The sequence below is a fragment of the Allomesorhizobium camelthorni genome, from assembly GCF_011045125.1.
GTDB classification, from domain to species: Bacteria; Pseudomonadota; Alphaproteobacteria; order Rhizobiales; family Rhizobiaceae; genus Allomesorhizobium; species Allomesorhizobium camelthorni.
Genome location: NZ_JAAKZF010000008.1, coordinates 113,383 through 156,024, shown reverse-complemented (window position 1 = coordinate 156,024; position 42,642 = coordinate 113,383). Strand labels below are relative to the sequence as shown.

Below are 42,642 nucleotides of genomic sequence, written 5' to 3'. Positions count from 1 at the left end.
GCGCGCTTGGCGGACGCTTCGGTCGGCAACTTTCGCATTCACGCTTAATCTGTTGAAATCACAGAATGCCCTTTCAGGGGGATTCTCGTAACCGCCAGCATCCGCTACGCTGACGCCATGATTCGTTTTCCGGCCGTTTTGCGGACGGAACATGGCAACAGGTCACAAGGGCGGCGGATGTGACGATGGCACAGGCAGGCAGCGCACAGCGCGAACCTTCGATGGAAGAAATCCTCGCTTCCATCCGCAGGATAATCGAAGACAGCGACACGGGCCGCAAGCCCGGTGACGAGGCCGCCCGCGCCGAACCCGACGCCGCAGACAGCGCCGCTTCCGTTTACGAGCCGGCGAGGCGCGACGCCGCGCCCGTCCACGGCGAAGGCGCCGTCATCGAAGTCGACGCCTTCCGCGCCGAGCTCCGCGCCCCGAATCCGGCTCCGGAGCCGAGGAAGCCGGTGACGCTCGCGGAAGTGCAGGCGCAGATCGCCGCCGATGCGCGCAGACGGGCCGGCGAGACCATGCCGGCTGCGCAGCCCGCGATCGAACCGCCCAGCCCAACCTCGCAGACGGCCGAAGTGCGGTCGGAGCCGGGCCGACCCGAGGCGCCGGCGGTTCAGGCGGCATCAGAAGCACCGACTGCATCAGCGGCGTCGATGCCTTCGCAGAGCGGTGGTTGGGAGCGGAGAGAGGACATCGAGACTGCCACGCAGCCTGAAGGCAGTTCGATGGACGAATCTGGCTCCGCATCGGAAGTCTTCCCAAATCGCAATGTCGTCAGCGATGGCAACGCTCCTACGGCCACGGAGGGCAATGTCGCCCGGCCGGCGATCATTTCCGAGCATGCAAGCCGCCAGGTTGCCGCCGCCTTCGGCGAATTGTCGGAGGCGTTCGCAGCGCGCAGCAAGAAAACCTTCGACGAAATGGCCGAAGAGATGATGCGCCCCATGTTGCAGGACTGGCTGGACAACAATTTGCCGACGCTGGTCGAGCGGCTGGTGCGTGAGGAAATCGAGCGCGTCGCCCGAGGGGCAAGCTAATGGTCTTTGGTCGAAGCTCGTTCAGGCCAGCTTGATGTCGGTCTGCGGGAAGTCGTTGCCCTTGCAGAGCAGGGGCACGCCCAGGATCTTGGCGCAGGCGTAACTAAAACAATCGCCGAAATTGAGCGCCGCCCCATGGCGGCCTCTGCCGTAGAGGCGCGACGCGCGCAAAGCCTCGCGCCCGATCTCGTCATCTATTCCGATGGTGGTTGCCTGGATCTCTTGAACGAAACGGTTCACAAGTTGCTCGGACTTTTCAAACGGATACCGGCTTTCTCTGGCAAGGCCAACAACCGCCTCCCATATCGGCAGGGGCGATACGAAAATTTTGGTCCGCGCGTGTGAGACGCTCCGAGAGTTCGCGCCAGTCGCTCTCTTGTGCGATGATGGCGAAGATCGCGGACGCATCGACGAACCTCAGAGATTGTCTCCCAGATCGTCGTAGAACGCCTTGTCCGCCTTCTCTCCGGTTCTTGGATATTTCGCGTACTCGTCGCCCAGCGCCTTCAGCCTTTCGACCAGGGGAATGGCTTTCTTTGTGCGCTGAAGTTCGTTCTCAACCGCCTCTCGAATGGTTTCCGTCAGGTCCTTGCGCTTCAGCACCACGGCGTCCGTTTCCTTGTCATGTATGAAAGCGCCATCACGTCATCCTTTATATATGGTTGCCCACGCCCATGCGAGCGCTTCCATGACCGCGCAACCGCACTAACCGTTTGACTCGACCAAGCCCTTCCGATTTACACCGGACCGACTAGATTTCCGGACAATGCGGACCGTTTCCATGCTTGAGAAGACCTATGACGCAGGCGTCGTCGAGCCGAAAATCGCCAAGCGCTGGGCGGAGGCCGACGCCTTTGCCGCCGGCGCCGGCGCCGAGCCGGATGCGGAGCCGTTCACCATCGTCATTCCGCCGCCCAACGTCACCGGCTCGCTGCATATGGGCCATGCGCTCAACAACACGCTGCAGGACATTCTCGTCCGTTTCGAGCGCATGCGCGGCAAGAACGTGCTGTGGCAGCCGGGCATGGATCACGCCGGCATCGCCACCCAGATGGTGGTCGAAAGGCAGCTTACGGAGCGCCAGATTCACCGGCGCGACATCGGCCGCGGGCAATTCATCGAAAAGGTCTGGGAGTGGAAGGCCGAATCCGGCGGCATGATCTTTAATCAGCTGAAGCGGCTCGGCGCGTCCTGCGACTGGTCGCGCGAGCGCTTCACCATGGATGAAGGGCTGTCCAGAGCCGTCATCGAGGTTTTCGTCACCCTCTACAAGGAAGGCCTGATCTACAAGGACAAGCGCCTTGTGAACTGGGATCCCAAGCTTCTGACCGCGATCTCGGATCTCGAGGTCGAGCAGGTCGAGATCAACGGCAATCTCTGGCATTTCCGCTATCCCGTCGAGGGCGAGACCTACGAACCGGAAAACCCCGCAACCTACATCGCGGTCGCGACCACGCGGCCCGAAACGATGCTCGGCGATACGGCGGTCGCGGTCCATCCGGATGACGATCGCTATCGGAGCCTGGTCGGCAGGAATGTCGTGCTTCCGATCGTCGGCAGGAAAATCCCGGTCGTCGCCGACGAATATTCCGACCCCGAAAAGGGCAGCGGCGCAGTCAAGATCACGCCGGCGCACGACTTCAACGATTTTGAGGTCGGCAAGCGCCACAGGCTGCGCGCGATCAACGTCCTCACCGTCGAGGCGACGATAAACCTCAAGGATAACGACGACTTCCTTGAAGGTGTTGATGTGAACCCGTTGCGCCAAGGCGTGTGGGACCAGCTGCACGGCTTGGACCGGTTCGAGGCGCGCAAGCTGGTGGTCAAGGTCATGGAGGAGGGCGGTTTCCTCGAAAAGGTGGAGCCGCACCGCCACGCCGTGCCGCATGGCGACCGCGGCGGCGTGCCGATCGAGCCGTTCCTGACCGACCAGTGGTATGTCAACGCCGAGGAACTGGCCCGCCCTGCGATGACTTCGGTGCGCGAGGGCCGCACCAGTTTCGTGCCGAAAACCTGGGAAAAAACCTATTTCGACTGGATGGAGAACATCCAACCCTGGTGCATTTCGCGCCAGCTCTGGTGGGGTCATCAGATCCCGGCCTGGTACGGCCCCGACGGCGCGGTTTTCGTCGAGCGTACGGAAGAAGAGGCGCTGGGCGCTGCGGTCCAGCACTATCTCGCCCATGAAGGGCCGATGAAGGCTGTGGTCGAGGATCTGCTTGAAAACTTCAAGCCCGGCGAAATCCTGACTCGCGACGAAGACGTGCTCGACACCTGGTTTTCTTCGGCGCTGTGGCCGTTCTCGACGCTCGGCTGGCCGGACGAGACGCCGGAGCTGAGCACCTATTACCAGACCGACGTGCTGGTCACCGGCTTCGACATCATCTTCTTCTGGGTCGCCCGCATGATGATGATGGGCCTGCATTTCATGGACGAGGAGCCGTTCCACACGGTCTATGTCCATGCGCTGGTCCGAGACAAGAACGGCGCCAAGATGTCGAAGTCCAAGGGCAACGTCATCGACCCGCTCGAACTGATCGACGAATACGGCGCCGACGCGCTGCGCTTCACGCTCGCCAGCATGGCGGCGCAGGGGCGTGACGTGAAGCTCGATCCGGCCCGCATCGCAGGCTACCGCAATTTCGGGACAAAGCTCTGGAACGCGACACGCTTTGCCGAAATGAACGGCGTCGCGCGCAATGACGAGCTCTGGCTCGGCGACGCCAAACTCACCATCAACCGCTGGATCCTGACCGAGCTGACGCGTGCGACGCACGAAATCACTGCCGGCATCGAGACCTTCCGTTTCAACGAGGCCGCGAACGCCGCCTATCGCTTCGTCTGGAACCTGTTCTGCGACTGGTACCTGGAGTTGCTGAAGCCGGTCTTCATGGGCGAGGATGCCGCCGCCAAGGCCGAAAGCCAGGCGGTCGCCGCCTTCGTTCTCGACGAGATCTATAAGCTGCTCCACCCGATGATGCCGTTCATCACGGAAGAGCTCTGGGCCCACACGGCGGGCGAAGGGCAGGAACGGCAATCGCTCATCTGCCATGCGCGCTGGCCCGACCCAGATTTCGAGGACGCCGAGGCGGCCGCCGAAATCAACTGGCTGGTGGAACTGGTGTCGGGCATACGCTCGGTTCGCTCCGAAATGAACGTGCCGCCGGCGGCGATCGCGCCGCTGGTGGTGATCGGGGCCAGCGATCTCACCCGCGCCCGTCTGGAACGCCACGATTCGGCGATCAAGCGGCTGGCGCGGATCGGCGCGGTCGCGCATGCCGACGCCGCGCCGCAGGCCTCTGCGCAGATCGTCGTCGGAGAAGCGACTGTTTGCCTGCCGCTCGGCAGCCTGATCGACCTCGATGCGGAGGCCGTGCGGCTGCAAAAGGAGCTGGCCAAGGTCACCGAGGAGGTCGCGCGCATCCATAAGAAGCTGTCGAACGAGAAATTCGTCGCCAATGCCGCGCCCGAAGTGGTGGCCGGTGAGCGCGAAAAACTCGCCGAATATCAGGAAGCGCAGGCCAGGCTGAATGTGGCGTTGTCGAGAGTTCGCGGCGAGGTTTGAAGGCGCCTCGGCCGCTGATTCTTGGTCGGTGCGAACTGCCGGTTTCGCCTTAAAACCAGCATGACGTTGCGTAACCTGTGGTTGCCAGAATATTTTCCGGCCTCATTGTTGCCATAATGTAACAACTTCGCAAAAGCCGGCCGAAATCACGCGATTTCGGCCGTTTTTGCAGGCGCAGCGGTGATTTTACGGTCTGTTCTCGCCGCAGCGGGGTCAATTTGTGGCAATTTCGAGGTTCGCCTTTTGCCTGCATCCGGCTTTCGAGGCCGCGACGAATCCAAATCAGCAAAAACGCGGTTGCACCGATTTTACGAAATGGTTCTAGCTTCTTTCCACTTACTTTTGGGGGAGAGAAACTTTCATGAACAAACCGCTTTTGAAAACGCTCCTGGGGGCAGGCTGCGTTGCGCTGGCTGTGATTGGCACGGCAAGCGCCGGCGGCCTCGAGCGTGGCGGCTACAATATCGATCTGCTCTTCGATCCGGCGCGCTTCGCCAGCGAAGCGTCGGTCACCTATGTGATGCCGCAGCGCGAATTGGACGATGTCGTCGACATCAACCCGCTTAACGGCATCGGCTCTAACGGCATTGGCGGCGGCGCGACCAACGGCGTCGCCGACACCGAGGACTACGCGATACCGCGAATCGGCTTCAAGGCTTCCGTCGGCGACAGCGTCGACTGCATGGTCGATTATTCGCAGCCTTGGGGCGCGCACAGCAACCCGGGCGCCAACTGGATGGGCGCCAACAGCAATATCGAAACCAAGGTCAACAGCGACAACATAGCCGGCACCTGCTCCTACAAGATGCAGGCGGGAAGGGGACAGTTTCGTGTTCTCGGCGGCGTATTCTACCAGCAGGTTGACGGCTTCAAGGAACGCCTCGTCGCTCCTGTTCCGACGCTAACCGGAACGGATGCGTTCGGAAACGGCATCGGCCGGCTCGAACTCGAAGGCGAGGGCGTCGGTTGGCGAATCGGTGCGGCTTACGAAATCCCGGAAATCGCGTTCCGCGCGAGCCTCGTATATAATTCCGAGGTTGATCTGGGCGACATCACCGGCACAGTCGATCTTACGGAGGTTCCTGCTTTTATATTGCCGCCCCTTGACCCACGCCGCGCAATATTTGGCGTGGTGACCGATGTTGTAGGCGAGCAATCCATGCCGGATTCGGTCGAGTTCAAGATCCAGTCTGGCATCGCGCCTGGCTGGCTCGCTTTCGGTTCGATTAAATGGGTCGACTGGAGCACGTTCCAGGAGATCAGCTTCTGCGCCGTCGGCACACCAGGCCCATGCACTACCGACAATCAAGTGACTTCTCTCGAACTTCTGTACCGTGACGGCTGGACCGTTTCGGGCGGCGTCGGGCACAAGTTCAACGACCAGTGGAGCGGGGCGGCGAGCATTGCCTGGGATCGCGGCACGTCGACCACGGTCGGCATCCAGAGCGACACATGGACCTTCTCGGCCGGCGCCGCTTACACGCCGACGCAGAACGTCGAATTCCGTTTGGGCGGCGCGCTTGGCGTGTTGACCAGCGGCGAGTCGGAGGATGAGGAGGTCACCTACGAATACGGCAACGATCTGGTGGCAGCGATTTCGGCTTCCGCGAAGATCAAGTGGTAAGCAAGCATTCGTGACATTCAAGCCCGGCTTCGGCCGGGCTTTTTGTATCCGGCAGCAAACGCGACCGCGATTCAGCCGCTCAACTTGTGACGAATCCGCAACAGTCTCCAGGCAAGCCATTTGCTACAGTGAGGCAAACCAAATCTGCCTATTTCCCGCCATAAACCGGGCGCACGCCGGGTTCACGGACGGGCATGCAAGACAAAAGGCTGCGGCAAACGCGGCCAAGGACAAGAAATTGGACGCCAAGGTAATTTCCAGACTGGAACTGCCGAGCCGCGCGGCAGCTCAGGGATACGCACCCCAAAAAACCGAGAACGGCGAGGCGCACGGCGCGTTTAACACAGCCTGTCTGCCGCAAGCTCCAGGCGTTGCCGGGCGTGGCCGTAGTTTGGCCGAAAATCCGGAGCAGTTTTACCGGAACGGTCGACCGGACATGGCCCACCCCGCCAACAGGTCGACAGCGCCGCATTTTGCGGCGGCACGGAAGAAGCGCGTTGTGATGCGTATGTCGCATGCCATTAGATCGACTGCACTGTCGGCACTGGTCGCCGCCGCGACCTTCGGCGCCGTGGGCGCGGCGCTGGCATTCGAAAACGACATTTTCGACGATTCAGGTGAGGTGAAGGCCGAGTCGAACCCGTGGTCGGTGTTCCAGTTCGGCTATTCCGCCTATAAGAGCGGCCACAAGGACCAGGCCGTCGAAGCCTATCGCTATGCCGCCGAAAACGGCCAGCTCGGCGCGACCTGGAAGCTGGCGCGCATGTATGCCGAGGGAGACGGCGTGGCGCGCGACGATTACGAGGCGTTCAAATTCTTCTCCGAGATCGCCAAGCAGGATGTCGAGCCGGGCAGCCCCGAGGAAAGCTACATGTCCGACGCGCTTGTGGCGCTCGGAAGCTACTGGAAAAAGGGCATCCCGGGCAGTCCGGTCAAGCCCAATGCCGCCGCCGCCCAGGAATACTACATGCGGGCCGCCGCCAACTACCGCAATCCCAATGCCCAGTTCGAGATGGGCAACATGTTCCTCAAGGGTGAGGGCGTGAAGGCGAGCGTGCGCCAGGCCGGCCGTTGGTTCCAGCTTGCGGCCGAAAAGGGCCATGCCGGCGCGCAGGCAACGCTCGGCAATCTCCTGTTCCAGAGCGGCAAGGTCGTGCGCGGACTGGCCATGATGACGGCAGCCCTCGAACGCGCCTCACCGAACGACCGGCCGTGGATCCGCGGCATGCAGGAAGAGGCCTTCGCGCTCGCCGCCGAAGCCGACCGGCGCACCGCGATCGCGCTTGCCGACGACATCCTGACCAAGGGCAATCAGTAGGCCTTGACGGTATCGGGTGGCGGCGCCGCCGACGCCAGGTCGGCAGGCGAGCCGGTTGAGCTGTCAGTCGCCTGCGGGCAGCCGTCTTGAATTTTTGTCCACGATGAATTGTTGAGAACCATTTCGCAGCGGGCGAGCTGGCTTCCGCTCGGAAGCATCAGGCAGGCGACTTGGCCTTGCTCGAAAGTCTGGCCGTTGGCCAGACACTGGCATTCGGCGAATGCGACGCCGTTCGACGCCGTCAGCACTGCGGCGACCGCCAAGCAGAATGGCACGGTTTTCATATATTATTGTACCATATCCGCCGGCGACTGGCCATGCAGCGGTTCCGGGAGACGCTCCGGTCAGGCGGTCTCCAGGGCCAGATCGATGGCGACCGGAACGTGGTCTGACGGCTTTTCCCAGGCCCGCACATGCTTCTCGATAGCTGCCGATGAAAAGCGGTTTGCGGCTTCCGGCGAAAGCAGCAGGAAGTCGATACGAATGCCGTTGTTCTTCTGCCAGGCGCCTGCCTGATAATCCCAGAACGTATAGGTGTCCGGCGCGTCAGTCACGGCGCGAACGGCTTCGGCGAAGCCGAGATTGCAGAGCCGCCGGAACGCCTGCCGCGATTCCGGCTGGAACAGCGCATCGTTCACCCAAGCTGCCGGGTTCTTGGCGTCGATCGGCTCGGGGATGACATTGTAGTCGCCGGCCAGAATCAGCGGCTCCTCTAGCTTGAGCCGCTCTACGGCCCATTGCTCGAGCCTCGCCATCCAGGCCAGCTTGTAGGAAAATTTTTCGGTGCCGATCGGATTGCCGTTCGGCAGATAGAGCGAGACGACCCGCAGCACGCCCTTTTCCGTCGAGAAAACGCCCTCGATGAAGCGCGCCTGCTCGTCGCCGTTTTCGCCGGGCAGGCCGCGATTGACCTCGTCGAACGGGTATTTCGACAGGATCGCGACGCCGTTGAAGCCCTTCTGGCCGTGCGTCTCGACATTGTAGCCGAGCGCCTCGATCTCGGCGCGCGGGAACTGGTCGTCGACCGACTTGATTTCCTGCAGGCAGACGATGTCGGGCTGGCTGTCCTTCAGCCACACCATCAAATTGCCGATCCGCGCCTTGATGCCGTTGATGTTCCAGGTGACGATTTTCATGGTCAGACCGATATCATGAACGCATCGCGGCGATCACCCGAAAAATGGCCGGCGCAAAAAATGGGGCGGGATATTCTCCCGCCCCCAATTTTGAACCTCGGACTCAGGCCGGCTTCGGCACCGGGCGCACATCGGCCGCGCGCAGGCCGTAATAGATGACGCCTGCTATAGCCACGCCGAAGAACCAGCCGTAGACGCCCCACCAGGACGGCAGCCAATTGGTGAAGTTGGGCAGGATGCTGGAGAACACGATGCCGATGCCGGCGGCGATCAGCGCCTTGACATGCCAGCCATTCTGAAAGCGGAACTCGCCGTTCTCCTGGTAGAGGGCGTCGACGTTCAGCAACCCTTTGCGGATCATGTAGTAGTCCACCATCATCACCCCGAAGATCGGCCCCATCGTCGCCCCGATCATGCCGACGAAGACGGCGGCGCTGCCCTCCCACGGCGCGAAGGGGTAGAGCACAAGCGCGATCAGCGCGGCGATATAGCCGCCCTTCTTGAAGTCGATATGCTTGGGGAAGACATTCGAGAAATCGAAGGCAGGCGAAACAAAGTTGGCGACGACGTTGATGCCGAGCGTGGCGACCGCGAAGGTCAGCGCGGCCAGCAGCGCCAGGAACCAGCTGTCGAACTTGGCCGAGATCTGGTCGGGGTGGAGCAGCACTTCGCCATAGACCTCATAGGCGGCGATGGTGGTGACGCCGGCGACCAGCGAGAAAAGCATCAGGTTGACCGGCAGGCCCCACAGATTGCCGACCCTGACCGACCGCTCGTCCGGCGAATAGCGCGAGAAGTCGCAGAAGTTGAGGTAGAGCGCGGAAAAGTAGGTCACCCAGATCGCGGCAACCGCCATCAGCGAGGCGATGGAGCCGGGCTCGCCCGGAACGCCGGCGTCCCGGGTCTTTTCCAGCAGCACGTCCATCGGGATTTCGCTGGTGAAGCTGAAGCCGCCGGCCTTGACGCACAGATAGATCGCCAGGATCAGCATCATCACCCAGACCGCCGGGCCGGCCCAGTCCTGGAACCTGCGGACGGTTTCCATGCCCTTCTGGATGATCAGCAATTGCAGCGCCCAGACGACGAAGAAGCAGATCACTTCCAGTCCGGAATGGCCGAGGAAATGGACGTTCTGGTGGAAGGACAGCATGCCCTCAGACCGGACGAGAAGCGCCACGATCGCGCCGGAGGCGGCGGCGGTCTGCGCGCCGTACCAGAAGCAGGCAACGATGGCGCGCACCAGCGCCGGGAAGTTGGCGCCCCATATGCCGAACGAGGCGCGCGCTAGCACCGGAAACGGCACCCCGGTGCGGACGCCGGCTATGCCCACCATGTTCATCAGGAAGAAGATGATCAGCGACCCGGCGCCGATGGCGATGATAAAGTTGAAGAAGCTGCCGCACAGCAGGAACAGGCTGGCCGCCAGATAATAGCCCCACAAGCTGTGGACGTCCGAAGTCCAGACGTTGAAGATGCTGAAAGGTCCCCAGTTGCGCTCCTTCGCCGGCGCCAGATCCTCATTGTACAGCGATGGAGATGCGTTCGGAATTGTAGCGTTCGACACTGTCATGTGATGTCCCCTCTACGGCAGCCTGGCTCGCCCTTGCCGGCATTTGCGAAGCCTGCGATTGGCGTGGGAAGCTGTCAACGAAGCCGGCGAGAGGACCGGCAGGGGATTGTTTGCCGGCGAGGGCTGCCCAACTTCCCCGACGGAATGCGCGCCGCACCGGCAACGGATTTTCCGTTTGGAATCAATGGCGCTTGCCGCGCCCCGACAGATTCACTTTCATTGTCTTCAACGGAATGCGTGGAAGACTTTCAAGAATTTTTTGCAATCACGCTTGGATTTGTTGTCGCTTATCGCGGCCAAACCGGCGTTGGACAGGACTTTTGCCGAACCACCCCAAGTGAGTCTCCGGCGGCCTGCACGACCGCACCTCATCCGGGCCGTCGTTCGACCAGGCCGATGGTGTTGCCGGCAGGATCTTTCAGGAAAGCCATCCATTCGTTCTCGCCGGCCGCGCCGAATTGCCCGAGGCGGTCGATATGGACGAGCGAGGGCAGCGCAGTGAAGGCAGCGCCGGCGGCGCGCGCCTGCTCGCAGAATGCGTCGAGGCCAGGCACGTCGAGATAGACGGTCGCCTGCGGCGTCCCTCCCGAAAACAGGAGCCGCACCTCGCCGGCCAGGATGAAGGCTATGCCTGGCGGCTCGAAGATTGCGTGAGTATCGAGCCCGAGAATGTCGCGCCAGAAGGCCAGCGTTGCGTCGAGATCGCGGCCGGCGGCAAGCGCGACCTGCCGGAAGGCGGTCGGGCGCATGGCCGGAGGCGCCATTGGTGGTCTATACGGAAAAGCTCGTGCCGCAACCGCAGGAGGCGACCGCGTTCGGGTTCCTGACCTGGAACGACTGTCCAATCAGATCGTCGACGAAATCGATGACCGAGCCGCCCATATAGATCAGCGACAGATCGTCGATCAGCACGGTCGCGCCGTCGCGCTCGATGGCGACGTCGTCTTCGTTGCGGCTGTCGACCAAGTCGAATTTGTATGAAAAGCCCGAGCAGCCGCCGCCCTCGACCGAGACGCGCAACGCGATCTTGCCCGGTTCGTTCGCGACGATCCTGGCAATCCGCTTTGCTGCGGCCTCGGAGAGATCCACACCCTTCATGGCAGTCTTGGCATCAGCGCCCATCGGCGTCACCTTGCTTTCGCGTCCTCACCATAGGTATGAAGCGGCAAGAGGCAAGTCAACGGGCGGCATCGGACCATGGCGAACCAGCTTGGCGACATCGGCTTCGGCTACCGTCCGCGCGCGCCCTATGCCGCCGACCCGGCGCAGTCGCGCGGCCGCTTCGCACCGGAGGTGGAAAGCCCGACCCGCACGCCGTTCCAGCGCGACCGCGACCGCATCATCCACTCGACCGCCTTTCGCCGCCTGAAACACAAGACGCAGGTGTTCGTGGCGCATGAAAGCGACCACTACCGAACCCGGCTCACCCACACGATCGAGGTCGCGCAGATCGCCCGCGCTTTGGCCAGGGCGCTGCGCTGCGACGAGGATCTGGCCGAAGCGGTGGCGCTGGTCCACGATTTCGGCCACACGCCCTTCGGCCATACCGGCGAGGACGCCCTCAACGAAAAAATGGCGAAATGGGGCGGCTTCGACCACAACGCCCAGTCGCTGCGCGTGGTGACCAAGCTGGAGCGCCGCTACGCCGAATTCGACGGGCTGAACCTGACCTGGGAGACGCTGGAAGGTCTGGTCAAGCACAATGGCCCGCTGACCGATGCGAAGGGCAGGGGCCTGAACGGCCCCGTGCCGCAGGCGATCCTCGATTATTCCGAGCTGCACGATCTTGAGCTCGACCGCTTCGCCGGCCTCGAGGCGCAATGCGCGGCCATAGCCGACGATATCGCCTACAACACCCACGACATAGACGACGGCTTGCGCGCCGGCCTGCTTACGCTCGATATGCTGGAAGAGGTGTCGCTGCCGGCCGGCATCCTGCGGGGCGTGCGCGAACGCTATCCGGCGCTCGATCCAGTCAGGACCGGCCACGAACTCATGCGCCGGCAGATCACCATCATGGTCGAAGATGTAATCTCGACCGCCGGCGCCAGGCTGGCGGAGCTGAAGCCGCAAAGCCCCGACGAGGTCCGCGGCGCGGGGAGAACGATCGTCACTTTCTCGGCCGACATGATCCCCGCGGAGAAGGAGCTGAAGGCGTTCCTCTACAAGAACATGTACCGCCACGACGAGGTCTTGCGCGTGAGGGAGGATGCCGACCTGATCGTGCGCCAGCTCTTTGACGCCTATTTCGCCGATCCGCGCGCCATGCCGGAGGGTTGGCGCGAAGGGCTGGACCGGGCCAGCGACCGGGTCAAGGCGCGCCATGTCGCGGATTTCCTTGCCGGCATGACTGACACCTATGCTCTCAAGGAGCACCGGCGGCTGTTTGACCACACGCCGGATTTAAGCTAGGGCGGGCCGGTTTTCCGGCGCGGCCTTTGGCTCGTGGCCAAAGTTTCCAGAGTAAGCAGCAATGAACATCTTCGCCGATTTCAACGATCGGATCATCAAAGCAGTTGAAGTGCTTGATCTGAAAGACAAAGACGGCGGCAGCGCCGATCTTTCCAGGATCACGGTAGAGCCGCCGCGCGACGCCACTCATGGTGATCTGGCGACCAACGCCGCGATGGTGCTGGCCAAGCCGACCGGCCAGAATCCGCGCGCGCTGGCTGAAAAGATCGCCGAGGCCCTGCGGGCCGACGCCGACATTGCTGCCGTCGAGGTCGCCGGACCGGGCTTCGTCAATCTCCGGCTCAACGACCGCTACTGGCAGGCGCATCTGGCGGCGCTGCTCGGCAGCGGCGCCGATTACGGCCGATCGAACCTGGGCAAGGGCAACAAGGTCAATGTCGAATATGTCTCGGCCAACCCGACCGGCCCGATGCATGTCGGCCATTGCCGCGGCGCCGTCGTCGGCGACGCGCTGGCCAATTTGCTTTCCTTCGCCGGCTTCGACGTCACCAAGGAATATTACATAAACGACGCCGGCGCGCAGATCGACGTTCTGGCGCGCTCGGCCATGCTGCGCTACCGCGAAGCGCTCGGCGATGACATCGGAGAGATTCCGGCCGGTCTCTACCCCGGCGATTATCTTGTGCCCGTCGGCCAGGCGCTGGCCGCCGAGTTCGGCCGCAGCCTGCTGCAGATGCCCGACGAAGAGGCGGTGGCGCTGGTCAAGGACCGCACCGTCGACGCGATGATGGCGATGATCCGCGAGGATCTGGCGTTGCTCAACGTTCATCATGAGGTGTTCTTCTCTGAGCGCACTCTGCACGCCAACAACGCGCAGGCCATCCGGGCGGCCATCACCGACCTGACCCTCAAGGGCCACATCTACAAGGGCACCCTGCCGCCGCCCAAGGGCGACAAGCCGGACGACTGGGAAGACCGCGAGCAGACGCTGTTCCGCTCAACCGCGGTTGGCGACGACATGGACCGGCCGCTGGTCAAGTCCGACGGGCAGTTCACCTATTTCGCCGCCGATGTCGCCTATCTTGAGGACAAGTTCGCGCGCGGCTTCGACGAGACGATCTTCATTCTCGGCGCCGACCATGGCGGCTACGTCAAGCGCATGGAGGCGCTGGCCAAGGCTGTGTCCGGCGGTAGGCTGAAGATGACGGTGCTGCTCTGCCAACTGGTCAGGCTCTACCGCCATGGCGAGCCGGTGCGCATGTCCAAGCGCTCGGGCGAGTTCATCACGCTGCGCGAAGTGGTGGAGGAGGTCGGGCGCGACCCTATCCGCTTCATGATGCTCTACCGCAAGAACGACGCTCCGCTGGACTTCGACTTCGCCAAAGTCACGGAGCAGTCGAAGGACAACCCCGTCTTCTACGTGCAATACGCTTCGGCGCGGTGCCATTCCGTGTTCCGTCAGGCCCGGGAGCAGCTCGGCGAGGCGGCGTTCGATCGCCAGTCGCTGAGCAAAGAGGCCTCCCGGCTGACGGATGAAAGCGAAATCGCGCTGATCAGGAAGCTCGCCGAATATCCGCGCCTGATCGAGTCCGCCGCGCTGGCCCACGAGCCGCACCGGCTGGCATTCTATCTCTATGATCTGGCGAGCAGTTTTCACGGCCACTGGAACCGCGGCACCGAAAATCCCGACTTACGATTTGTTAAGGTTACCGACCGACAATTGACCTATGCCAGACTCGGGCTGGTGCAGGCCGTAGCGGATGTTTTGACGTCCGGCCTGGCGCTGATCGGGGCCGAAGCCCCCACCGAAATGCGCTAGGTTTTGCGGGAAAAACCTGTCACCTTTTGCCCACATTGCGCTGGTAAGGGCCAACCTTACGCGACGTTGACAGCGTCCGATTATGTGCGAGTTCGGGACAGAGAATGGCAGAGAGAAACCATCTGAGAATCGCCGATCACAACGATCTTCCCAACGACGATCCGTTCGCGGAACTGACCAGGATCATGGGCTTCGACCCGCGCCAGCCGGTGCGGCAGCAGCCCGCAGCCGAGCCTGCGCAAGACTCCGCCGAGGCGGTTGCCGGCGACGACGATTTCGGTATCGATCTCGAGAAGGAGTTGATGGGCGAACTGGAGGCCGAAGAGGCCGCGCCGGACGTCGAGGCTGCCTTCCAGCCTTACCAGGGCACGGCCGACCAACCCTACCAGGACACCTCCGAGCCGGCGGCGCTGGATGCAACGGCCTCAGCCGAACTGGACGAAGCTTCGTTCGAGATCGCCGCGTTCGAAGACGAGTTGGCGGCCTCTCTCCAGGATGATCCCGCGTTGCCGGAGCCCGATGAAGCGGAAGAGCAGGTTGCGGCCGCCTTCGAGGAAGAGTTTTCGCTCGCTGATGATTTCATGGCGTCCGATGCGGACGATCGGGTCGCAGCCGAAGCGCCGCCTGTCGAAGCCTATGATGATGCTGTCACCGACGAGGCGTTTGTCGCCGACAGCGAGATGGCGCCAGCTGCCGAACTGCCGGAAACCGCCGCCGAAGCAGAGGCTTTCCAACCCGCAGCGGAAGCGGCGGCATTCGAAACCTCCGCTGAGGCGGAGCCGTTCGAAGCACCCGCTGAAGCGCCCGACTTCGCTTTCGATGAGGCGCTGGATGAAGAACTCGCGCGCGATGCCGCGTCGCCTATGGACGCTCAACCCGCGGTTCAGGATGAGCCTGCCGAAGACCAGGAATCGCTCGGCGATGAAAGCTGGGATCTGGAAGCCGACGAGGACGCTCCTTACGTTGCCGGCGAGCCGCTTCCGGTTCAGCCCTCGGCCGCGCAAGCATCGGACGAGCCGTTTGTCGACGAGTTCGACAGAGCGCTGGCCGAAGTCGACATGGATTTCTCGGCGATGCGAGCCGCAGTCGACGAGCATGCCCCGGATGCTGACGACGGCGATCTCGACAGCGAGCTTCAGTTCCGGCTGGATGAAGAGGGCGAGGCGGAAGCGCTGGCCGAGCCGGATCTCGGCGGGCCCGTCGAGGAGCAAGATGAACTCAGCCTCGAAGACGAACTCAACGCGCTTCTCGGCAATATGCCTGAGCGCAAGCATGCGGTTGCCGAGGTTCCCGCCGCCGAGGCTATTGCGGAAATTCCAGCGGTCGAGGCAGTTGCTGACCTTCCCGCAGCCGAGCCTGTCGCCGCGGAAAGCACCGAAGAGTTGCTCGACGATCTGGCGGATGATCTCGACGCCGTGAACTGGGCGTTCGATGCGGCCGAGCCGGCAGATCTGCAGGTTTCATCCGTTTCGGAAGACGATCTCCCGCTTGAAGAAGCCGTTTCATCCGATCTTGCCGATTTCGACAGCGACGAGCAGGACGAGCAGCCCGCTTATGCTGAAGCCGAGGAAACGGCTGAGTACGTGGCCGAAGCCGATTATGCCACCGAAGCCGCAGATCTGGATGTCGACCTCAACCTCGAATTCGACGACGAAGCGTTCGATGCGGCGATCTCCAACGGGATCGCTGATGACGAGCCGGTTGTGCATGGAGCCGAAGACAGCGCCGCCCCGGCGTGGCAGGAAGCGGAACAGCCCGTGGCGAAGGAAGACGAGGATCCCTACGCCGCCCTTGCTGCCCTGACCGCTTCGATGCGCCGAGCCGAGCCGACGGCGTCATGGCGGCGCGAAGAGCCCCAGCCGGTCGTGGAAGCGCCGGCCGAATATGAGGCGGCTGCAGCGCAGGACGACGGCGAGGCGGACTACGCCCCCTCTGCCTATGAGGATTTCCCCGACATCGAAACAATCGACGTGCCGGAGCATGCCGTAGCGCTTGCCGACGACCTCGACATCCCGGAGCTCGCCGCCGAAGAGAATGTGCCGCCGGCCGTCTACGACGATTTGGACGCCGAATTTGCCGGCCTGCTCAGCGATATCAATGCGCCGGAGAAAGCTGCCCCCGCACCGGCGCCGGCCTATCATCAAGCCGACGATTATGCGGCCGAGTTCGAGCGCGCCTTTGCGCGGCAGGAACAGCCGCATCCGGTTTCCAGCCATGCCGGTCCGGCGGCATTCGCCGCTGGCCTCGCGGGCGGAGCCGCCTTTGCCGGCGCGTCGCATGCCGCCTACGGTTCGGCGACAGACGCCGGCCAGCGCGATACCGATTACGTGCCCGGCAGCGAACCCGTCGCCCAGGATCAGTTCGCCGTGGACGACTACGACCCCGATCTCGATGAAGAAATGTCCGTGCCTGAATATGGCACGGCGACGCGCGAGCAACCGCAAAGGCGCGGCATGCTGGTGGCGGCCATCGTCGGCGGCGTCGCGGTTCTCGGCGGCCTCGGCGCTTTCGCCATGTCCTTCGGCGAGGGCGGTTCGGATACCCCCGCCATCGTCAAGGCCGATGCCGAGCCGATCAAGGTCAGGCCGGAAAACCCGGGCGGCACGACCGTGCCGAACCAGGACAAGGCGGTCTATGACCGTGTCGCCGGCTCCGGTGACGCTGCGCAGCCTAAGCAGGAGAAACTTCTGACCAGCGCCGAAGAGCCGATCGACGTGCCCGCGCCCGAGCCGCGCATGGTCGAGGCGGCTCCCGCCGCGCCGGCCGATGCGGAGGTTCCGACCGAGACGGCCGAAGCGGAGGCCCCCGCCGCCCAGTCTGATGAGATCGCGGATACACTTGCAGGCATCGATCTGCCCCAGCCAGCTCCTGCGGATTCCCTGCCGCAGACAGCATCCTCCGATCTGCCCGGGGTGACGCCTCCGGCGAAGTCCGAGGACCGCATCGCGCAGGTGCTGCAGGAGTCCGGCATCGACGACAGCGTCGAGGTCGCCGCGGTTGCCCCGCGCAAGGTCCGCACGATGATCGTCAAGGCCGACGGCACGCTGGTTCCTCGCGAAGAGCCGGTCGCCGAAGCTCCGAAAGCTGCCCCTGCACCGGCTGCTAATGCAAACGCGACAGAGCCGGCTCCGTCGACCACGGAAGCAACCGGAACGGTCCCGCCCGCCGAGAATGCCGCCGCAGCCGCGCCTGCGGCAAACGCTCCGCAAGCACCGGCGGAAGCAGCAGCGCCTGTCGCCGAAACGGCCGCGTCTGCAACGCCCAACTCCGTTCCGCTCGCTCCGGCGCGGCCTTCCGACCAGCCGGTCGACATCGTCGGCGAGGTAAAGGCCGACAAGGTCGCCGCGCTCAGCGCGCCCTCCGGCGCCAACGGCGCCTGGTCGATGCAGATCGCCTCGCAGCCGAGCGAAGCCGCTGCGCAGTCGTCCTACCAGGATTTGCTGCGCCGCTACGGAAGCGTGCTCGAGGGGCATCAGGCCAACATCGTCAAGGCCGAGATCGCCGGGAAGGGCACCTTCTGGCGCGTGCGGGTTCCCGCCGGCAGCCGCAGCGACGCCATCAAGCTTTGCGAAAGCTACAAATCCGCGGGCGGCAACTGCTTCGTCTCGAAGTAAGCCGCGCCTGCACCAGCGTAATCAAACCGGCGCGGCATCTCTGCCGGGCCGGTTTTCTTTTCAACCGACGCATTGACGCGCTAGTCTTGACCTCATGACCGAATCAAAATCCATGATCCTCGGCTGCGCCGGGAAATCGCTCAGCCGCGAGGAAATCCGGTTCTATCGCGGCGAATGCCCATGGGGCTTCATCCTGTTCGCGCGCAACATCAGCGAAACCGAGCAGATCCGCGACCTCGTTGACGAAATGCGCGATTGCGTCGGCCGTCCCGGCGCGCCGGTTTTCATCGACCAGGAGGGCGGGCGCGTGCAGCGGATCCGTCCGCCACTGGCTCCAAACTACCCCGCTGGCGCCGCCCTTGGCGCACTCTGGCGCGACGATCACGATGCTGGCGAGCGCGCGGCATGGCTGCTTGCCCGCCTGCACGCCTTCGATCTCCTGAAACTCGGCATCACGGTGGATTGCCTGCCGGTGCTCGACGTGCCGATCGAAGGGGCCAGCGACGTCATCGGCGCGCGCGCCTATGGCAAGGAACCGAATAGCGTCACCGCGCTCGGCAAGGCGTCGGCCGAAGGGCTGATGGCGGGCGGGGTGCTGCCCGTCATGAAGCACATACCCGGCCACGGGCGCGCATTCGCCGACACCCATTTCGAACTGCCAATCGTCAACGCCTCGCTGAGCGACCTGCAGCGGCACGATTTCCCCCCGTTTAGGGAACTCAGCCATCTGCCGATGGCGATGACCGCCCATGTCGTTTACGCCGCGGTCGATCCGGACAATCCGGCCACGACGTCCGGCAGGGTCGTCGACGAGATCATCCGCGGCGAGATCGGCTTCGACGGGCTGCTCATCAGCGACGACACTTCGATGAAGGCGCTTTCTGGGGATTTCCCGTCGAAAGCAGCCGCGATCCTTGCGGCCGGCGTCGATATCGTCCTTCACTGCAACGGGGTGATGGAGGAGATGGCGGGGATCGCCTCGCGCACCACTGGGCTTGAGGGCAGGACGCTGGAACGGGCCGAGCGGGCGCTTAACTGCATCGGGGAGCGCGACCAGGCCGACGAGGCCGAAATCCGCGCCGAATTCGCGACTTACTTCGAGGCCGTGGCATAAACCAAAGGAAGCAGGCAGCAATTGCCGGAAGCGCTGGATAAACGGGCAGGGAAGCCCGCGCCGATGGACCGCCTCTGGGCGGAGGACGAGAACGCGCGCGGCGTTTCCGAGCCGGCGCTGCTCATCGACGTTGCCGGTTTCGAAGGCCCGCTTGATCTTCTCCTGCATCTTGCGCGCAACCAGAAGGTCGACCTCGCGCGCATTTCCATCCTGGCGCTGGCCGAGCAGTATCTGAAATTCGTCGACAGCGCCCGCGCCATCCGGCTTGAACTCGCGGCAGATTACCTCGTCATGGCGGCGTGGCTGGCCTACCTTAAATCCAAGCTCCTTATCCCCAAGCAGCCGGGCGACGACGGCGAAAGCGGCGAGGAACTGGCCGCCGTGCTGCAGTTCCGCCTGAAGCGGCTCGAAGCCATGCGCGACGCGGCCGCCCGCCTCGTCAACCGCAACCGGCTCGGCCGCGATGTCTTCGCGCGCGGCATGCCCGAAATGGTCATCGTCGAGAAGCGCAACGAATATTCGGCGTCGCTCTACGACCTCCTGACCGCCTATGCGGTGCAGCGCCAGCGCCAGGCGATCACCAATGTGCGCATCGCCAAGCGCGGCGTCTGGTCGCTCAAGGAGGCGCGCGACATCCTCATCCGCCTGATCGGCGAGTTCCGCGACTGGACCGCGCTCGACCAGTTCCTGACGCAATATCTCACCAGCGCCGAGGAGCGCTCCACCGCCATCGCCAGCTCGTTTGCCGCAACGCTCGAACTGGTGCGCGAGGGCGCGATCGAGATGCGTCAGCAGGAGGCGTTCGCGCCGCTCTACCTGCGCAATCGCCAAAATGCCGCAAAGACAGCCGAGGCAGCGTCATGAACGACAGCGCAAACGCAACGGTGATCCAGTTCCTTTCGGATGTGGCCGACATGAACCCCGCCGAGCGCCTGCACCTCGCCGAAGCCGTACGCATGGCCGAAGCCATCGTCTTCGCCAGCGCCGAGCCGGTCAGCGAAAAGCAGCTCGCCCAGCGCCTGCCCGACGGCGTCAACATCGCCGCCGCCATGGCCGAGCTGCAGCAGATCTATCAGCGCCGCGGCGTCAATCTGGTGCGCGTCGGTGACGCTTGGGCCTTCCGCACCGCCGGCGATCTCGCCTTCCTGATGAGCCGCGACGCCGTCCAGCAGAAGAAGCTGTCGCGGGCCGCGCTCGAAGTGCTGGCGATTATCGCCTACCATCAGCCCGTAACCCGCGCCGAGATCGAGGACATTCGCGGCGTCGAGACCTCCAAGGGCACGCTCGACACGCTCTTGGAAACCGAGTGGGTGCGCATGCGCGGCAGGCGCCGCACGCCGGGCCGCCCGGTCACCTACGGCACGACCGAAAAATTTCTCGACCATTTTGCGCTGGAAGAGATCCGCGACCTGCCCGGAATGGACGAGCTGAAAGGGGCGGGGCTGTTGTCCTCGCGCATGCCGTCGAACTTTTCCGTTCCGCAGCCGCCTTCCGATCCGGACCTGCTGACCGAGGACGAAGACCCGCTGACCGACATCGACCTCGAGGAGCTCGGCCTGCTGACGCCCCGCGTCACGGATGATTGACCGCAAGGCGGGCGCTTCCAGGGCTATATCTCGCGCTGAAATGCCGGGAGTCTCTCGTTTGAACGCACAGGATCTGCACCAGCACGGCCGCGTCCCCGCCGGCGTCACCTTCGCCGCGCGGCTCGCCTTCGAAAACATCAGCCATTCCTTCGGGCCTGGCGCCGATACGTTGCGCGGCGTCACGCTTTCGGCCGAACCGGGTGAGGTTCTCTGCCTGCTCGGCCCCTCGGGTTCGGGCAAGACCACGCTTCTCAGGATCGCCGCCGGCATAGAAAGCCAGACTTCCGGCCGCGTGCTCCTCAACGACCGCGAGATCGCCGGTCCGTCCGTCTTCCTGCCGCCGGAAAAGCGCTCGATCGGCCTGGTGTTCCAGGATTTCGCGCTCTTTCCGCACATGACCATCCTCGACAATGTCCGCTTCGGGCTGACCGCGCTGTCGGGCGAGGAGGCGCGCAAGGAAGCGCTGATCGCCCTGTCGCGGGTTGGGCTGGAGGATTATGCCGGCTCTTACCCGCATGTCCTGTCGGGCGGCGAGCAGCAACGCGTGGCGCTCGCCCGGGCGCTCGCGCCGCGCCCGGCGGTTCTTCTCATGGACGAGCCGTTTTCCGGACTGGATTCGCGGCTGAAGGATTCCGTCCGGGCCGAAACGCTGGCCATCCTGCGCGAAAGCCGGGCCACCGCGATCGTCGTCACCCACGATGCGGAGGAGGCGATGCGCATGGCCGACCGCATCGCGCTCCTCAGGGACGGCAGGCTGGTGCAGGCCGGCCGCGCCGAAGACCTTTATCTCAACCCCGCCAGCCTCTTCGTCGCGGGCTTTTTCTCCGAGCTCAATCTGTTCGAGGGGCGGGTAATAGGCGGCGCGGTCGAAACCTCGCTCGGTCGCGTCGACGCTACGGGCTTTTCCGAGGGCGACGATCTGACCGTCGCCGTGCGCATGACCGGCTTCGACGTTAGCGAAACCGCGGGCGACACTCAGGCGCGCATCCTCTCGCGCCGCTATCTCGGCGTCGTGGAATTGCTGGAACTTGCCGTTCCCGGCGCGGAGACGCCGGTGCGCGCGCGGGTACGCTGCGGCGCTTTGTCCGCCAGGGCGAAGGATATCTGGCTTTCGACACGGAAGTCTGACGTACTTCTGTTTGAAACACAGCGTGAAAACGCATAGATCAGTCTCAGGAAATCGTTCGAGAGAGAGTTATCATGGGTTCCTTTTCAATCTGGCACTGGCTCATCGTGCTTGTGGTGGTGCTGCTGCTGTTCGGCCGCGGCAAGATCCCCGAGCTGATGGGCGACATGGCCAAGGGCATCAAGAGCTTCAAGAAGGGCATGTCCGACGACGAAGCCGAGGGCGCAAAGACCGCCGACGGCAAGACCGTCGAGCATCGCCCCGACGAGACCGTCCAGGCGGCCAAGGAAAGAGCCAGCAAGAGCTGAGCCTTAGCGCCTCGCTTAATCTCTAATCTCTGCGCTGGTCGGATTGAGTAGCCATGTTTGATATCGGCTGGACCGAGATGCTCGTGATCGCGATCGTCATGATCGTGGTCGTCGGCCCGAAGGATTTGCCGCGCATGCTGCGCACCTTCGGCAAAACGACCGCGAAACTGCGTTCGATGGCGGGCGACTTCCAGAAGCAGTTCAACGAGGCGCTGAAGGAGGCGGAGCTCGACGAGGTCAAGAAGTCGGTGGACACGCTGCGCGGCCTCAACCCGGCGGCCGAGATCAAGAAGCAGCTGAACCCGTTCGAGAAGGCGGCGGCCGATGTGCGCGCCGGCCTCGATTCCGCGATGAAGCCTGCGCCGTCGAAAGCCGCCGAGCCCGCCGCCGGACCCACGGCAGCGGCGGCTCATGCGGCCGAACCGTTGAAGGCGGGGGCTACCAGCATTCCGGGTGTCGCCGGCCCTGAGGCCATGCCGACCTCGAAGCCGGTGTTTCCGGCAATGCCGGATCCTGTGCCCGCAGCATCCGCACCTCCTGAACCGGCCAAGGCGCCGGCAAAGCCTGCAAAGGCTGTCAAACCCGCATCGAAGCCGGCCGAGCCCAAGGCTGCGGCAAAACCCGCCCAGCCAAAACCCGCTTCGGCCAAGCCGGCGGCGGAAAAGAAGAAAAAATCCGCAGGGACCGCCTCGTGAGCGCACCGGAAGACGACGAGATCGAAAAGTCATCGGCGCCGCTGATGGACCACCTGATCGAGCTGCGCTCGCGCCTGATGTGGGCGATCGGCGGCTTTTTCATCGCCTTCCTGGTGTGCTTCTTCTTCGCCAAGGAGCTGTTCAACCTGCTCGTCATCCCGTTCAAATGGGCAGTCGAGTGGGCGGGCGTAGGCGACGGCCAGGTCGAGCTCATCTACACCGCGCCGCAGGAATTCTTCTTCACCCAGATCAAGCTGGCCATGTTCGGCGGCATGGTGCTGGCGTTTCCGCTGATTGCCGCGCAAATCTACAAATTCGTCGCGCCCGGCCTTTACAAGAACGAGCGCGGCGCTTTCCTGCCGTTCCTGATCGCTTCGCCGGTCCTGTTCCTGATTGGCGCAGCGCTGGTCTATTTCTTCTTCACGCCGATGGTGATGTGGTTCTTCCTCGCCATGCAGCAGACCGGCGGCGAGGTGCAGATTTCGCTGCTGCCCAAGGTCTCGGAATATCTCAGCCTCATCATGACGCTGATCTTCTCCTTCGGCCTGGTGTTCCAGCTTCCGGTGGTGACCACGCTGATGGCGCGCGTCGGACTGCTCACCTCGCAAGGGCTGGCCGACAAGCGCAAATGGGCGATCGTCATCGCCTTCGTCGTCGCCGCCGTGCTCACCCCGCCTGACCCGGTCAGCCAGATCGGCCTCGCCCTTCCGACCATCCTCCTCTACGAGGTCTCCATCTGGATGGCCCGGATGGTCGAGCGCAAGCGCGAGCAGGAACGCGTGGCGCGCGAGAAGAAAGAAGCGGCCGACGCCGCAAAGGAATCCGCCAGCTCCTCAACGCAGGCTGCATCGTAGGGCTGCGGCCGCCGAATGATCTTGCCCCGCGTTCACCGGGGAGGGGGACCACGTGAAGCGTGGTGGAGGGGGCACCGTGAGACCCTCAAACGTGGATAGAATTCACCTCCATTCAGCCCCGATAGCAAAAATCTCGCTTGCGGATCAATAGCATAACAGCCGGTGAGAAGATTTTCGCATCCGGATTTGTTCACACTTCCCGCCTCTCCCGCACAATCGCAGTCGTCCTTCCTGCGGGAACGCTCCGGAGTCGTTCGAAAGCGGGGAAGGATCGGCGCCTCCGTTCCATGGCCGACGAAGCCATGGAACCGGGGAGGCCCTGTCCAGTGGTTCCCCTCGGGACACTACGGTCCCGGCGTGCTGGAGGAGCACACAGGCGGGACCGGTGAAGGCGATGGTGAAGAACCATCGCCGCGACGGCGCCAAGCCCGCAAGGGCCGAAGCGTTGTCACAGCCGGCCCCGCGCAGTTGGAACGGACGGGGACAGAAATCGCCGGCGGGGCGCGGGGTTCGCGCCACGTATTTAGTTTCGGAAGGCTCGGCCAAGCGCCCCGCTTCCCGACTTATTGTAATAGCCAGGGCGGAAACGCAGCGTGGTGACGGAGAGGTGTGCTTGGGAGTTCGAACGGAGATGACACGGTTATCCCCGCTTGCGGGGCGGAAAGCGTTTTCCTGCATTTGCGAGCGGGCCGCATCCACCCAAAATGCAACCCGTCCGCAGCGCCCGTCTTGCATCGGCGAAGGATGCGGTTTACCCCCTGCACCGGCCTTCCGCCGCCGTTTCGAATGGTGACTTCATGCTCGACATCAAATGGATTCGCGAGAACCCGAAAACCCTGGTCCAGGCGCTGGTGAAGCGTTCGTGGTCAGCCGAGGAGGCTGAGGCGACCGTCGACGACCTGATCCTCAAGGATGAGGCGCGGCGCGCCCATCTCGGCGAATTGCAGGTCAAGCAGGAGCGCCGCAACGCCGCCTCGCGTGAGATCGGCAATGCCATGCGCGCCGGCGATTCCGCCCTTGCCGAACAGCTCAAGGCCGAGGTCGCCGAGATCAAGAGCTTCATCCAGAACGGCGAGGCGCGCGAGCGCGAACTCGACAAGGCGCTGAACGACGCGCTGGCGGTGATCCCGAATGTTCCCTTCGACGACGTGCCGGTCGGCGCAGACGAGCACGCCAATGTCGAGAAGCTTTCATGGGGCGCGGAGCTGATCGCCGCCCGCCAGCCGCGCATGGGGAACAAGCCGAAGGAGCATTTTGAACTAGGCGAAGCGCTCGGCCTGATGGATTTCGAGCGCGCCGCAAAGCTTTCGGGCAGCCGCTTCACGGTGCTGAAAGGCCAGCTTGCACGGCTCGAACGCGCGCTCGGCCAGTTCATGCTCGATCTGCACACGACCGAACACGGTTACATGGAAGTGCAGCCGCCGCTGATGGTGCGCGACGAGGTTTTATTCGGAACAAACCAATTGCCTAAGTTTGGTGACGATCTGTTCTGGACGTCCACGTTTGTTACAGAAAAGATTGCCTCCTTGGAGGGGGAAATTAAGTCGTGGATTCCAACTATAAAAATGATGGAAGCTAATCTGGAAAGCGCTGAAGGCATCCAGAAATCAATCAACCGCCAAATTGAATTAGGAAAAGAAGATTTTCTTTCCAGCCTCGGAGACATGGTGACAGGTCCCCGCCAGGGTGTGCGTCAAGCAAAGGAGATGCTTGCAGGAAAATTGGAGGAAATCGAAGAGATTCGACGGAAATATCCTACATTGTCACGACGATTTGGCCTCATCCCCACCGCCGAAGTCCCGCTCACCAATCTCGTCCGCGAGGAAATCACGCCGGTGGAAAAACTGCCGCTGCGCATGACGGCTCTCACGCCTTGCTTCCGCTCGGAAGCCGGCTCGGCCGGGCGCGACACGCGCGGCATGCTTCGCCAACACCAGTTCTACAAGGTCGAGCTGGTCTCGATTACCGATGCCGAATCCTCGATCGCCGAACACGAACGCATGACGGAATGCGCCGAAGAAGTGCTGAAGCGGCTGGAACTGCCGTTCCGCACAATGACGCTGTGCACCGGCGACATGGGTTTCGGCGCGCGCAAGACCTACGATATAGAAGTGTGGCTGCCCGGCCAGAACGCCTATCGCGAGATCTCGTCCTGCTCGGTCTGCGGCGATTTCCAGGCCCGCCGCATGGACGCCCGCTACAAGGCGCCCGGCGAGAAGCAGACCCGCTTCGTCCATACGCTGAACGGCTCGGGCGTCGCCGTCGGCCGCGCGCTGATCGCCGTCATGGAAAATTACCAGAACGAGGACGGCAGCGTAACCATTCCTGAAGTGCTGCGCCCCTATATGGGCGGGCTCGAAAAGATCGGACGGGCGAAATGATGCGCATCCTCCTGACCAATGACGACGGCATCCACGCCGAAGGCCTCGCGGTCCTTGAACGCATAGCGAAGACCATTTCCGACGACGTCTGGGTGGTCGCGCCGGAGACGGACCAGTCCGGCTTCGCGCACTCGCTGTCGCTGTCGGAGCCTCTCAGGATGCGCAAGATCGGCGAAAAGCACTTTGCGGTGCGCGGCACGCCGACCGATTGCGTCATCATGGCGGTGCGCAAGATCATGCCGGAGCCGCCGGACCTCATCCTCTCCGGCGTCAATTCCGGCTCGAACCTCGCCGACGACGTGACGTATTCCGGCACAGTGGCCGGCGCGATGGAGGGAACGCTGCTCGGCATCCGCTCGATGGCGGTCAGCCAGGCTTACAAGGTCGTGGAGGAGGGACGTGATACGCCGTGGGAGACGGCCGAGACGCTGGCGCCCGAACTGCTCAAGAAGCTGCTCGCGGTCGACCTGCCGGCCGGCACCTTCCTCAACATCAATTTCCCCAACTGCCCGCCCGACGAGGTCGAGGCGGTGCGCGTCACCAACCAGGGCAAGCTGGTCCACAGCCTGTGGATCGACCAGCGCGCCGACGGCCGCGGCATGCCTTACTACTGGCTGCGCTTCGGCCGAGAAGCGCCGGAACTGAGGGAAGGCGACGACCTTCACGCCGTGCTCAACAAATGCGTTTCAGTCACGCCGCTCAAGCTCGACCTGACGGCCTATGAAGTGCGCGACCAGTTGACGAAGGCCCTTGCATGAACGAGGCGATCGACGAGCGCGAAGGCTTCGCCGCCTTCCTTCTCCGGCTGCGCGGGCGCGGCATCGCGCCCAAGGACATGATCGCCGCCTTCGAGGCGACGCCGCGCCGCGGCTTCCTCTCCAACCTGCATCACGACGTCGCCTGGTCCGACCGCATGTTGCCGATCGAATGCGGCGAGGCGATCGAGGGCGCGGATCTGCAGGCGGCGGTGATCGCCGCGCTGGCGATCGAGCCGGGCAACCGGGTGCTGGAGATCGGCACCGGCTCGGGCTACACGGCGGCCGTCATGGCCAGGCTCGCCGGCCGCGTCGTCACCCTCGACCGTTACAAGACGCTGACCGAGCAGGCGCGCCAACGCTTCGAGGCGCTCGGCATCTCCAACGCGCTTCCGCGCCAGGCCGATGGCTCAAACGGGCTGCCGGGCGAGGGGCCTTTCGACCGAATCGTGGTGTGGTCCGCCTTCGACAGCCTGCCCCGCACCTTCGTCGACCAGCTATCGAGCGGCGGCATCATGATCGCGCCGATCGGCCCGGAAGAGGGCGAACAGGTGCTGGCGAGATTGACCAAGATCGGCAGCCGCTTCGAGCGCGAGGACATCGGCACGGTCAGGCTGCAGCCGATCGGGCGCGGCGTCGCCAAGGTCATCTGATCTGCTGTTGCGGCAGGATTTTCGATTTGCTGCAATTGGATGCGGATTTTATTCAAGCTTAACTGACCAGTAACATTAACGCGCTTTAATCATGCCAGTCGGTGTTGAGTTGTGCGGGTTATTGCGATGCGTTTCAGTGTTTTCGGGTCGAGCAAGCGCACTCTGGCGCGCAGTGCAGCCATCCTTCTGGTGGCGGGCATGGCGGCGGGGTGCAGCCAGCAGGTCTCGCGCTTCGGCGGTGGCGGCATCGACGACATCTTCACCGCCTCGACCCCCAACCAGCGCCAGATCATCAAGCAGGATCAGCCGTTCCCCGGCGACGTCGCGATGGCCCCGGCGCCCGCCGCAGCTCCTGTGCAGACTGGTTCGGTCACGCGCGGCAGCCTGACGCCGATCTCCTCACAGCCGCTCCCCGCGCCGGTGGCGACCGTTCCGGCTCCCTCGGCAAAGCCGGTCCGCACGGCCGCAGCGCCGGCGCCGATAGCGCCGACTGTCCAGCTCGACCAGACGCCAACCGGAACAGTCGCCAAGGCCGAACCAAAGACAAATTCCGTCATGGCGAGCCTTGAAGGCGAGCCGGAAGGCTGGTCGCGGGCCGGCGGCACGCAGATCACAGCCAAGGAAGGCGAGACGGTCTATAATCTGTCCCGCCGCTTCGGCATCCCGGCCAACGTCATCATGAAGGTGAACGGGCTGAACGACCAGAGCGGGCTGCAGGCCGGGCAGAAGGTCATCATCCCGACCTATGTCTATTCCGCCAAGGCTCCGGTTTCTGCGCCCGACAGCAACCCGAACGTCGCCGACGCCAAATCCTCGACCGGTACGAAATACGACATCCCTGCCAACAAGGTGCCGACGCCGACCGGCGCGCCGCAGGACAAGCTCGCCGTATTGCCGAATACGCCGAAGGTGAAGGAAGGCGAGACTCCGTCGCAGGTCGCCGCTTCAACCGGCGAGGCGAAGGCGTCAAGCGCGCCCGGCACCTATACGGTCGCGGCCGGCGACACGCTCTCGCGCATCGCCAGGAAGACCGGCGTCGGCGTGACGGCGCTCAAATCCGCCAATGGCCTGCAGGATGGCCTGATCCGTATCGGCCAGACGCTGACTATCCCGGCCGGTGGCGCTGTCGCGAGTGCAGCGCCGGCGCCGACCGCTGTCGATAAAACGACGACGGGAACGGCGGCCGCTGCCAAGGAAGTGGCTCAAGTCCAGCCGGCAGCCTACACGCCGCCCAGAAAGACCGAGAAGCTGATCGAGCAGGCCGACCAGGAGGCGCCCGACGCCACCGGCATCGGGCGCATGCGCTGGCCGGTGCGCGGCCGTGTCATTTCGGGCTACGGCAAGGGCGCGGGCAAGGCCAATGACGGCATCGACATCCAGGTGCCGGAAGGAACGCCGGTCAAGGCCGCCGAGAACGGCGTCGTCATCTATGCCGGCGACGGTCTCAAGGAGTTCGGCAACACCGTGCTCGTCCGTCACGAGGATGGGCTGGTGACCGTCTATGGCCACGCCAGCGAGCTGAAAGTGGCACGCGGCCAGAAAGTCAAGCGCGGCGAGGAAATCGCCCGCTCCGGCATGAGCGGCACGACGGATGCGCCGAAGCTGCACTTCGAAGTGCGCAAGAACTCGGCGCCTGTCGATCCGACGACCTTCCTGGAATAGATCGGCCCCGGCCCGCGTCTAGCCGCCCCGCAGTTCGACCCGCCCCGACAAGGCGGGTCGTTTGCTTTTCAGGGCACGATCACGAGGCTCAAATTTTCGCGCGTTTCAGCGCCTCGTTCATCCGCGACTGCCATCCGCGCCCGGTGCCGCGGAATTTTTCAATCACGTCCTGGTCAAGTCGCAATGTGATCTGCTTCTTCGGTGTCTCGACAGGCGGCCGGCCGCGCGAGCGGCGTAGTTCCTCGATCGCATTGAAGAACTCCGGCGGAAGAACTTCGCGAGCGGGCTTCATTTGAGCCAGTTCTTCATCGCTTAGTTCCGGGCTGTCGACTGAATCCCAATCCTCCCTGGTGTAGCCGCGCCCCGGTTCATACTGGTTCTTCGTCTTGGCTCTCGTCATTCGAGCACCTTCTTTTCTTTGGCTTTGGCCGGCCGGAAGCTGATGATCGAGACGGCCTCCGACCCGAGCATCGCGAAGATCACTACCGCTATGCGGTCTTCATAATGCCCAACGGCTTTCAATCGTCGCTTGCCGAAGCGGTCAGCCCTGCCGGCCAGGATTACAGCTCGATCCCAGTCGAACGCTCCGACATCGGCAAAATCCATCCTGTGTTTGTCGAGATTGGCAGTCCGCTTCCGTTCATCCCAAACGATCTTCAAGGGTAATGTAGTCCCAAAGCGGCCACGGTCAATAATGTAACTACAAAAATTTACTCAATCCCGCAGCGGCTTGCCCAATCTGCCGGCGAGATCCTGCGTGAACTGCCAGGCGACACGGCCCGAGCGGCTGCCGCGGGTCGTCGCCCATTCCAGCGCCTCGGCACGCAACTGTTCGGGATCGATCTCCAGTCCGTGATAGCGGACATAGCCGTCGATCATGTCGAGATAGTCGTCCTGCGAGCATTTGTGGAAGCCGAGCCACAGGCCGAACCGATCGGACAGCGAGACCTTCTCCTCGACCGCTTCGGACGGATTGATCGCCGTCGAACGCTCATTGTCGATCATGTCGCGCGGCAGGAGATGCCGCCGGTTCGACGTAGCGTAGAAGATGACATTGGCCGGTCGCCCTTCAACGCCGCCCTCGAGCGCGGCCTTCAGCGATTTGTACGATGTGTCGTCATGGTCGAACGACAGGTCGTCGCAGAACAGGATGAAACGGAACGGCGAGTTTTTCAGGATCGCCATCAGCTTCGGCAGCGTGTCGATGTCTTCGCGATGGATCTCGATCAGCTTCAGCGGCTCGGCATCCTTGCGCCCTGCGTTGATCGCGGCATGCACCGATTTTACGAGCGAGGATTTTCCCATGCCGCGCGCGCCCCACAAAAGCACGTTGTTGGCGGGGAAGCCGGCCGCGAAGCGCTCGGTATTGTCCAGAAGTATGTCGCGGACGCGGTCGACGCCGCGGATCAGCCCGATGTCGACGCGGTTCACCCGATGCACGGGCTCAAGCAGGCCAGGATCGGCGGCCCAGACGAAGCAGTCGGCCGTGGACAGGTCGGTCGGCGTCACATTACCAGGCGCCAGACGTGTCACCGCCTCGATCAGGAGGTCGAGCTTGGCGGCCAGGGTTTCGAGCGACTTGTCGTTCATTTGGCGATCCGCGGTCCGGCTAATCATGATGGCAACGCTCTAACACGCTGAATCCTGCCGGAAAAGCCGCGTATTGAGCCGCATGCGCGGTTGCAAAGCGGGCTCCAGCGACTATATTCCCGCCAACTTTGGCGGGACCGTTTTCGGCCTTCATATTTCAGGAGTTTTCATGTTCGTGACACCGGCATACGCCCAGGGCATCGGCGCAACCCCCGATGTTTTCATCAGCATCCTGCCTTTCGTCCTGATCTTCGTGATCATGTATTTCCTGATCATCCGGCCGCAGCGGCAGCAGTTGAAGAAGCGCGGCGAGATGCTGGCGGCGATCCGGCGCGGCGACACGGTCGTCACCGGCGGCGGCCTCGTCGGCAAGGTCACCAAGGTGATCGACGACAGCGAACTCGAGGTTGATCTCGGCGGCATGAAGGTCACCGCGCTGCGGGCGACCATCTCAGATGTACGCGTCAAGGGCGAGCCTGTGGCCAATCAGAACGCCAAGAAATAACCGCATTAAAAGCGGAAACAATGCGTGACTGAACGCCTGAACTGACGAGGCACAATGCTCTATTTTTCGCGCTGGAAGACGGTTTCGATCTGGGCGGTCGTCCTCCTTGGGCTGATCTTCGCTGCGCCGAACCTGTTCTCGCAATCGACGCTCGATGCGCTTCCCGATTGGATGCCCAAGCGCTCGATGACGCTCGGCCTCGATTTGCAGGGCGGTTCGCACATCCTGCTCGCCATCGACCGGCAGGATCTTATCAATGAGCGCCTGCAGTCGGCGCGCGACGATATCCGCACCCTGCTGCGCGACGCCAGGATCGGCTATACCGGGCTGTCCGGCTCCGGCAGGACTATCCAGGTTCGTATCCGTGAGGCCAACGAGGTCGAGAAGGCTAAGGAAGCGCTGAACGCCCTGGTCCAACCTGTTGCCGCCAATCTGTTCGGCACCGGTTCGATCACCGAAATGTCTCTCGAAGAGCCGGAACCCGGCCTTCTGCGCTACACGCTGACCGACGAGGGTATCGATTACCGCGTCGGAACGGCGGTGATCCAGTCCATCGAAGTCGTCGGTCGCCGCGTCAACGAACTCGGCACGACCGAGCCGATCATCCAGCGCCAGGGCGTCGACCGCATTCTCGTCCAGGTTCCGGGCCTGCAGGATCCGCAGCGGCTGAAGGACATTCTCGGCCAAACCGCCAAGCTGACCTTCCAGATGGTCGACCAGACCGTGCCTGTACAGGAGGCGATCGAGGGCCGCCCGCCGGCCGGCTCGTCGGTGCTCTATTCGCAGGACGATCCGCCGGTTCCGTATCTGATCGAAAACCGCGTCATCGTTTCGGGCGAGAACCTCGTCGATGCGCAGGCGACCTTCGACCAGCGCACCAACGAAGCCGTCGTTTCCTTCCGCTTCGACTCCAAGGGCGCCTCACGCTTTGGCCAGGCGACGCAGCAGAATGTCGGCAAGCTGTTCGCCATCATTCTCGACAACCAGGTCATCTCGGCGCCGCAGATCCGCGAACCCATCCTCGGCGGAACCGGCCAGATTTCCGGCAATTTCACCGTCGAAAGCGCCAATGACCTGGCAGTGCTTTTGCGCGCCGGCGCGCTTCCGGCCGATCTGACCATCGTCGAGGAACGCACTGTCGGTCCAAGCCTCGGAGCCGATTCGATCGCAGCCGGCGAGATCGCAGCCATGATCGGTGGCGCGCTCGTGCTCATTTTCATGGTCGTTGCCTATGGCAGCCTCGGCATAATCGCCAACCTGGCGCTCATCGCCAATATCGCGATGATCATTGCTCTCCTGTCCGTGCTCGGCGCGACGCTGACTATGCCGGGCATTGCCGGCATTATCCTGACCATGGGCATGGCGGTCGATTCGAACGTCATCATCTATGAGCGCGTCAAGGAAGAGAGACGCGCGGGAAGGTCGCTCGTGCAGTCGCTCGACGCCGGCTTCTCGCGAGCGCTCGCCACCGTGGTCGACGCCAACGTCACCACCTTCATCGCCGCCGTCATCCTGTTCTATCTCGGTTCAGGCCCGGTCCGCGGCTTTGCCGTGACGCTCGCCATCGGCATCGTCACCACCGTGTTCACCGCCTTCACCTTCACGCGCTGGATGATCGCGCTTTGGTTGCGCCGCGCGCGGCCGACGCAGATTCCGGAAGGTTTCATAAAGCTGGTGCCGGACAACACCAGCATTCCGTTCATGTCGATGCGCAAATACGCGTTCACGCTGTCGGCCATTCTGTCCATCGGCACCGCGGTTCTGTTCATGACCAAGGACATGAATTACGGCGTCGACTTCCTCGGCGGCTCGCTGATCGAGGTGCAGGCAAAAGCGCCGGCGGCCGATGCTGGCGATGTGCGCGCACGGCTCGGTGAACTCAATCTCGGCGACGTCCAGGTCCAGGAATTCGGCTCGCAGCGCGAATTGCTCATCAAGATCGAGTCGCAGGGTGGCGGCGACAATGCCGAACAATCCGCTTTGCAGAAGGCGCGAATGGCGCTTGAAGATGACTACGATATCCGCCGTGTGGAGGTGGTGGGGCCGACGGTCTCCAGCGAACTCGCTTGGGCCGGCACGATGGGCGTGCTCGCCTCGCTTGTCGCCATGCTGGTCTACATCTGGATACGCTTCGAGTGGCAGTTCGGCCTCGGCGCCGTGATCGCGACGGTGCATGACGTCATCGCCATGGTCGGCCTATATGTCGTGGCCGGGATCGAGTTCAATCTGACCAGCATCGCGGCCATCCTCACCATCGTCGGCTATTCGATCAATGACACCGTGGTCGTTTATGACCGCGTCCGCGAGAATCTCCGCAAATACAAGAAAATGCCGATCCCGGAGTTGCTCGACCTTTCGATGAACCAGACGCTGTCGCGAACGGTGCTGACCGGCCTGACGACGCTGCTGGCGCTGTTTGCGCTTTATATATTCGGCGGCGAGGTCATCGCGTCCTTCACCTTTGCAATGATCTTCGGCATCCTGTTCGGCACTTATTCGTCCGTGTTCGTCGCCGGTCCGCTGCTGATCCTGTTCAAGCTGCGCCCCGGCATGATGGACACGGAAAGCAAGGCCCCGGTTCCGACGACGGCGCAGCCGTCGAAACCCTGACCGGCATGGCTGCGGGCATCGTCGTTCGCGAGGCGCATTTTCCGGGGCGGGCGCCGGTCGAAGCCTATGGCAATGGCGGCTTCCGCTTTGCCGATATGTCGCATCGCGGCTCGATCCTGTGCCTGCCGTCCGGCGTCTATGCCTGGGAGCCTGCCAACCCTCTGGACCTGAAGCCCTCGGACTTCGCCCGGCTCCTCGCCGAGGCGGAGGCGGTCGAGATCCTGCTGGTCGGCACCGGCAAGGACATCCGGCGTCTGCCGGCGCCGCTCAGGGACGTTCTCAAGGAGAACAATATCTCGGCTGACGCGATGTCCACCGGAGCGGCGGTCAGAACCTACAATGTGCTTCTGGCCGAAGATCGCGCCGTCGCGGCGGCCCTGATCGCTGTCGACTGAAAATGGCCGGCAATGGCGAGATCGTCATACAGGCTGTGCGCACGGCCGACCGCGATCGCTATCTTTCCGCGCTGTACGCACCGGCCGATAAGCGCGACGCGCTTCTTTCGCTCTACGCCTTCAATGCCGAGATCGTAGGGGTGCGCGACCGGATCCATGAAGCGCTGCCGGGCGAGATAAGGCTGCAATGGTGGCGCGACGTGATCGCCGCCGGCAACCCGGCAACGGGACATCCGCTCGCTGACGCGCTGGTTGAAACAATCGTGAAGCATGCGTTGCCCTTGGCCGCCTTCGAAAATTACCTCGATGCGCGGATTTTCGATCTCTACGACGACCCGATGCCGTCGCGAACCGATCTCGAGGGCTATTGCGGCGAGACGGCAGGCGCGATCATCCAGCTTTCGGCCATGATACTCGACCCACGCGCCGCGCCGGAATGTGCGCAACTGGCGGGCAGGGCAGGGTGTGCCCAGGCCATTGCCGGGCTCCTCATGATGCTGCCGATCCACCGCGGGCGCGGCCAGTGCTTCGTGCCGCGCGACATTCTCGCCGCTGCCGGCTCGTCGCCGGAAGAATTCATTGCCGGCGATGGCGGTGCAGGCGCGCGAAGCGCAGTCGCGGCCATGATCGCGTTGGCAAACGAGCATCTCAACGCCTTCGACCAGGAAGCATCCAAGCTGCCGCAGGCATTGCGTCCGGCCTATTTGCCGCTTGCGTTGACCGGCGCATATCTCAAACTTCTGAGCCGGCCGGACTTCGATCCGCTGCGTCAGATCGCCGAACTCTCCGCATGGCGCAGGCAATGGCTGCTGTTGCGACGTGCGTGGCGCGGATGGCCGGCGCGGTCCTCCTTGACGTAAACGTCAATCGTGCTACGCCTTGCCTTGTTCGGTTACCGAAAAGGTATTCCGGGCGGGAGGAGAATGCGGCCGATGAGCCTGCCCGTACTCGTCGCGATCGTCGCCGTCGGGATCTCCCTGGCGGTGGCCGCCGTGCATTTCACCGGCGGCAGCAGGCGGGCCAGCATTTCCAGTGAAGACGAGGCGCTGCAGCGCTTCCTGCTCGACTTTCCGGCGGAGAAGGCCGCGGCGGTGCGGCTGACGTCCGACGGGAAGGCGGCGTTCATCTCGCTCCACGGGTCCGGCACGGGGATAGTCGGCGTGATCGGCGACAAATTCCTGACGCGGATCGTCTCGTCGCGGGACATCAAGAGGCTGACGCTGGCCGGTAACAAAGTCTCGATCCGCTTCCGCGACTTCACCTGGCCGGGCGGCGAGTTTGTTTTCGCGGAGCCCTCGGCGGCGCGAGAAGTCGCCGAAGCGCTTGATCCATCCCTCAATTCCGCAACCGGCAAGGCCTGAGCCATGGACGCCAATGATTTTCCGAAAGTCACCGAACTCGCGATCCCGTTCTTCGTCGCCGCGATCCTGATTGAGCTGTGGCTGGTGCGCACCGGCCGCGCCAAGGGCGCTTTCGAAACACGCGACACGCTGACCAGCCTGATGATGGGGACCGGCAATGTCGTGGCCGGGCTGCTGCTCGGCGTGGTTTCCTACACCGCGCTGATCTGGGTCTGGCAGTTCCGCTTCTTCGATCTCGGCCTGTCGGTCTGGGTGTTTGTGGCCGCCTTCCTGCTCGACGATCTGCGCTACTATTTCTACCACCGCATCGCGCATCGTGTGCGCTGGGTCTGGGCCGAGCATGTCAACCATCATTCCAGCCAGCATTACAATCTTTCGACGGCGCTGCGTCAGAGTTGGACCGGCCTGTTCACCGGCATGTTCGTGCTGCAGGCGCCCCTGGTCCTGCTCGGCTTCCATCCGGCAGTCATCGCCCTTGTCTTCGGCTTCAACCTGGTCTGGCAGTTCTGGATCCACACCGAGACGATCGGCAAGATGTGGGGCTGGTTCGAGTTCATCTTCAACACGCCCTCGCACCACCGCGTCCACCACGCCACCAATCCGCGCTACCTCGACGCCAACTACGCCGGCACACTGATCATCTGGGACCGCATGTTTGGCACTTTCGTCGAGGAACTGGAAGAGGACCGGCCGCGCTACGGCATCGTCAAGAATCTCGGCACCTTCAACCCGCTGAAGGTGGCTTTCCACGAATGGATCGGCATGTTCAGGGATGCGCTCGCGCCCGGCCTGACGTTTCGCCAGCGCCTCGGCTATCTGTTCGCGCCGCCCGGCTGGAGCCATGACGGCTCGCGCGAGACTTCCGAAAGCCTCAAGGCGGATTATGTGCGCAGGAACCCTGGCGAGGCGGGCAAGCCGGGATTGTCGGGCGCGGACGCGCTGGCGAAGGAGAAGATGCAGGCGGCGGAGTGATTACTCCGCCGCCTGTGCGCTCTGCTCCAGCCCAAGCCAGTCGCGGCAATCGGCCAGCGCCCGTGAGGTCAGCGCATGGCGCTTGGCCACGATCTTTTCCTTGCCGCGCAGGCGCTTGCCTTCGGACTTTTGCGCCTCGACCGGCGGGAACAGGCCGAAATTGATGTTCATCGGCTGGAAGGAGCGTTTGCCGGGCTCGTCGTCGGAAACGATATGCCCGCCGGTGATGTGGTTGAGCAGCGCGCCGAACGCGGTTGTGACCGGCGGTACAGAAGGCGACCGGTCCTGCAGTTCGGCGGCGGCGAAGCGCCCGGCGAGCAGGCCGACCGCCGCCGATTCCACATAGCCCTCGCAGCCGGTGATCTGGCCGGCGAAACGCAGGCCCTCGCGCCCATTGAGCTGGAGCGAGGGATCGAGCAGCACCGGCGAATTGATGTAGGTGTTGCGGTGCAGGCCGCCGAGCCGTGCGAACTCGGCGTTTTCGAGTCCAGGAATCATGCGGAAGATGCGGACCTGCTCGGCATGCTTCAGCTTGGTCTGGAAGCCGACCATGTTGTAGAGCGTGCCCAGCGCATTGTCCTGGCGCAGCTGCACCACTGCGTAGGCCTTGATCTGCGGATTATGCGCATTGGTCAGGCCCATCGGCTTCATCGGCCCGTGCCGCGCCGTCTCCGCGCCGCGCTCGGCCATGACCTCGATCGGCAGGCAGCCGTCGAAATAGGGCGTGCCTTCCCATTCCTTGAAATCGGTCTTGCCGCCGTCGAGCAGCGCCTGGATGAACGCCTCGTATTGCGGCTTGTCCATCGGGCAGTTGATGTAGTCCTTGCCGGTTCCGCCGGGTCCGACTTTGTCGTAGCGCGACTGGAACCAGCAGACATCCATGTCGATCGTGTCGAAATGGATGATCGGAGCGATGGCGTCGAAGAAGGCCAGCGCGTCGGCGCCTGTCGTCTCGGCGATCGCCTCGGCCAGCGAAGGCGCCGTCAGCGGCCCGGTGGCGATGATCGATTGGCCCCAATCCCGCGGGGGCAGGCCAGTGACTTCTTCACGCGCGATCGTGATCAGCGGATGCGCTTCGAGTTCGGCGGTGACGGCTGCCGAGAAGCCGTCGCGATCGACGGCAAGCGCGCCGCCGGCCGGCACCTGGTGGGCGTCGGCCGCACGCATGATCAGCGACCCGGCAAGCCGCATTTCGGCGTGCAGCAGGCCGACGGCGTTGGCCGCAGCGTCATCGGATCGGAACGAATTGGAGCAGACCAGTTCGGCGAGGCTGTCGGTCTTGTGCGCCTCGGTTCCGCGCACAGGGCGCATCTCGTGCAGAACGACGGGCACGCCGGCCTGCGCCGCCTGCCAAGCCGCTTCCGAGCCGGCCAGGCCGCCGCCGACAATGTGAACGGGTTTCATTTTCATGGCAGCCGAGATAGTCCCGGGAGCCCGGAAATGCAAGGAAACCCGCCGTCATATTCCGATGGCTTTCGTCGTTGTTCACCGACGGCATTGGCGTTCGTGCGCGCCGCCGCTATTAAATACGCATGGCAGATCGCTTCCTCGCTCACGTCGCCGTCATCGCATTCGTTTGCCTTGCTGCAGGAAGTGTCTCGGTTGCCGGGCAACTCGCCACGAAGGCGACCAAGGCCGGTACGACACGTATCGACATCTGTCATGGATTCGGATGCCATTTCAGGTCGGGCCTGGATCTTGGGGGCGCCGATGGAAGGCGCTTTTCGAGGATCATGGCGGCCGGCGCCTCGTCTCCGAAAGCGGAACGCGCCGCTGTATCAAGGGCGGTTCGGTACTACGAGGATCGTGCCGCAGGAGTGATCGGCACACGTGACCAGCCGAAGTCGGATGCCAGTCAGTACGCCAGGCGCGGCCAGATGGATTGCGTCGACGAGTCGACCAATACCCGCTCGCTTCTGCTCTATCTCCAACGGCTCGGGCTTCTGAAGCATCACACCGTGGAACGCAACGTCACGCGCGGCTTCCTTCTCGACGGGCGCTACCCGCATTCGACAGCGGTGTTGCGGGACAAGTCAGGGAAAAAATGGACGGTGGACAGCTGGTATGAGCCCATGGGCGGGCCGCCGGATATCATGCCTCTGTCGGAATGGATGAAACGCGGCGTCATGGGCGTGCGCTGAGCACATCGGAAGCGCCAAAACGACAACACCCGCCGGGGGAGGAGGTCCGGCGGGTGTCGTTTTGTTGGCCAGCAATCGGGAGGAGGTGAAAGCCGGCCGTATTCGTCAGTTCCTGGGAGGAGGTAGGTTCTGACGAAATTCTTGTCGCTTATTGAGGGAAGCTGGGCCCTTTTGGGAGACAACACCCGCCGGGGGAGGAGGTCCGGCGGGTGTCGTTTTGTGCCGGCCAGCGATCGGGAGGAGGTGAAAGCTGACCGTATCCGTCAGGGTCGGGGAGGAGGTCGACCCTGGCGAAATTCGTTAGACCGACTTCCTCGCGACGCGATGGATGTCGCCACGGCTGATGCCGAGGTCGGTGAGTTCACGGTTCGACAGGCGGCTCAGCTCGGAAACAGTTTCCCGGTAGCGGCGCCAGTTGCGGTAGTTGCGGATCAGGTTCATTTCAGTTTCTCTTTTTCTTGCTTAGCGGACAGGGCCGTCAATGGCCCGGATGTCAGACCGACTTGCGCGCGACGAAAGGAATGTCGCTGCGGCCGATGCCGAGGTCTGAAAGCTCACGGTTCGACAGGCGGCTCAGCTCGGAAACGGTTTCCCGGTAGCGGCGCCAGTTGCGGTAGTTGCGGATCAGGTTCATGGTATTCTCGTTTCGTCTTTGGTTCGTTTTCTTCTGTCTCTTGTACGAAGTCTAAATAGGCGCACCTGACTCGGATTAAAAGTGCTGTTGGTGCATGGCAGCAATGCAAATTGTGCATTGCAACATTAATCGGTTTTAGCGGTTGGGGCTAAAATTAGGCGAGTCGCAAAAATGCCGTTGCGTCAGCGCTTTAGACTAAAGGCGTAAAGTTGACGCTTGGGTAAGGGGAAACGATGGCGGGTTATGGGTCGCGTGTGCGGCAAGACATCCTTCGCTGGACGGAATTGGGCCTCATCGACAAGGCGGCCGCGGACGCGTTGCGCCGCGATGTTGAGGCCAATGAGCGCAAATCGCTGAGCTTCGGTTCCGTCCTCGCAATCATGGCGGCGCTGCTTTTCGGCGCGGCCATTCTCTTGGTCATAGCCGCCAATTGGGAAGCGTTTCCGCGCCTGCTGCGCGTCGGGGTGCTGTTTGCCTTCATATTCGCCGCCTATGTCGGCGGCGCGCTTTTGAAATTGCGCGGGAACAGCGCGATCGCCGAAGGTGTCTGGCTAATCGGTGCGGCCGCATTCGGCGGCTCGATCGCGCTGATAGGGCAGATGTATCATCTGTCCGGCAATGAGGCGGACGCCGTCCTGATCTGGTGCGCTGGCACGGCGCTTGCCGCGTCCGCCCTGCGCTCGGGTCCGCTGACCGTCGCCGCCGTCGGCCTCGCCGCTTCCTGGCTGTTCCTGGAGGGCGTCGCATTGTGGAGCGAGACCCGTGTCCCGCAGTCATTCATCGTAGTCGCGGCCGGCCTTTGGCTCTTGTCCTACTGGACGGCAAGCCGCGCGTCGCGAAACCTGCTGCTGCTCTCCCTGATCTTCTACGTCACCCTGTTGGCGGTGCATCACGACATGCTGGTTATCCCCGCCGTGCTGGCGCTTGTTTCGGCTGCGCTGTTCGCCGCTGCCATTTACGCTCCTGAAGCGGTCGAGAGGATTGCCCGCATTGACGGAAACATGCCTGTCCATGCGCTTGTCGGGTTTTTGACGGGCATGACCATCCTTCAGTTCGACTTGGTCGATGAGACAGCGCCTCTGGTCGCCGCAGCGCTTGTGGGCTTTGCCGGCATCGCCGCCGCGGTCGTGCTCGGCGGCCGTGAAAGCCGCGGCCTGCGCTGGATCGCCTATCTCGGCTTCAGCTGCCAAATGGCGTTCGTCTATGTCGTCACCGTCGGAACCATGCTTGGGACGGCCGGATTGTTCCTGGCGTCTGGCCTCGCGCTCGGCCTTGTCGCCCTTCTCATCATCAGGGTGGAAAGGCGGATGAACGATGCGGCGCTGTTGCAAGGGGGAGCAGCCTGATGAAAAAGCACCGCCTGCTAATTTCCGCAATCGTCCTGGCGCTCGTCCAGATCGGCTTCCTGTCCTTCATCATCGCCGGCCGCGCGGCTGTCCTGCGAGACGGGCAGGAGGTGATTCTGAAAGTCGAGCCCGTCGATCCGCGCGATCTCCTGCGCGGCGATTATGTCCGCCTCGGCTACGACATTTCAAACATTCCGGTGTCGATGATCGGCAATGTGCCATCCGGCGCACAATGGACCGAGGCGGGTCCGGTCTTCGTGCGCGTAAAGAAGGAGGGCGACGGAATCTGGAAGATGGTCTCGGCCTCGCTCTACGAACGTCCGCCGACGCCGCCTGGAGATAGCGAGATCGACATCCGCGGCATGGTCGATGACGGCCGCAGCCTCGGCAAGATCGATACGCTGAATGTCGAATACGGGATCGAACGTTTTTATCTCCCGGAAGGCGAGGGGCTGGCGATCGAGCGCGACATGCGCGTGCGCAGTTTCAACATCGTGGCCGCAGTCGCCGAGGACGGCACGGCGCAGATCAAGGCGCTGATGGACGGCGACACAATGCTTTTCCGCGAGCCGCTCTACTGATCGGCAAGCTTCCGAAGAAGGGATAACAGGTTTCAGTCCAGGCGGACGTAGGGCGAGATGCACCGCCTGCGCGCGCCGTAGTAGGGCTGGAAGGTATCGTCGCGGCGGTTATAGGAGCGGTAGCGATCCGTGCACCAGATGCGGTGAGCCTGGATAATCCCTTGGCGGGTGGCAAGCCGGCCTCGCCCAAGCGGTTGCTCGGCGGGACGCATGGTCGGAACCCTCACATCGTACTCGATGCGCGGCTGGCGGTATTTATTGACCTCGTATCTGGGCTCCTGCCGCCCCATCTCCGGCTCCTGCCAATCGCAAGGCCGGTCGCGCCCGCAGCCGGTGATGCCGGGGCGGAAGACGTCGGGCAGCGGACGGTTCAGATCCTCGAAACCCTGGGCGTGAGCCGGCGCGAGCCAGAGAAGGCCCAGCGCTAGACAGGTGAAAATCGAAAGTCGTGGTCTCATCCGCTTTCGGAGCCTCCAGCCGCCACCGACCAGGCACGGAAATGCGGCCATTTGGGTTTCGCGCGAGCGGCAGGTCGGAGTGGCACGCTCGGCGCCGGGCAAGAGAGGGCTGGTGCGGATGAAGGGACTCGAACCCCCACGCCTTTCGGCACTGGAACCTAAATCCAGGGCGTCTACCAGTTCCGCCACATCCGCATGCCTGGCCAATCTCATGTGGCCATTATTCTGTCAATGTCGAGGCCGAAATGACAACTATGTCAGGAATTGCGAAGAGAGTTGAAAAACAACGCCTCCTGTGACAAAAGGCGTGTCAAATGTGACGGGATATGACGGTCCGCTTCGGACGAATGTGGTAAGAAGCAGGAAAAACAAAGACTTACTCGCATTCTTGGAGCGCAATCAGAGCATTTCGTTCGCCGCTGGGAGCAACGGCGCTCAGATTCTCAACCCGCACCAAAAGCCACACCCGGCACGAGACTTCCGGCAGGCTGAACGGCATGGCGTCGTTGGCGCTGCCGCATTCGTGAAAACAAAGGTTTGATGATGCAGGTTACCGAAACACTGAACTCCGGTCTGAAACGCGAAATCAAGGTCACCGTGCCTGCCGGAGATATGGAAGCCAAGCTGGTTGCGCGGCTTTCCGAAGCCAAGAACAAGGTCCGCATCAACGGCTTCCGTCCCGGCAAGGTGCCGCTGCAACATCTGCGCAAGGTGTACGGCAAGTCCTTCATGGCCGAGGTGGTGAACGAGATCCTGTCGAATTCCACCCGCACCATCATCGCCGAGCGCGGCGAAAAGGCCGCCATGCGGCCCGAGGTCA

General features: G+C 63.2%; 42 protein-coding genes and 1 tRNA gene (1 of these 43 only partly in view). 28 read left to right on the top strand and 15 right to left on the bottom strand.

Translation table 11 applies throughout. The features are described from left to right. The first annotated feature begins 185 nt into the window (after positions 1 to 185). On the top strand, positions 186 to 1,037 hold the full coding sequence (locus G6N73_RS09535; RefSeq protein WP_165026680.1) for a PopZ family protein: 852 nt from the start codon (positions 186 to 188) through the stop codon (positions 1,035 to 1,037). Between the two features lie 21 nt (positions 1,038 to 1,058). Here G6N73_RS09535 and G6N73_RS09530 read toward each other — a convergent pair whose 3' ends face one another. Together G6N73_RS09530 and G6N73_RS09525 are read right to left on the bottom strand one after the other, a co-directional pair. Then, on the bottom strand, positions 1,059 to 1,445 hold the full coding sequence (locus G6N73_RS09530) for a type II toxin-antitoxin system VapC family toxin (protein WP_206078765.1): 387 nt from the start codon (positions 1,443 to 1,445) through the stop codon (positions 1,059 to 1,061). A 9-nt stretch (positions 1,446 to 1,454) separates the two neighbouring features. Then, positions 1,455 to 1,643, bottom strand: a complete 189-nt coding sequence (locus G6N73_RS09525) for a type II toxin-antitoxin system VapB family antitoxin (RefSeq protein WP_343044578.1) — start codon at positions 1,641 to 1,643, stop codon at positions 1,455 to 1,457. Positions 1,644 to 1,818: 175 nt separating this feature from the next. On the opposite strand from G6N73_RS09525, the gene G6N73_RS09520 reads away from it, so the two are divergent. From G6N73_RS09520 to G6N73_RS09510, 3 genes are all read left to right on the top strand, one after another. Beyond that, complete coding sequence (locus G6N73_RS09520; RefSeq protein WP_165026677.1) at positions 1,819 to 4,602, top strand: valine--tRNA ligase; 2,784 nt, start codon at positions 1,819 to 1,821, stop codon at positions 4,600 to 4,602. A 361-nt stretch (positions 4,603 to 4,963) separates the two neighbouring features. Beyond that, a complete protein-coding gene (locus tag G6N73_RS09515; protein ID WP_165026662.1) occupies positions 4,964 to 6,226 on the top strand; it encodes an outer membrane protein transport protein in 1,263 nt (420 codons plus the stop codon). A 502-nt stretch (positions 6,227 to 6,728) separates the two neighbouring features. Next, the gene (locus G6N73_RS09510; protein ID WP_165026571.1) at positions 6,729 to 7,544 is read left to right on the top strand and encodes a tetratricopeptide repeat protein; all 816 of its coding nucleotides are present in this window, start codon (positions 6,729 to 6,731) and stop codon (positions 7,542 to 7,544) included. On the opposite strand, the gene G6N73_RS09505 is transcribed toward G6N73_RS09510, so the two are convergent. The 5 genes from G6N73_RS09505 to erpA form a co-directional block, all read right to left on the bottom strand. Beyond that, positions 7,538 to 7,828 (bottom strand): hypothetical protein, encoded by a 291-nt coding sequence (locus G6N73_RS09505; RefSeq protein ID WP_165026256.1) that lies wholly within the window; start codon positions 7,826 to 7,828, stop codon positions 7,538 to 7,540. The two genes, G6N73_RS09510 and G6N73_RS09505, sit on opposite strands and share 7 nt — an antisense overlap. 60 nt (positions 7,829 to 7,888) lie before the next feature. Next, positions 7,889 to 8,680, bottom strand: coding sequence for an exodeoxyribonuclease III (xth, locus tag G6N73_RS09500; RefSeq protein WP_165026568.1), 792 nt, complete (start codon positions 8,678 to 8,680; stop codon positions 7,889 to 7,891). A 103-nt stretch (positions 8,681 to 8,783) separates the two neighbouring features. After that, complete coding sequence (locus tag G6N73_RS09495) at positions 8,784 to 10,250, bottom strand: NCS1 family nucleobase:cation symporter-1 (protein ID WP_165026565.1); 1,467 nt, start codon at positions 10,248 to 10,250, stop codon at positions 8,784 to 8,786. A gap of 368 nt (positions 10,251 to 10,618) precedes the next feature. Continuing rightward, on the bottom strand, positions 10,619 to 10,999 hold the full coding sequence (locus G6N73_RS09490; RefSeq protein ID WP_246251821.1) for a VOC family protein: 381 nt from the start codon (positions 10,997 to 10,999) through the stop codon (positions 10,619 to 10,621). A 22-nt stretch (positions 11,000 to 11,021) separates the two neighbouring features. Further along, the gene (erpA, locus tag G6N73_RS09485) at positions 11,022 to 11,372 is read right to left on the bottom strand and encodes an iron-sulfur cluster insertion protein ErpA (RefSeq protein WP_165026559.1); all 351 of its coding nucleotides are present in this window, start codon (positions 11,370 to 11,372) and stop codon (positions 11,022 to 11,024) included. A 75-nt stretch (positions 11,373 to 11,447) separates the two neighbouring features. On the opposite strand from erpA, the gene G6N73_RS09480 reads away from it, so the two are divergent. The 14 genes from G6N73_RS09480 to G6N73_RS09415 all read left to right on the top strand — a co-directional run bounded on the left by G6N73_RS09480 (position 11,448) and on the right by G6N73_RS09415 (position 29,229). Beyond that, entirely contained in the window at positions 11,448 to 12,662 is a 1,215-nt protein-coding gene (locus G6N73_RS09480; protein ID WP_165026556.1) for a deoxyguanosinetriphosphate triphosphohydrolase, read from the top strand. Positions 12,663 to 12,723: 61 nt separating this feature from the next. Next, entirely contained in the window at positions 12,724 to 14,481 is a 1,758-nt protein-coding gene (argS, locus tag G6N73_RS09475; RefSeq protein WP_165026553.1) for an arginine--tRNA ligase, read from the top strand. Positions 14,482 to 14,585: 104 nt separating this feature from the next. Beyond that, positions 14,586 to 18,095 (top strand): SPOR domain-containing protein, encoded by a 3,510-nt coding sequence (locus G6N73_RS09470; RefSeq protein WP_165026551.1) that lies wholly within the window; start codon positions 14,586 to 14,588, stop codon positions 18,093 to 18,095. Between the two features lie 94 nt (positions 18,096 to 18,189). Beyond that, on the top strand, positions 18,190 to 19,209 hold the full coding sequence (nagZ, locus tag G6N73_RS09465; RefSeq protein ID WP_165026548.1) for a beta-N-acetylhexosaminidase: 1,020 nt from the start codon (positions 18,190 to 18,192) through the stop codon (positions 19,207 to 19,209). A gap of 63 nt (positions 19,210 to 19,272) precedes the next feature. Further along, positions 19,273 to 20,073, top strand: a complete 801-nt coding sequence (locus tag G6N73_RS09460) for a segregation and condensation protein A (RefSeq protein WP_165026545.1) — start codon at positions 19,273 to 19,275, stop codon at positions 20,071 to 20,073. After that, positions 20,070 to 20,795, top strand: a complete 726-nt coding sequence (gene scpB, locus G6N73_RS09455; protein WP_165026542.1) for an SMC-Scp complex subunit ScpB — start codon at positions 20,070 to 20,072, stop codon at positions 20,793 to 20,795. Before G6N73_RS09460 ends, scpB begins: the two co-directional genes overlap by 4 nt. 40 nt (positions 20,796 to 20,835) lie before the next feature. Next, entirely contained in the window at positions 20,836 to 21,960 is a 1,125-nt protein-coding gene (locus tag G6N73_RS09450; RefSeq protein ID WP_165026540.1) for an ABC transporter ATP-binding protein, read from the top strand. Positions 21,961 to 21,995: 35 nt separating this feature from the next. After that, positions 21,996 to 22,229 carry a twin-arginine translocase TatA/TatE family subunit gene (locus G6N73_RS09445; protein WP_008838168.1) on the top strand — a complete coding sequence of 78 codons (234 nt, stop codon included), beginning with the start codon at positions 21,996 to 21,998 and terminating at the stop codon, positions 22,227 to 22,229. A gap of 53 nt (positions 22,230 to 22,282) precedes the next feature. Beyond that, entirely contained in the window at positions 22,283 to 22,924 is a 642-nt protein-coding gene (gene tatB, locus G6N73_RS09440; protein WP_165026538.1) for a Sec-independent protein translocase protein TatB, read from the top strand. Between the two features lie 44 nt (positions 22,925 to 22,968). Continuing rightward, positions 22,969 to 23,778, top strand: a complete 810-nt coding sequence (tatC, locus tag G6N73_RS09435) for a twin-arginine translocase subunit TatC (protein ID WP_165026720.1) — start codon at positions 22,969 to 22,971, stop codon at positions 23,776 to 23,778. Between the two features lie 797 nt (positions 23,779 to 24,575). Next, positions 24,576 to 26,159 carry a serine--tRNA ligase gene (gene serS, locus G6N73_RS09430; RefSeq protein ID WP_165026536.1) on the top strand — a complete coding sequence of 528 codons (1,584 nt, stop codon included), beginning with the start codon at positions 24,576 to 24,578 and terminating at the stop codon, positions 26,157 to 26,159. Next, entirely contained in the window at positions 26,159 to 26,917 is a 759-nt protein-coding gene (surE, locus tag G6N73_RS09425; protein WP_165026718.1) for a 5'/3'-nucleotidase SurE, read from the top strand. Before serS ends, surE begins: the two co-directional genes overlap by 1 nt. Further along, on the top strand, positions 26,914 to 27,567 hold the full coding sequence (locus G6N73_RS09420; protein WP_165026534.1) for a protein-L-isoaspartate(D-aspartate) O-methyltransferase: 654 nt from the start codon (positions 26,914 to 26,916) through the stop codon (positions 27,565 to 27,567). The genes surE and G6N73_RS09420 overlap by 4 nt, the downstream gene beginning before the upstream one ends. A gap of 126 nt (positions 27,568 to 27,693) precedes the next feature. Further along, on the top strand, positions 27,694 to 29,229 hold the full coding sequence (locus G6N73_RS09415) for a peptidoglycan DD-metalloendopeptidase family protein (RefSeq protein WP_165026532.1): 1,536 nt from the start codon (positions 27,694 to 27,696) through the stop codon (positions 29,227 to 29,229). A gap of 88 nt (positions 29,230 to 29,317) precedes the next feature. Here the strand turns inward: G6N73_RS09415 and G6N73_RS09410 are convergent, their stop codons facing one another. From G6N73_RS09410 to G6N73_RS09400, 3 genes are read right to left on the bottom strand one after another with little or no spacing between them, the layout of a single operon-like run. Next, positions 29,318 to 29,629, bottom strand: a complete 312-nt coding sequence (locus tag G6N73_RS09410) for a BrnA antitoxin family protein (protein ID WP_165026531.1) — start codon at positions 29,627 to 29,629, stop codon at positions 29,318 to 29,320. Beyond that, positions 29,626 to 29,889: a BrnT family toxin gene (locus G6N73_RS09405; RefSeq protein WP_165026529.1), complete on the bottom strand. Its 264-nt coding sequence runs from the start codon at positions 29,887 to 29,889 to the stop codon at positions 29,626 to 29,628. Before G6N73_RS09405 ends, G6N73_RS09410 begins: the two co-directional genes overlap by 4 nt. A 54-nt stretch (positions 29,890 to 29,943) precedes the next feature. Next, on the bottom strand, positions 29,944 to 30,819 hold the full coding sequence (locus G6N73_RS09400) for an ATP-binding protein (RefSeq protein WP_165026527.1): 876 nt from the start codon (positions 30,817 to 30,819) through the stop codon (positions 29,944 to 29,946). A gap of 169 nt (positions 30,820 to 30,988) precedes the next feature. Between G6N73_RS09400 and yajC the strand changes: the two genes are divergently transcribed. From yajC to G6N73_RS09370, 6 genes are all read left to right on the top strand, one after another. Further along, entirely contained in the window at positions 30,989 to 31,324 is a 336-nt protein-coding gene (yajC, locus tag G6N73_RS09395) for a preprotein translocase subunit YajC (protein ID WP_165026524.1), read from the top strand. Between the two features lie 54 nt (positions 31,325 to 31,378). After that, positions 31,379 to 33,934 (top strand): protein translocase subunit SecDF, encoded by a 2,556-nt coding sequence (gene secDF / locus G6N73_RS09390; RefSeq protein WP_165026522.1) that lies wholly within the window; start codon positions 31,379 to 31,381, stop codon positions 33,932 to 33,934. A 5-nt stretch (positions 33,935 to 33,939) separates the two neighbouring features. Further along, on the top strand, positions 33,940 to 34,329 hold the full coding sequence (locus G6N73_RS09385; RefSeq protein ID WP_165026519.1) for an Mth938-like domain-containing protein: 390 nt from the start codon (positions 33,940 to 33,942) through the stop codon (positions 34,327 to 34,329). Between the two features lie 2 nt (positions 34,330 to 34,331). After that, the gene (locus G6N73_RS09380) at positions 34,332 to 35,189 is read left to right on the top strand and encodes a phytoene/squalene synthase family protein (RefSeq protein ID WP_165026517.1); all 858 of its coding nucleotides are present in this window, start codon (positions 34,332 to 34,334) and stop codon (positions 35,187 to 35,189) included. 72 nt (positions 35,190 to 35,261) lie between these two features. Next, positions 35,262 to 35,690 carry a hypothetical protein gene (locus G6N73_RS09375; RefSeq protein WP_165026514.1) on the top strand — a complete coding sequence of 143 codons (429 nt, stop codon included), beginning with the start codon at positions 35,262 to 35,264 and terminating at the stop codon, positions 35,688 to 35,690. Positions 35,691 to 35,693: 3 nt separating this feature from the next. Continuing rightward, positions 35,694 to 36,662, top strand: coding sequence for a sterol desaturase family protein (locus G6N73_RS09370; RefSeq protein WP_165026511.1), 969 nt, complete (start codon positions 35,694 to 35,696; stop codon positions 36,660 to 36,662). Here the strand turns inward: G6N73_RS09370 and trmFO are convergent, their stop codons facing one another. Next, positions 36,663 to 38,072 carry a methylenetetrahydrofolate--tRNA-(uracil(54)-C(5))-methyltransferase (FADH(2)-oxidizing) TrmFO gene (gene trmFO, locus G6N73_RS09365; protein WP_165026508.1) on the bottom strand — a complete coding sequence of 470 codons (1,410 nt, stop codon included), beginning with the start codon at positions 38,070 to 38,072 and terminating at the stop codon, positions 36,663 to 36,665. 407 nt (positions 38,073 to 38,479) lie between these two features. Here trmFO and G6N73_RS36790 point away from each other — a divergent pair, with 407 nt between their 5' ends. Continuing rightward, a complete protein-coding gene (locus G6N73_RS36790) occupies positions 38,480 to 38,803 on the top strand; it encodes a hypothetical protein (protein ID WP_246251816.1) in 324 nt (107 codons plus the stop codon). Between the two features lie 300 nt (positions 38,804 to 39,103). Here G6N73_RS36790 and G6N73_RS09355 read toward each other — a convergent pair whose 3' ends face one another. After that, the gene (locus G6N73_RS09355) at positions 39,104 to 39,244 is read right to left on the bottom strand and encodes a DUF1127 domain-containing protein (RefSeq protein ID WP_165026504.1); all 141 of its coding nucleotides are present in this window, start codon (positions 39,242 to 39,244) and stop codon (positions 39,104 to 39,106) included. 52 nt (positions 39,245 to 39,296) lie between these two features. Continuing rightward, positions 39,297 to 39,437: a DUF1127 domain-containing protein gene (locus G6N73_RS09350; RefSeq protein ID WP_008838146.1), complete on the bottom strand. Its 141-nt coding sequence runs from the start codon at positions 39,435 to 39,437 to the stop codon at positions 39,297 to 39,299. A 233-nt stretch (positions 39,438 to 39,670) separates the two neighbouring features. On the opposite strand from G6N73_RS09350, the gene G6N73_RS09345 reads away from it, so the two are divergent. Together G6N73_RS09345 and G6N73_RS09340 are read left to right on the top strand one after the other, a co-directional pair. Next, on the top strand, positions 39,671 to 40,783 hold the full coding sequence (locus G6N73_RS09345) for a DUF2157 domain-containing protein (RefSeq protein ID WP_165026502.1): 1,113 nt from the start codon (positions 39,671 to 39,673) through the stop codon (positions 40,781 to 40,783). Beyond that, entirely contained in the window at positions 40,783 to 41,364 is a 582-nt protein-coding gene (locus tag G6N73_RS09340) for a GDYXXLXY domain-containing protein (protein ID WP_206078764.1), read from the top strand. The genes G6N73_RS09345 and G6N73_RS09340 overlap by 1 nt, the downstream gene beginning before the upstream one ends. Before the next feature lie 32 nt (positions 41,365 to 41,396). Here G6N73_RS09340 and G6N73_RS09335 read toward each other — a convergent pair whose 3' ends face one another. Continuing rightward, positions 41,397 to 41,822, bottom strand: a complete 426-nt coding sequence (locus G6N73_RS09335) for a BA14K family protein (RefSeq protein WP_165026500.1) — start codon at positions 41,820 to 41,822, stop codon at positions 41,397 to 41,399. 110 nt (positions 41,823 to 41,932) lie between these two features. Then, positions 41,933 to 42,017, bottom strand: a tRNA-Leu gene (locus tag G6N73_RS09330). Between the two features lie 348 nt (positions 42,018 to 42,365). Here G6N73_RS09330 and tig point away from each other — a divergent pair. Beyond that, positions 42,366 to 42,642, top strand: the 5' end (the start) of a protein-coding gene (gene tig / locus G6N73_RS09325; RefSeq protein ID WP_165026712.1) for a trigger factor. 1,196 nt of this gene lie beyond the right edge of the window; the window shows 277 of its 1,473 coding nt (coding positions 1-277); its start codon is at positions 42,366 to 42,368; the stop codon falls past the right edge of the window.

Excerpts from the sequence above, each read along its gene's own strand:
- G6N73_RS09535 (WP_165026680.1), top strand. The coding sequence starts at position 186 with ATGGCACAGGCAGGCAGCGCACAGCGCGAACCTTCGATGGAAGAAATC.
- G6N73_RS09530 (WP_206078765.1), bottom strand. The coding sequence starts at position 1,445 with ATGCGTCCGCGATCTTCGCCATCATCGCACAAGAGAGCGACTGGCGCG.
- G6N73_RS09520 (WP_165026677.1), top strand. The coding sequence starts at position 1,819 with ATGCTTGAGAAGACCTATGACGCAGGCGTCGTCGAGCCGAAAATCGCC.
- G6N73_RS09515 (WP_165026662.1), top strand. The coding sequence starts at position 4,964 with ATGAACAAACCGCTTTTGAAAACGCTCCTGGGGGCAGGCTGCGTTGCG.
- G6N73_RS09510 (WP_165026571.1), top strand. The coding sequence starts at position 6,729 with ATGCGTATGTCGCATGCCATTAGATCGACTGCACTGTCGGCACTGGTC.
- G6N73_RS09505 (WP_165026256.1), bottom strand. The coding sequence starts at position 7,828 with ATGAAAACCGTGCCATTCTGCTTGGCGGTCGCCGCAGTGCTGACGGCG.
- xth (WP_165026568.1), bottom strand. The coding sequence starts at position 8,680 with ATGAAAATCGTCACCTGGAACATCAACGGCATCAAGGCGCGGATCGGC.
- G6N73_RS09495 (WP_165026565.1), bottom strand. The coding sequence starts at position 10,250 with ATGACAGTGTCGAACGCTACAATTCCGAACGCATCTCCATCGCTGTAC.
- G6N73_RS09490 (WP_246251821.1), bottom strand. The coding sequence starts at position 10,999 with ATGCGCCCGACCGCCTTCCGGCAGGTCGCGCTTGCCGCCGGCCGCGAT.
- erpA (WP_165026559.1), bottom strand. The coding sequence starts at position 11,372 with ATGGGCGCTGATGCCAAGACTGCCATGAAGGGTGTGGATCTCTCCGAG.
- G6N73_RS09480 (WP_165026556.1), top strand. The coding sequence starts at position 11,448 with ATGGCGAACCAGCTTGGCGACATCGGCTTCGGCTACCGTCCGCGCGCG.
- argS (WP_165026553.1), top strand. The coding sequence starts at position 12,724 with ATGAACATCTTCGCCGATTTCAACGATCGGATCATCAAAGCAGTTGAA.
- G6N73_RS09470 (WP_165026551.1), top strand. The coding sequence starts at position 14,586 with ATGGCAGAGAGAAACCATCTGAGAATCGCCGATCACAACGATCTTCCC.
- nagZ (WP_165026548.1), top strand. The coding sequence starts at position 18,190 with ATGACCGAATCAAAATCCATGATCCTCGGCTGCGCCGGGAAATCGCTC.
- G6N73_RS09460 (WP_165026545.1), top strand. The coding sequence starts at position 19,273 with ATGGACCGCCTCTGGGCGGAGGACGAGAACGCGCGCGGCGTTTCCGAG.
- scpB (WP_165026542.1), top strand. The coding sequence starts at position 20,070 with ATGAACGACAGCGCAAACGCAACGGTGATCCAGTTCCTTTCGGATGTG.
- G6N73_RS09450 (WP_165026540.1), top strand. The coding sequence starts at position 20,836 with ATGCCGGGAGTCTCTCGTTTGAACGCACAGGATCTGCACCAGCACGGC.
- G6N73_RS09445 (WP_008838168.1), top strand. The coding sequence starts at position 21,996 with ATGGGTTCCTTTTCAATCTGGCACTGGCTCATCGTGCTTGTGGTGGTG.
- tatB (WP_165026538.1), top strand. The coding sequence starts at position 22,283 with ATGTTTGATATCGGCTGGACCGAGATGCTCGTGATCGCGATCGTCATG.
- tatC (WP_165026720.1), top strand. The coding sequence starts at position 22,969 with ATGGACCACCTGATCGAGCTGCGCTCGCGCCTGATGTGGGCGATCGGC.
- serS (WP_165026536.1), top strand. The coding sequence starts at position 24,576 with ATGCTCGACATCAAATGGATTCGCGAGAACCCGAAAACCCTGGTCCAG.
- surE (WP_165026718.1), top strand. The coding sequence starts at position 26,159 with ATGCGCATCCTCCTGACCAATGACGACGGCATCCACGCCGAAGGCCTC.
- G6N73_RS09420 (WP_165026534.1), top strand. The coding sequence starts at position 26,914 with ATGAACGAGGCGATCGACGAGCGCGAAGGCTTCGCCGCCTTCCTTCTC.
- G6N73_RS09415 (WP_165026532.1), top strand. The coding sequence starts at position 27,694 with ATGCGTTTCAGTGTTTTCGGGTCGAGCAAGCGCACTCTGGCGCGCAGT.
- G6N73_RS09410 (WP_165026531.1), bottom strand. The coding sequence starts at position 29,629 with ATGACGAGAGCCAAGACGAAGAACCAGTATGAACCGGGGCGCGGCTAC.
- G6N73_RS09400 (WP_165026527.1), bottom strand. The coding sequence starts at position 30,819 with ATGAACGACAAGTCGCTCGAAACCCTGGCCGCCAAGCTCGACCTCCTG.
- yajC (WP_165026524.1), top strand. The coding sequence starts at position 30,989 with ATGTTCGTGACACCGGCATACGCCCAGGGCATCGGCGCAACCCCCGAT.
- secDF (WP_165026522.1), top strand. The coding sequence starts at position 31,379 with ATGCTCTATTTTTCGCGCTGGAAGACGGTTTCGATCTGGGCGGTCGTC.
- G6N73_RS09385 (WP_165026519.1), top strand. The coding sequence starts at position 33,940 with ATGGCTGCGGGCATCGTCGTTCGCGAGGCGCATTTTCCGGGGCGGGCG.
- G6N73_RS09380 (WP_165026517.1), top strand. The coding sequence starts at position 34,332 with ATGGCCGGCAATGGCGAGATCGTCATACAGGCTGTGCGCACGGCCGAC.
- G6N73_RS09375 (WP_165026514.1), top strand. The coding sequence starts at position 35,262 with ATGAGCCTGCCCGTACTCGTCGCGATCGTCGCCGTCGGGATCTCCCTG.
- G6N73_RS09370 (WP_165026511.1), top strand. The coding sequence starts at position 35,694 with ATGGACGCCAATGATTTTCCGAAAGTCACCGAACTCGCGATCCCGTTC.
- trmFO (WP_165026508.1), bottom strand. The coding sequence starts at position 38,072 with ATGAAAATGAAACCCGTTCACATTGTCGGCGGCGGCCTGGCCGGCTCG.
- G6N73_RS09355 (WP_165026504.1), bottom strand. The coding sequence starts at position 39,244 with ATGAACCTGATCCGCAACTACCGCAACTGGCGCCGCTACCGGGAAACT.
- G6N73_RS09350 (WP_008838146.1), bottom strand. The coding sequence starts at position 39,437 with ATGAACCTGATCCGCAACTACCGCAACTGGCGCCGCTACCGGGAAACC.
- G6N73_RS09345 (WP_165026502.1), top strand. The coding sequence starts at position 39,671 with ATGGCGGGTTATGGGTCGCGTGTGCGGCAAGACATCCTTCGCTGGACG.
- G6N73_RS09340 (WP_206078764.1), top strand. The coding sequence starts at position 40,783 with ATGAAAAAGCACCGCCTGCTAATTTCCGCAATCGTCCTGGCGCTCGTC.
- G6N73_RS09335 (WP_165026500.1), bottom strand. The coding sequence starts at position 41,822 with ATGAGACCACGACTTTCGATTTTCACCTGTCTAGCGCTGGGCCTTCTC.